Genomic DNA, 57,439 nt, shown 5'->3' with positions numbered 1-57,439 from the left:
AAGCGCGCGCGTTCGGCCTCATCCTGTGCCTGGCGGATCTCGGTGGCGCCGGCGCGCTCCAGCACCTCACGGACTCGCGCGCAGTCATCGATGACATCGGCCTCGGCGCCGTCCAGCTCGCAGAGCAGAATGGCGGCGGCATCGACCGGATAGCCCGCGTGGATGAAGTCCTCGGCGGCGCGGATCGCCAGGTTGTCCATCATCTCGAGCCCGCCGGGGATGATGCCGCAGGCGATGATGTCGCCCACCGCGCGGCCGGCCTTGTCGATATCGGCGAAGCTCGCCATCAGCACCTTGGCGGTCTCGGGCCTGGGCAGCAGGCGCACCGTGACTTCCGTGACCACCCCCAGCATGCCTTCGGAGCCGGTCATCAGCGCCAGCATATCCAGCCCGGGCGAGTCGAGGCTATCGGCGCCGATCGTCATCGCCTCGCCTTCGATGGTCAGCATCTCGAGCTTGAGCAGGTTGTGCACGGTGAGGCCGTACTTGAGGCAGTGCACGCCACCGGCATTCTCGGCCACGTTGCCGCCGATGGAGCAGGCGATCTGCGAGGAGGGGTCCGGCGCGTAGTAGAGCCCGAAGGGCGCGGCGGCCTCGGAAATGGCGAGATTGCGCACCCCGGGCTGCAGGCGCGCGGTGCGGGCGTCAGGGTCGATCTCGAGAATCCGTGCCATGCGCGACATCACCAGCAGCACGCCTTGCGCCAGCGGCAAGGCACCGCCGGATAGCCCGGTGCCGGCGCCACGTGTCACCACCGGCACGCCCAGCGCATGACATTCACGCAGCAGGGCGGCGACCTGCTCGACCCGCTCCGGCAGGGCGACCAGCATCGGCATGACACGATAGGCGGACAGGCCATCACATTCGAAGGGGTGCAGATCCTCCTCGCGGTGCAGCAGCGTCAGGTCCGGCAGCAGGGTGGTGAGATGTGCCAGCACCTGGCCCTTGTCGTGCTGGGCCAGCGGCCCATCCAGCGTCGGGTCATAGAGGATATTCATGCACTGCCTCCCGGGAGGTTGGGGTCTGCGCGGCTGCTGTCTGTCGTTTCTGTCTGCTGGCGCTGTCTGTCGTTACTGTCGGCTGGTGCGGGGTTCGAACGAGTCGCCTGTCGATTCCGCCGCACCTGATCTGCACACAATCTGGCCTGCCTCCCCGGCCTTGTCCATGCCTCACATCAGTGGTCTGACCAGACATTCGTCTAGTGTTTGCGCAAGGAAAACCACGCTTTACTGGCCTCACGTCTGCTGCCATCAGGTGGCTTTGCGCCCGATGATCGACAGGTCTGACCAGTCGGAAATCGCCAGGCGCCGGCAATGAGTCAATGACGCGCCGCCGGCGGGTTGATCAAGGCGGCACACAAAGGTCGAGCAAAAGGGGAGGGGCAGGATGCTGCGAACCATCGCCGAGTCAGGCGCGGACCCGCGCGCTGCGGATCAGGCAGCGGCGCGTCTGGAGCAATTGATTCTGGACGGCGTGCTCAAGCCCGGGCAGATGATTCCCTCGGAGCGCCGGCTATGTGAACGACTGGGCATCTCGCGGGCCTCGCTGCGCGAAGGTCTCAGGCTGTTGCGTGGCAAGGGCATCATCGAGACGCGCCACGGCAAGGGATCGAGCGTCGCGGCGCTGTTGCCGAGCGGCGATATCAGCCCGCTGATGCACCTGTTTCGGGATCAGCCGCGCACCCTGTATGACCTGCTGGAAGTGCGGGCTTTGCTGGAAGGGCAGTCGGCGCGACTGGCCGCCCAGCGTGGCACGCCGGCGGATAGAGTACTGATCCGGCGTCATTACGAGGCAATGGCGGCCTGCGTGCGCGAGTATCCGCCGGACTTTCCGTCCTCAGCGCAGGGCGATGAGGCGCTGCCGGATGCCCAGCAGCTGGCGCGTCACGACCACGCCTTTCACCACGCCATCTGTGAGGCATCCCACAATCCGGTGCTGGTGCATACGCTCAAGGGCATCAATGACCTGCTGCTCAGCTCGGTGTTCGCCTCGCTGCGCAATCTCTACCATCGGCCGATTCCCCGCGGCCAGATCAATGCTCAGCACACGGCCATCTATCGTGCGGTGATGGACCAGCAGCCGGACGCTGCCGAAAGAGCGGCGCTGGACCACCTGCACGGCATTCGCGACAGTCTGCGTGAGCTGGAAGCGGAAGATGAGCGGCTCATCCGCTCTGCCATGCGTCTGGAAGGCTTCGAGTAGCGCGCAGGGTTTGAGAGCTGGCCTTGAGAACAGGCTTCGAGGTCAGGCGTGTGGCCAGGCTGGCAAGCGGGGCGGACTCAAGGCAAAGTGGTCAGCTCATCATCCAGGACAACGTGCTGCCTTCATGTGGAAACTCTCTTCCGCGAGTGATTGGCTCGACCGCCTCAATCAATCCCGCCACGCCATGCTGTGGCTGTTCATCGCCTCGATGCTGGAAACCCTTTTGATCCCGATTCCCATCGAGGTCATCCTGATCCCGTGGATGCTGCGCCATCCCGAGCGCCGCTGGCGAGTGGCCGCGGTGGCATTGGCCGGCAACCTCACCGCGGCGCTGCTGGGGTTCTATCTCGGGGCCTATGCACTGGCGGCGTGGGGCGATGGGTTGATCAGCTTCTTCGGCGGTCAGCAGGCCTTCGAAGCCTTCCAGCAGCGCTTCAGCGAGCAGGGCTTCCTCGCCATCATGCTGATCGGCATCGTGCCGATTCCCTTTCAGAGCGCCATGCTGGTCGCCGGTGCCAGCGGGTATCCGGTCGGGCTGTTCCTGCTGGCGGCACTGGTCGGGCGCGGAGTGCGCTATTTCGGACTGGCGGCCCTGGTGGCACTGGTCGAGGATCAGGCGATGGCCCTCTGGCAACGCTATTCACGCCCACTGGGCGTGATCGGGCTGACCCTGACGAGCGTGTGGTTATGGCAGGCGTTCATCGCTTGATCTGCCGGCAGTCGCCAGCAACGCCTTGCCACGCTGATAGTCGGCCTGCCAGATCTCATCGGGCACCATGCTGCCGCCGGTGGCCCATATGACATGGGTGGTGTTGGCCTGTACTTCGCCGTCATCCAGCCCGACAGCCGCTCGCCAGGCGTGCCACTCGGGAGCGTCATTGCGCAGCACGTGGTGGATGCCGGGCACCCCGGCCAGCGCCGATGGCTCAAGCTTGAGCCCTTCGCTGTCATGCGCCAGCGCCAGCCATTCGAGCATGCTGTCATCCGACAGGGTGTAGATGCCACTGAGCAGCGGTGCCATCACCTGCCCGACGAAGGCCGAGGCGCGCCCCACCGCCAGGCCATCGGCACAGGTGCGATTGTCCAGTCCGATATCCTCCACCGCGATGCCGTCATGCTTCCCGGTCAACATGCCCAGCAGCATGCAGGGGGAATTGACCGGCTCGGCGAAGAAGCAGTGCACGGCGTCACCGAAGACCTGCTTGAGGCCGTAGGCCACGCCGCCCGGGCCGCCGCCGACGCCACAGGGCAGGTAGACGCACAGCGGATGGCGGGCATCCACGGCAATCCCCTGATCCTCGAGCTGCCGCGCGAGGCGGCTGGCTGCCGTGGCGTAGCCCATGAACAGATCCCGCGAGCTTTCATCATCGATGAAGTGGGCGTCTGGCTGCTGCGCCTCCCGGCGTCCAGCCTCGACCGCCTTGCTGTAATCGCCGCTGTGCTCCACGACCTCTGCGCCACGCGAGCGCAGTAGATCCTTCTTCCACTGCTTGGCATCCGCCGACATGTGGACGGTGACGCGAAAGCCGAGTCGGGCACTCATGATCCCGATGCTGAGTCCCAGGTTGCCGGTGGAGCCCACCAGTATCCGCTGGTTGGCCAGCAGTGCCTGAATCGCGGGGTGTTCGAAGGCGCGATAGTCGTCATCAAGACGCACAAGCCCTGCGTCAACGGCGAGACGCTCGGCATGCTTGAGCACCTCGTGGATGCCACCACGTGCCTTGATCGAACCCGAGATGGGCAGGGCGTTGTCGCACTTGATCATCAGGCGGCCGGGCAGCGGGGATTCGGCTGCGCTGAGGGGAGATGCGGTCGAGGCTATGCCGCTCAGCGCCTGCTGCAAGCCGGGCGCTGCCACCAGCGGCGATTCGATGCGCCCTGACGCGGCGGCGGTCTCGGGGAAGGCTTCGGCAATCCAGGGAGCGAAACGCATTAGGCGTGCGTCGGCATCCTCGATGTCCTGGGTCCCCACGCCACTTGCCTGCAGCGTCGGTGAGGCGAGCGCCTTGGCGGTCGCGACGCGTTCAGGGTTGAGCCAGCCGATTTCGCGGCCGGCCATCAGGCTGGCGATTTCCGGGTGACGCAGCGTCAGGGCGTGGAGGTCATGGGGCGTGGCAGACATGCGGTGTCCTTGTGGGGGCTCGATCCAGCGATCAGGTCAGATCACAGGTTAGCGCGTCTTCCACTGGCAACGCACGTAGCCCAGCTTTCACATTCCGTAAAGGTCAGTGACAAAAAAGGCCGAATTTTTTGGCGACCGTCGGGATAGAAATGCAAAAGGTGCAGTCATAGTAAGCAAGGACATGATGTTATCGCGATGTTATGTCTGGCTTTAACTGTTCTTTGGTCCGCCACGGTTTTCCTGGCGGATTTTTTTATGCCTGAAATACGCGGGCTTTGGCAGGTTTTCGCCTGGGGACGTTCGAATTTCCCCAAGCTTTCAGCGACTTTCATTGTGACCATAGGTCTTGGTGGCAGGGGCGCGGTACAGCGCTTTCCAGCGACTGTCACCGCCTCGGGTTGCGGCGCGTAAATTGTTGGATGTCAGGCTGGCGGCAGAGATTGATTAGCCATTGGGTAATCTTTGAGACATTGGCCTGCTGGTGCAAGCATGCTGAAGGCGCTCTCGATGCACTCGGTTTTCTCAGTCCTAACGTACAGAGCCCCCAGCGGTGATGACCGCTGGGGGCTCTGTACGTTAGGACTGGCTTCTAAGCAGTTTCTTGATGGATGAACTGTCTCAACAGCCGTTCTGCATCACCAGCAGCGCACTCAGGACATCGCGGCGGGTGACCATGCCGATCAGGCGGCCCTGCTCGACCACCGGATAGACCTTGGGACGTTGGCCATTCATGTGCTGCGCCAGGTCCGTGATGCTGTCATTCGGGCCGACGCTGAGGACTTCGTGACGCATCAGGTCGCCGACCTGGGCATGCTGGCCGCAGTGATAGGCGCTGTCGAGCAGCTTGCCGAGGATGTCCTGTTCGGAGATGAAGCCGATCAGGCGGTCCAGGTCATCCACGACCGGCACGCCGGGCAGACGGTGGTGGGTCAGGCCCTGGGCGAGTTCGAGAATGCTGGTGCGTGCCTTCACGCGATAACAGTCGCGGGACATGATGTCGCGAAGGGTCGAGGGCACCTTGAGCTGGGTGGCTTTCATGGGCAGATCTCCTGCGTCACTGCTCTTCGACTCTCCGGTGAGGGAGCCGTGCGATGAATGCCGGCAGCCAATTTCGTGACTGCCGGCGACATTCAACATCTATTCAGAGCATAGGGCATCACTGCGTGAGCTGCGCGTCCCGTTGCCTTGAGGGGGTATCAGTCACCCGGACCGCATTCCATGCAGCGCTCGACGATGGCCGGTCCCAGCTGCAGGTTGGCGTTGAGGTCACGCAGCGCGGTGCGCAGGCCTTCCTCGATCACCGGGTGATAGAAGGGCATTTCCAGCATCTGCTCGATGGTCATGCGTTGCTGATGGGACCAGGCCAGCAGGTGGGCGAGGTGCTCGGCACGCGGACCGAAGATCTCGGCGCCCAGCAGCAGGCCGGTGCCTTGCTCGCCATAGACGCGCAGCATGCCCTTGTTCATGCGCATCACGCGGGAGCGACCCTGGCCGGTGAAGTCGACTTCGCCCACCGCGTAGCAGTCGCAGGCACCGTAGCGCTGTTCGATCTCGGCGGTCGAGAGGCCGATGGTGGCCATCTGCGGATCACTGAACACGACGGCGATGGTGCTCTTGCGCTGACCGGCACGCACGTCGGGGAAGCGACCGGCGTTGTCACCGGCGATACGGCCCTCATCGGAGGCTTCGTGCAGCAGCGGCAGGTCGTTGTTGGCGTCGCCGGCAATGAAGACATGGCTCGGCGTGTCGTCGCTCAGACGAGTCTGCAGGGTGTGACGATTGAAGATCGGCACGCCGCGCTCATCAAGCTTCAGGCCCAGCGCCTCGATATTGAGGCGATCGACGTTCGGGCGACGGCCGGTGGCCGCGAGCAGGTAGTCGAAACGCTCGGTGAGACGCGCTTCGCTGCCACGCTCGATGAAGGTGATCTCGACACCGGCACCGTTCTCGTCCTCGACGCGTTCGATCTTCTCGACCTTGGCGTCCGGGTCGAGATAGAACTCCTCGTTGAAGACGCGATCGGCAGTGGCACGCAGCTTCTCGTCACGCAGCGGGCCGATGGCACCGCCGACACCGAACATGCGGATGCGCACGCCGAGACGCGTGAGCGCCTGGCCCAGCTCCAGCCCGATGACGCCCGGGCCGAAGACGGCGACGGATTCCGGCAGGTCGTCCCAGTCGAAGACGCTGTCGTTGATGATCAGGCGGTCACCGGCATTCTCGAAGAAGCCCGGGTAGCTGGGGCGTGAGCCGGTGGCGATCACGACACGCTCGAAGGTGACGCGGGTCTCGTTGTCGCCGATGATCAGGCTGTTGGCGGTCTCGAAACGCGCATTGCCGCGCAGCTTGTCGTGGGAGGGGATGCCTTCCACGGACTCGACCACGAAGCCGACGAAGCGGTCGCGCTCTCGCTTGACGCGGTCCATCACGGCGCGGCCATCCACCTTGACCTCGCCTTCGACATTGATGCCGAACGGTGTGGTGTCACGGGCGTGATGCGCGGCTTCGGCCGCACTGATCAGCAGCTTGGACGGCATGCAGCCGACACGGGCACAGGTGGTGCCGTAGGGGCCACCTTCGATCATGACCACGGAATCGGTGTGTGCCTTGGCGGCGCGATAGGCGCCCAGACCGGCACTGCCTGCACCGATGATGGCGACTTCAACCTGGCGTTCGTTCACGTCGTACTCCTCAAGGCGCGCCAGCGGCGCACCTGACAATGGGGTCTCAGGCGCGAGCGTGGCCCGCGCGTGATGAAAAGAGAAAGTTATCGGGGCCTGTCAGCGTGATGCGTTCAAGCGCTGGTCAGGCTGCCGAAGTAGCGGGCGACTTCATCGCTGCCGCCGACATGCTCGCCGTCGATCCAGACCTGCGGCACGGTGGCCTGGCCGGTCATGGCGCGCAGGGTGCGTGAGGTCACGCCGCGGGTGCCGACTTCGATGACTTCGTAGCTGATGCGCGCTTCGTCGAGCATCTGCTTCGCACGTGCGCAGTACGGGCAGCCCGGCTTGCTGAACAGGGTAGCGAAGCTGGGACGGCCGGCGTCCGGGTCCAGATAGTCGAGCATGGTATCGGCGTCGGAGACTTCAAAGGGGTCGCCCGGCTTCTGCGGCTCGATGAACTGCTTCTCGACCACGCCGTTGCGTACCAGCATGGAATAGCGCCAGCTGCGCTTGCCGAAACCGATGTCGCTCTTGTCGACCAGCATGCCCATGCCGGCGGCGAAGTCACCGTTGCCGTCGGCGATCAGGCTCAGGTTCTCGGCTTCCTGATGCTCGCCCCAGGATTGCATGACGAAGGCGTCATTGACGGACAGGCAGACGATCTCGTCGACGCCGACAGCATAGAAGCGATCGGCCAGCTCGTTGTAGCGCGGCAGGTGAGTAGAAGAACAGGTCGGGGTGAAAGCGCCCGGTAGGGCGAAGACCACCACGTTGCGGCCCGAGAAGATCTCCTCGCTGGTGCGCTCGACCAGACGGCCGTCGCGACGGATCTTGAAGCTGACGTTCGGGACCTGCTGGCCTTCGTGTGATTCGAGTTGCATGAAATTGGCTCCGGTCTCGATGAGACGTATCTAAAGGGGATGGCAGGCGACTGAGGCTCGATGACGCTGTCGAGTGCATGAGAAATCAGTGCCTTGCGAAACTGGAGCCAGTCTAGGGGCAAGCCTCTTTCGGGTGAATTTGATTGCATCAAGCGAGGCGATAGCTTTTCTTGATGATGATGCTGACAGTCAGGCGTGGGTTGGCTCATGGCCTTGTTCTCGGCAGGAACGTGCTGGCCGGCAAGCGGCTTTTTTGCCGGAAATAGTTATACAGACTTGATATTTGCCCATGTTAGCCATAGGTAGTGGGTACGTCACAGCATCGTCAGGCGTCGAGTCTGGCAAGCGAGGCAATAGATGAACGCACGAGAGTACATGGCGAAGCACGGCCTGGACGGCGACAAGGACAAGGACAAGGAGGAGGACAAGCCTCAGAGTCTGGAAGAACATGCCTGGGCACGTGCACGTGAGTCCGGCAGCCATCGGCCCCGCACCGGGACGCCGCATGACTGGGAAGACTGGGAGCGCTACCACGAGCAGCTGGCCGCGGACTCCGAGAAGCTGTCCCAGAAGATCGATCGTCAGGCCCGCGCCGGCGGATCCGCCCCTGCGCACGACGATGACGTCGACAAGGCCGACGCTGATCGAGAAGGACTGTGATCAAGAAGGACAGTGATCAAGAAGGACACTGATCAACACGAGTACCGAACATTCATGACCTCCGTGGAGTCACGGTTGTCACAATCGCAAGGAGCAACTCATGGATATCATTCGCATCATTCTGGCCATCATCCTGCCGCCGCTGGGCGTTCTCATGCAGGTGGGTGTCGCCAACAAGCATTTCTGGATCAACATCATCCTGACCTGCTTCGGTTTCCTGCCGGGGATCATCCACGCGGTGTGGGTCATTACCAAGTTCTGACCGCCGCTGAGCCCCAGAGGCTCTGATATGGCTGCCCACCGCGGGCAACCCAGAGTTGAAAGACCCAAAGCCCCCGCTGCCTTGTGTGCAGCGGGGGCTTTTCAGTGGGCGCTCACCGGGGAAGCGCCATGTGGCGTCGGTGATTCAGCGGCGATGCTTGCCGAGGCCCCTCGGCGAATGGCAGGCGACGGTAGTTCAACATGTAGACTTTCGCATAGCCTGATTTCAACGCTTTTCAGCGAGCGCGGCGCTTGTCGCCTCTCGCTTGCCCCCGTAGGGTCAAATGGGACTGAGGGCAGCGATCAGGGCCGGTTAAGCCTGTTCGATCACATGCTCCACGATAACAACAACACGTATGGATACCACGCATGGTCACGACTGCTGAGCCCGACGCGCCGCAGGAGACCAGCTCCTGCTTCGCGATCTTCAATGATGTGCAAAAGAGCTATGACGGCGAAACGCTGGTGGTCAAGGGCTTCAATCTTGAAGTCCAGCGCGGCGAGTTCGTCACCCTGCTGGGGCCGTCCGGTTCCGGCAAGACCACCTGCCTGATGATGATGGCAGGCTTCGAAACGCCGACCCACGGCGACATCCTCCTCGACGGTACCCCCATCAACGACTTGCCACCGCACAAGCGCGGTATCGGCATGGTCTTCCAGAACTATGCGCTGTTTCCGCACATGAGCGTGGCCGAGAACCTGGCCTTCCCGCTGGAAGTGCGCGGCATGAGCAAGGAGGAAATCTCGACCAAGGTGGCCAACGCGCTGGACATGGTGCGACTCGGCGAATTCGGCGATCGCCGCCCGGGGCAGCTCTCCGGCGGGCAGCAACAGCGGGTCGCCCTGGCACGTGCGCTGGTCTTCGAGCCGGAGCTGGTGCTGATGGATGAGCCGCTGGGGGCGCTGGACAAGAACCTGCGCGAAGAGATGCAGTTCGAGATCAAGCGCATCCACCAGCGCCTCGGCGTCACCATGCTCTACGTGACCCACGATCAGACGGAAGCGCTGACCATGTCGGACCGCATCGCGGTCTTCAATGACGGCATCGTCCAGCAGCTGGCGACCCCCGAGGCGCTGTATGAAGCGCCGGAGAATGCCTTCGTCGCCTATTTCATCGGCGAGAACAATCGCCTCAACGGCCAGGTATCGCAGCTCGACGCTCAGGGCGAGCATTGCACGGTGACCCTCGACAGTGGCGAGCAGGTACGGGCACTCAAGGTGGCCGTCAATGAGGTCGGCGAGCGCACCCAGCTGTCACTGCGCCCGGAGCGGGTGCGCCTGCTGTCGGCGGAGGAGCCAGGCGCCGCGGGCACGCAAAGCCCTCCCGACAATGTCTTCTCCGCCGAGGTGCTCGAGGTGATCTATCTTGGAGATCATCTGCGCACGCGCGTGGCGGTGTGTGGCAGTGACGAATTCATCATCAAGACACCCAACGCCGAGGGCTATCCGCCCTTGCGGCCCGGGCAGACCTTGCAGGTGGGATGGGACGCCTGCGATTGCCGGGCGCTGGATGCCTGAGGCCAGCAAAGGTCAGAACAGGCCAGTTAAGGACAGACTAGAAAAGGACAGGCGAGGAAGGCCAGGCGAGTAAAGACAAGGCAGTACGGGAGGTGAAGCACGCTTCCTCAGCAGAGCAAGAGCAGATTTCGCGACAAGAGTGCAGCACAACAACAAGAAATCAGGGAGATTCATCCATGTCAGTCATCAATCAGTTCACCGCGTCATTCACTACCTCGCGCCCGGGCATGCCGCTGCGCAGTCTGCTGGCGGTTGCCGTGGCAGCGGCCGGCATGAGCGCCGGTGCGGCCCAGGCCGAGACGCTCAATATCGTCTCGTGGGGCGGCGCCTATACCGACAGCCAGAACAAGGCTTATCACGAGCCCTGGGAAGAGAAGAGCGGCGACACCGTCGTCAATATCGACAAGTCATCCAATGCGCTTTCCGGTCTGCGCGCACAGGTCCAGGCCGGCAACGTCACCTGGGACCTGGTCGACATGCTGCCCAGTGATGCCTTGATCGCCTGTTCGGAAGGCCTGATCGAGCCGCTGGACCCGGACACCCTGTTCGCGGCAGCGCCGGATGGCACGCCGGCCAGCGAGGACTTCATCGAGAATTCGCTCAGCGAGTGCTTCGTGCCGCAGATCGTCTACTCCAACATCGTGGCCTTCAATACCGAGATGTTCCCCGAGGACAAGCAGCCGGATTCCATCGATGACGTCTTCAATCTCGAGGAATTCCCCGGCAAGCGTGCGCTGCAGAAGAAGCCGATCAACAACATGGAGTGGGCGCTGGTAGCCGATGGCGTGGCCCCGGAAGATGTCTACGAGATGCTGGATTCCGAGGAAGGCATCGAACGTGCCTTCGCCAAGCTCGATACCATCAAGGACAGCGTGATCTGGTGGGAAGAGGGCGCACAGCCACCGCAGCTGCTGGCGGACAAGGAAGTGGCCTTCGCCTCGGCCTACAACGGACGCATCTTCGATGCCGAGGTCAACGAGAAGCAGCCATTCTCCATCGTCTGGGATGCCCAGGTCTTCGAGCTGGATGGCTGGGTGGTGCCGACCGGCAAGCTCGACAAGGTCAAGGATTACCTGATGTTCGCCACCGATACCCAGCGTCTGGCGGATCAGGCCAAGTACATCTCCTACGGGCCGGCGCGTACCTCCTCCGCGGCACTGGTCTCGACCCATGCGGACACCGGCATCGACATGAAGCCGCACATGCCCACCTATGGCCCCAACTTCGAGACCGCCATCCCCAAGGATGACGAATTCTGGGCCGACAACCTCGATGAGCTGAGCCAGCGCTTCAACGCCTGGCTGGCACGCTGACCCCTGCACTGACCCGCTGGCCCCGGTGGCGCACACCCGCGCGCCGGGGCCTTTTTGATCATGCCTGATGGCCCGTCGGCCATGCTCGATTCCGCCAGGTTGGCTTCCGTCACTGTCACGCGGAAGCCGGCTGGCGACTCAGGCATCCTCGGATAGCCGATCAAGGAGTGCAGGATGAGCGATTCCTCCGCCCCGGCCACGTCCGGAAGCGCAGCACATGACCCCAATGGTGCCCCCGGCGCGGCGCTGACCACCGCCGATGGCGTACCGCTGAAACAGAGCCTCAATCGCGCCATCCGTCGCAGCCGCATCAAGGCGTTGCTGCTGGTGGCGCCATTGCTGGTCTTCATCGGGCTGGCATTCGTCATGCCCATCTTCGACATGCTGTCACGCAGTGTCGACAACCCGGAAGTCTCCACCTATCTGCCACGCACCAGCGAGGTGCTGGTCGACTGGGACGGCGAAGGGTTGCCGGAAGAGGCCGCCTACGCCGCCCTGGCGCAGGACCTGGCCGCGGGACTCAAGGCGCGCAATCTCGGGCGCGTCGCCTCGCGTCTCAACTACGAAAAGTCCGGCATGCGGTCGCTGTTCATGAAGAGCGCCCGCCGTGCCGGTCGCATGGAGGCCCCTTACAAGGCCGCGCTGATCAAGGCCGATGAGGATTGGGAGGACCCGGATATCTGGCGTCTGATCAAACGCGAATCATCGCCTCTCACCGCTTCCTACTATCTGGCGGCGGTGGATCGCCAGTTCTCACCGACAGGCGAGATCGTCGAGAAACCGGAGTATCTGCAGATCCACGTCTCGCTGTTCATTCGCACCTTCTGGATGAGCGCGGCGATCACCGGGCTGTGTCTGTTGCTGGCCTATCCGGTGGCCTGGCTGCTGGCGACCCTGCCGGCCAGTCGCGGCAATCTGCTGATGATTCTGGTGCTGCTGCCGTTCTGGACCTCGCTGCTGGTGCGAACTACCACATGGATCGCGATCCTGCAGCAGCAGGGGGTGCTCAATGACATGCTGGTGGGCGTCGGGATACTCGCCGAGGAGGCGCGTATCCAGATGATCTACAACAAGACCGGCACCATCATCGCGATGACCCACATCCTGCTGCCGTTCATGATCCTGCCGCTGTACTCGGTGATGAAGACCATCCCGCCCAGCTACATGCACGCAGCGCGCTCGCTGGGCGCCGGGCCGATCACCGCCTTCCGGCGCGTCTACTTCCCGCAGACCCTGCCGGGCATCGGGGCGGGCTCGATTCTGGTCTTCATCCTCTCCATCGGCTACTACATCACGCCGGCACTGGTGGGCGGGCAGTCGGGCCGCTTCATCACCAACTTCATCGCCTATCACATGCAGACCTCGCTCAACTGGGGGCTGGCAGCGGCCATTGGCTCGATACTGCTGGTCGTGGTGATCCTCTTCTATCTCGTCTACAACCGTCTGATCGGTGTGGACAAGGTCAAACTGGGGTGACAGATGGCCATACCTTCCTATGCAACTCGTGGTGAGCGGATCTGGCATTGGATGTTCTGCGTGCTCTGCGCGCTGATCTTCCTGTTCCTGATCGGGCCGATCCTGGTGATCATTCCGCTCTCGTTCAATGCCGAACCCTACTTCACCTTCTCGGAGAAGATGCTGTCGCTGGACCCGGAGGGCTACTCGCTGCGCTGGTATCAGGAGTTCTTCACCTCGGATGAGTGGATGCGCTCGATCAAGAACAGCATCATCGTGGCGGTGTGCGCGACGGTGCTGGCCACGGTACTGGGCACGCTTGCCGCACTGGGGCTTTCCAGCCGCTTCATGCCGTTTCGCAATACCATCATGGCGATCCTGATCTCGCCGATGATCGTGCCACTGATCATCAGCGCCGCGGCGATGTTCTTCTTCTTCTCGAAACTGGGGCTGACCCAGACCTATCTGGGCGTGATTCTGGCGCACACGGCGCTGGGCATTCCCTTCGTGGTGATCACGGTGACGGCGACGCTGTCCGGCTTCGATCACTCGCTGACACGTGCGGCACACTCGCTGGGGGCCAGTCCGAGCCGCACCTTCTTCCGCATCATCCTGCCGCTGGTGACGCCGGGAGTGGTGTCCGGTGCGCTGTTCGCCTTCATCACCTCGTTTGATGAGGTGGTGGTGGTGCTGTTCATCGCCGGGCCGGCGCAGACCACCATCCCGATCCAGATGTGGTCCGGTATCCGCGAGGAGATCAGCCCGACGATTCTGGCGGTGGCCACGCTGCTGGTTCTGGTCTCGATCCTGCTGCTGACGACACTGGAGCTGATTCGCCGCCGCAATGAACGTCTGCGCGGCCTGACGCCGAGCTGAGCACTGTCCTCGACCCTCAGCCCTCTGCTCTTGAGCGCTGAGCGCTTGATGGCTGTGAGAAACAGGAGTCGCAAGAAACGCCCGCGCCCCCGCAGACAGACTCTGCGGGGGCGCGGGCGTTTCAGGGCCAGGGCTTGGAGACAGGGCTTGAGGAAAAGCCTGCTGCGTCAGGCCGCGCCGAGTCGCTTGTAGAGCGTGGTGCGACTGATGCCCAGCTCCCGCGCGAGACGCGAGACGTTGCCGCCCAGCGAGTCCAGCGCACTCTGCAGCTCCTCGGCGCTGGAGAGATCATGCAGCGAGGGCTGGCCGCTGGTTTGCGAGGGCTGGCGGGCGATCTGGCCCTCTGATGCGGGACAGTCGCCCTGTGAGGCGAGACAGTCGCCCGCCAGCATCACATGGCACGGCTCCAGGGTCGGCCCATCGCACAGTGCCAGCGCCAGGCGCAGCACGTTGTCCAGCTCACGCACGTTGCCGGGCCAGTCATGCTGGGTGAGGCGATCGAGGAAGGCGGGCGTGATGCGCGGCAGCTCACGTTGCTGCTCCCGGCACAGCCGTGTCAGCAGGGCACGACTCAGGCCGGCGATGTCGTGACGCTCCCTCAGCGGCGGCAGAGCGATGGTGGCGCCACACAGGCGATAGTAGAGATCTGCCCGGAAGCGTCCGGCCTTGACCAGCTCGCTGAGGGGCTGATGGGTGGCGGCGACCAGTTCGAAATCGACTCGCTGCGGCTTGCCGCCGCCCAGCGGGGTGACTTCACGCTCCTGCAGCACGCGCAGCAGACGCGCCTGCACATGCAGTGGCATGTCGCCGATCTCATCCAGAAACAGGCGCCCGCCATTGGCCTCGAGCAGGCGGCCTTCGCGTCCGGCGGGGTCGGCACCGGTAAAGGCGCCGCGCCGATAGCCGAACAGCTCGGCCTCGACCAGCTCATCAGGCAAGGCGGCGCAGTTGATGGCGACCAGCGGCTGATGGGCGCGATGACTGGCCTGATGCAGCGCCTTGACCATTTCCTCCTTGCCGACGCCGGTCTCGCCCTGCAGCAGCAGTGGCAGGCGGGCGTTCACCAGTCGCGTCAGCAGTTCGCAGACCCTGGCCCAGCCGGCATCGCCATGATGCAGGCGCGCAAGACTCGGGTGGCACGCAGTCTCTCGAGCGGCGGTTTCGGCCGGTGGCTGGCTTTCTGGGTGCTTGGCTGGCGCGCGGGGCACGACCCGTGGCCTGGGCGGGGCTGCACACAGGGTGTAGCCCGTGAAGCGCGGGTGCTGTGTGAGCGTCACACACTGCGCCTCGGCGAGCTGGGCCAGCGGCGCCCAGTCCAGCTGCCAGCGTGCCAGCGGCTGGCCCAGCAGCAGGTGGATGTCATCGCGGGTGGCGCAGCTGTCGCTGTCCGCTGCATGGGCTGTGCTGTTCGATGCATTGGCTGCGTTTTCGGAAGCGGGCGTGAGTTCAAGGTGAGCCGCCAGCAGCTGCAGTCCCCGGCGACTGGCAGCCGCGACCTGACCTTGCGGCGTGATGGCCAGCAGGGCCGCGCTGGGCGAGTCCAGCTGCGAGCGGTTGAGATGCAGGCGCAACAGGTGATGGTCGTGCCCATGCGCCTCGCCCAGACGGCGTTGCTCGATATCATCCGCCAGTACCCCGAGCATGCCGAGGCTGTACTGGCGCACACGGTAGGGATCGCAGATCAGTCCCAGGCACCCCTCGCAGGCGCCGGGCGTCAGGCCGCGACTGGCACTCCAGCTGGCGGGGGCCAGCAGTGCGGCACTGGCGCTGGCCAGCCCCTTGAGGCATTCGGCGTCATGCGCCTCGAGGGCGATGCGTGCCAGGCGATTGGCGCGCGGCGCATTCAGGGTCTCGGCGATGGCGTTGTGACCCAGCGACTCCTCACGCCAGCGCGCGCCAGGGTGCAACAGGGCGGCGTCATTGCCCAGCAGCTGTTGATGGCCGTAGCTTGCCAGCACCACGCCGTCGCGGTCGGTCAGTACCAGACACGCCTGCCAGTGATCGAGCAGGTTGAGGGTATGGCCGGCCACCGCTGACGCCACCGTCGCCATCAGGCTGGCGGCCTGACGCTGACGCCAGACGAGCTCCTCCGGCGGACTCCTGAGGGTTGAGGGTGGCAGCGCCGAGGGGAAAGAAGAGGGAAGAGCCGCCGCAGACGTTGCGCAGGCGGAATCTCGATCGAGCGCCTGATCCTCTGCATGGCGGGCTGGATGCTTGGCCGAATGATGAGCAGCGTGGCGCGCTGAGTGCTTGGCGGCGTGGGGTAGTGGCATGCGACGTCCCTTGTGCGGCGGGCCTTTCAGGCCTCTGTTGTTATGGGTGCTGTTATCGATGCTGTTTTCGGTCTGGGGGAGTGTTCACGGCAATGTTCACTTGTGCGTGGTGAGTGTTCAGTTCCGAGGACTCCAGTGTTCAGACACTGTTCATCAGAGTAGCGGCAGACGCGGCGGATGACGGGCTAGACCATGGTCTGCCCCTGCCTTGGTCGCATCCGGCAAGTAACTGAATGATCGACAGAAGAGCGGAATCCGGCGCCCTCCGAGGGCTGAAGGAGGGTGTCTGTGGGCAGGGGGTTGCGCGCGGCTGGCACAGGGTTCGCTTGAGGATAGTCACCAGGTGGGTGTGAACACTCGGCAGTGGTTGGCCGTGTCCTTGCCCCGATGACTTTCACCAGACGAGACAGCGCCATGTCCTTGAGCCTTGAGGCGGTCACCCGCCGGGTTGGCCGCGAGACCCATATCGACAGGGTGGACCTGACCTTCGAGCCCGGCTCCTTCAATGTGCTGCTGGGACGCACCCTGTCCGGCAAGACGTCGCTGATGCGCCTGATGGCGGGTCTCGATGTGCCCAGTGACGGGCGCATCGTGATGAACGGCGAGGACGTGACCGGTCGTCCGGTGCGCGAGCGCAACATCTCGATGGTCTATCAGCAGTTCATCAACTACCCGAGCCTGAGCGTCTACGACAACATCGCCTCGCCTTTGAAGCTGGCGCGCATGGCGCCCGAGGAAATCCGCCGCCGCGTGCACGAGATCGCCGAGATGCTGCATATCGAGCAGTTCCTTGCGCGTCAGCCGGCGGAGCTGTCCGGTGGCCAGCAGCAGCGCACGGCCATGGCGCGGGCGCTGGTCAAGGACGCCGACCTGGTGCTGTTCGATGAGCCGCTGGTCAATCTCGACTACAAGCTGCGCGAAGAACTGCGCCACGAGATGCGCAGCCTGTTCGCGACCCGCAACACCATTGCCGTCTACGCCACTACCGAGCCCGGCGAGGCGCTGGCACTCGGCGGCACCACAACGCTGATGCATGAAGGGCGGGTGCTGCAGTCCGGGCCTACCGAGGCCGTCTACCATCATCCGCTGAGTGTCGAGGCGGCGAAGCTCTATTCCGAGCCGCAGATCAATCTGTTCGAGGCCGAGGTGCGCGGACGTGAGCTGGCGTTCTCCGGCGCGGCCAGTGCCGGCGAGCAGGGCAGTCGTTTCGTGCTGCCCACGCCACTGGCGGGGATCGAGAGCGGGGCCTACCGCTTCGGTATCCGCCCCAGCCATCTGGGGCTGGCACCGCTGGCCGATGATGATCTGGAGTTCGCCGTCACGGTGGATATCGCCGAGATCTCCGGCTCCGAGACCTTCCTGCATGTCAGCAATGCCGATCACTCGCTGGTCCTGCATCTGGCCGGCATCCACGACTTCGCCGTGGATGATGCCATCCGCGTCTATGCCCCCGCCCACAAGCTGTTCGTCTATGCCGCCGATGGCGGTGGCGGGGCGGAACAGCATGGCGATGGGGCACTGATCCGCTCGCCCGAGCGACCCACCACGACTGGCGGAGGGCTGGCCTGATGGCGGAAATACACCTCAATGATCTGGCGCACAGCTACCTGGCGGCGCCCACCGCGGACAGTGATTACGCCATCCGGCGCATGAATCATGTCTGGCAGCAGGGCGGCGCCTATGCACTGCTCGGCCCGTCGGGGTGTGGCAAGAGCACGCTGCTCAACATCATCTCCGGGCTGCTGGCTCCCTCCGAGGGCGAGGTGCGCTTCGATGATCGCGTGGTCAATCGGCTGCCGCCGGAAGAGCGCAACATCGCCCAGGTGTTCCAGTTCCCGGTGGTCTACGACACCATGACGGTCTTCGACAATCTGGCCTTCCCGCTGCGCAATCAGCGCCAGCCGGAGCACAAGGTGCAGTCCCGGGTGCGTGAGATCGCCCAGGTGCTGGAGCTGGAAGACCTGCTGACGCGGCGTGCCAGCAACCTGACGGCTGACGAGAAGCAGAAGGTCTCGATGGGCCGTGGCCTGGTGCGCGATGACGTGGCCGCCATCCTGTTCGATGAACCACTGACGGTCATCGACCCCCACCTCAAGTGGAAGCTGCGCCGCAAGCTCAAGCAGATCCATGAGCAGTTCAACATCACCATGGTCTACGTCACCCATGATCAGCTGGAGGCCTCGACCTTCGCCGACAAGATCGCGGTGATGTACGAGGGCCGCATCGTGCAGTTCGGCACCCCGCGCGAGCTGTTCGAGGACCCCGCTCACACCTTCGTGGGCTACTTCATCGGCTCGCCGGGCATGAACCTGGCCAGCATCACGCTGGAATCGCAGGGCGTGCGGCTCGGCACAGGGGAGGGAGCGCCCTTGCTGCATCTTCCACGGGCGCTGCTGGCGACACTGGCGGAGCGCAAGGGCGAGTTGAAGCTGGGCATTCGCCCCGAATTCGTCGAGCTCGAGGCCAGCGACAGTTCACCAGCGGCGGCGGTTCCCGACACCCGCGAGCATTGGCTGAGTGGTCAGGTCACGCTGGTGCAGGACCTGGGGACCTACAAGGTGGTGGATCTCGACATCGGCGGCGGCTGCCTGTTCAAGGCGCGCATTGAGGAAGATGCGCCGCTGCCGACAGGCCGCGTGCGTCTGCGCCTGCCGGCCCGCTGGCAGCGCTTCTATCTCGATGAGCACCTGCTGGACTTGTCACAAGCCGGCGCACACGACAGCGGCGAGGCGGACAGCTTTACCAGAGGGGAGAGTGGCGGCCCTGTCAGAGGGGAAGATGACCAGCGGCCGGGAGGAAACGCCTGATGCAACGCACACACAACAATCGCGCCTGGTGGCTGGTGCTGCCGGTGGTCATCGTGGTGGCGTTCTCGGCCATCATCCCGATGATGACGGTGGTCAACTACTCGGTGCAGGACATCTTCGATCCCTCCACGCGCTTCTTCGTCGGCACCGAGTGGTATCGCGAGATCCTGCGTGACGAGCGCCTGCACGACTCGCTGATCCGCCAGTTCGTCTATTCCTTCGCGGTGCTGGCCATCGAGATTCCGCTGGGGATCGCCGTGGCGCTCTCGATGCCGCGCAAGGGCTTCATGGTCTCGCTGTGCATGATTCTGCTGGCCTTGCCGCTGCTGATTCCCTGGAACGTGGTCGGCACCATCTGGCAGATCATCGGTCGTGAGGACATCGGACTCTACGGCTGGGCACTGGGCCAGCTGGGCATCGACTACAACTACGCCTCCAATCCGGCAGACGCCTGGGTGACGGTGCTGGTGATGGATGTCTGGCACTGGACGTCGCTGGTGGCGCTGCTGTGCTATTCGGGGCTGCGTGCCATACCCGATGTCTATTACCAGGCCGCGCGTATCGACCGTGCCTCGCCCTGGGCCGTGTTCCGCTACATCCAGCTGCCCAAGCTCAAGAGCGTGCTGTTGATCGGCATCATGCTGCGCTTCATGGACAGCTTCATGATCTACACCGAGCCCTTCGTGCTCACCGGTGGCGGGCCGGGTACCACCACCACCTTCCTGTCCCAGACCTTGACCCAGATGGCGATCGGCCAGTTCGATCTCGGACGTGCCGCTGCCTTCTCGCTGATCTACTTCCTCATCATCCTGCTGGTCTCGTGGCTGTTCTATACCGCCATGACCCATCAGGACAGTGACGACGCCTGAGGAGACGAGTGATGACCACACGCAAGCGTCTGGTAATGACGATCTATCTGCTGTTCCTGCTGGTGCCGATCTACTGGCTGCTGATCATGTCCTTCAAGTCGAATCAGGAGATTCTCGGCGGCCTGACCCTGTGGCCCGAGAACTTCACCTTCGACAACTATCGGGTGATCTTCACCGACCCCAGCTGGTACATGGGCTACCTCAACTCGATGAGCTACGTGGTGCTCAACATGCTCATCTCGCTGGCGGTGGCGCTGCCGGCGGCCTATGCCTTCTCGCGCTATCGCTTCCTGGGCGACAAGCATCTGTTCTTCTGGCTGCTGACCAATCGCATGGCGCCGCCGGCGGTCTTCCTGCTGCCGTTCTTCCAGCTCTATTCCTCGGTGGGGCTGTTTGATACTCCGCTGGCGGTGGCACTCGCGCACTGTCTGTTCAACGTGCCGCTGGCGGTCTGGATTCTGGAAGGCTTCATGTCCGGCGTGCCCAAGGAGATCGATGAGACGGCCTATATCGACGGCTACAGCTTCCCGCGCTTCTTCCTGACGCTGTTCATTCCGATGATTCGCCCGGGCATCGGGGTGACCGCCTTCTTCTGCTTCATGTTCTCGTGGGTGGAGCTGCTGCTGGCGCGAACCCTGACCTCGACGGAGGCGAAACCGATAGCGGCGGTGATGACGCGAACGGTCTCGGCCTCGGGCATCGACTGGGGCGTGCTGGCTGCCGCCGGTGCCCTGACGCTGATTCCCGGCATTCTGGTGATCTACTTCGTGCGCAACCATGTCGCCAAGGGCTTCGCCCTGGGCCGGGTGTGATCGTCACCAGGCCGAGCGCCGCTGTCATTGCCGTCAGCAAGTCCCTGCTGGCGGCCCACAAGAGGACATGATGATGGAATGGATGGCCTGGACACTGCCCACGTCACTCTTCTTTGCCGGTATCGGCACCCTGCTGCTGGGCATGACCGCCTGGCAGTTCGTGACCCCGACGCTGAGTCGTCAGGGATTTCTGCCCATCGCGACCACGCGGGGCGACAGACTGTTCATCGGGCTGCTCTCCAGCGGCTGGCTGCATCTGCTGTGGTTGGGCTTTACCGATCAGGTGCTGTGGATGATCAGCATCGTGTGTGTCGTCTGGATGCTGGTGTTGATGAAGTGGGGATGAAGTGGGGATGAAGTGGGGATGACATGCGGGGAGATGTGAAGAGGAGAGAGCGCTGACGACAGGCAGCGTCGCCCGGTGGCAACACGGAACCGGACAGCCTGAGGGGAGTCCCAAGCGGTTCTGACTGGCATCCGCCAGTGACATTCGCCGCTCTGGAATCTCGTTGCATGTCGTCATCTCGCTCACCGCATCGCTCGTCTACTGATAGTGCTTCAAAGGGTGCTTTACATGGCGCTTCACATGGCGACTCTCCCTCGCCGAGCAAGAACCGCCGTCGTCTCTGGGCGGGCGTGACAGGGCTGAGCATTGCCTGCGTTGTCGCCCTCGGTTGGTGGGCTGGTACACCGCTCGACAATCCGGGCACCGCGACGCCTGATCAGCAGGTCGGGGATGGCGAGGCGGAAGATGCAGGGCAATCAACATTGTGGCAGCAGTATCAGCGCGTGTGGCAGGCCAATCAGACCCGCCCACCCGAGGCGCGCAAGCCACTGCCACTGCCTGACGTTTCCCGCGCCGGCTACCACCAGGGCGAAGCACTTCCGGCGCTTGAGCTCGAGCCGCGTGATGCTGGTGAAGCGTCAGATAAGGGCTCGGCAGCAAAGGGCACGGCAGGTGAGAGCGAAAAGGGCGCGCTGCGCCGGTTCGATGTCACGGCCTACGGCGCGGATGGCAGTGACACCCTGAGTGATCGCCGCGCGATCCTCAAGGCGCATGCCGCCATGCGTGACTGGCAACGTCAGGGCAGTGATGACGCTGACCGCCCGGCGCGCCGCGGCGTGCTGTATTTCCCGGCGGGGGATTACGTGGTGTATGGGGCAGCCGAGCGCGACTGGTTTTACTCCCGCCTGGTGGCACTGAAAGCCGCGGTGGCGGATGCAGAACGCCAGCAGGCGCTGCGCGAGGCATTGCTCAAGATGCAGGGTTTGAGTCTGGCAGGCAGTCATTGGACCTTGATGGGCGCGGGCAGTGATGTCACGCACCTCAAGCAGACCCGGCCGATGCTGCCGTTGCACGCCAGCTGGTACTGGAGCACTCCCTGGCTGCTGCATCTGGGCAATCTGGCCGAGGGTGGCAAGCAGGAAGAATGGCAAGCCGTCACGCCGACGAGCCACCGGCAGCCGGCGGATACGCAGGACGCGATCACGCTGGCGGATGAGGCGGATGAGGCGGATGAGACAGATGGCGCAGCGCTCGCGCCAGGCGATGAGGTGCTGCTGGAGAGCATCGACAAGCGGCCTGAGGCAGTGGCCCGTGCCCTGGCGCCCTATCAGATGGAAAAGGACGCCAGCACCGGCGAGTCACGCTGGTTGATCGAGCGTGACGGAGTGATCAAGCGGGCGCGCTATCGCGTGGTGGCACGTGACGGCAAGCGTCTCACGCTCTCGTTGCCGGTGGTGCATGAACGCTTTCCCGGTGAGCAGTGGCGCATCGCACGCCTGCACCCGGCGCGGGAAGTCGGGGTGCAGGGCATCACGCTCAATGGCAACTGGCGGGGGCACTTCAAGCATCACCGCAGTGCCGAGGATGACAGCGGCTTCGGCCTTCTGGACCTGGATGGCATCACGGATGGCTGGGTACGTGACGTACGGCTCGACAGTTTCAATCAGGGGGTGAAGGTGCGCCACAGCTCACAGCTGACACTCGAAGACGTGACGATGACCGGCAAGCCCGGGCATATCGCGATGACGATCAGTGACAGCAATCAGGTACTGGCCCGCCAGGTAGTCGACCAAAGTCATGCCTGGCATGCGCCCGGGGTGGCCCGCTACGCGACCCATAACGTCTACCTTGAACTGGAGCACGCCGGTGACAGTGGTATCGAGCTGCATGGTCAGCAATCGCGCGACAACGTGTTCGATCGCAAGCGTGGCGGTCATGTGCGCGACCGCTGGGGCGCCAGTGTCGGCCATCAGCCCAATCATCTGCGCGGGCTGGTGCTGTGGAATCCGGTCAATACCGGCAAGCCACATGCTGCCTGGCACTTCATGCGCGCCGATTCTCACTTCGGCAAGGTGATCATGCCGACAGTCGTCGGGGCGACCGGGCATGCGTTGGGCATCGCCAATCGCCATGACTATGTCCGGGTGATGAATGCCAAGGGCGTGACCGAGTATGACCCCTTGCCGCCGATGGATGCCTTGCAGGCACGCGTCGAGTCGCCGGGCGAGGCCGTGAAGCCCGCCTCGCTCTACCGCGCCCAGCGCGAGCTGCTGCAGGAGACGCGAGAGTGACAGCAAGCCGCTGAGTATCAGTGCATCAGGGCATCAGCGCAGCAGAGCAATCAGGTCAGCAAGGACAACAGAGCAGCAAGAACAACAGAGCAGCAGCCAACGACAGCCGATCGCAGCGGCAGGAGGACGAGCAGCACCGAGAGCAAGCAAGGCGGCGAATGACGCCGCGCGACACGTGATTGACGGAAGTGGTTGTTGGAAGACGCGACACAACAATAACGCCAATGAAGGGACATCCCATGAGTCAGCACATCATTCGACCCGCACGCCTGCGTTACGCCATCGCCTTCGCCACGGCGGCGGGGCTCGCCGGCCTTTCCAGTCAGGCCATGGCCGATCAGTATCAGGATGCGGCAAGGAAATGGATCGATCAGGAGTTCTCACCCTCCACGCTGAGCAAGGACGAGCAGATGTCCGAGCTCGAATGGTTCATCAAGGCCGCTGAACCGCTTCGCGGCATGGAAATCAAGGTGGCCTCGGAAACCCTGACCACCCATGAATACGAGTCCAAGGTGCTGGCCAAGGCCTTCAGCGAGATCACCGGCATCAAGCTGACCCACGACTTGATCCAGGAAGGCGACGTCATCGAGAAACTGCAGACCCAGATGCAGTCCGGGCGCAATATCTACGATGGCTACGTCAACGACTCCGACCTGATCGGCACGCATTTCCGCTATGGGAAGGTCGTGCCGATCAGCGACATGATGGAAGGCGATGGCAAGGCCTTCACCTCGCCGACGCTGGACCTGGATGACTTCATCGGGCTGGATTTCACCACCGGCCCGGATGACAAGCTCTATCAGCTGCCGGACCAGCAGTTCGCCAACCTCTACTGGTTCCGTGCCGACTGGTTCGAACGCGAAGATTTGAAGAAGCAGTTCAAGGACAAGTACGGCTACGAGCTGGGGGTGCCGGTCAACTGGTCGGCCTATGAGGACATCGCCGACTTCTTCACCAATGACGTCAAGGAAATCGACGGTGAGCGGGTCTATGGCCACATGGATTACGGCAAGAAGGACCCGTCACTCGGCTGGCGCTTCACCGATGCCTGGTTCTCCATGGCGGGTGCCGGCGACAAGGGCCTGCCCAATGGCCTGCCGGTGGATGAGTGGGGCATTCGTGTCGAGGAATGTCAGCCGGTGGGCTCCTCGGTGACACGTGGCGGCGCGGCCAACGGCCCGGCGGCCGTCTATGCCACCACCAAGTATGTCGACTGGCTGGGCAAGTACGCACCGCCGGAAGCCCAGGGCATGACCTTCTCCGAGTCCGGTCCGGTGCCGTCCCAGGGCAACATCGCCCAGCAGATCTTCTGGTACACCGCCTTCACCGCCGACATGACGCGGGATGGCCTGCCGGTGGTCAACGACGATGGCACCCCGAAGTGGCGCATGGCGCCGTCGCCGCATGGCCCGTACTGGGAAGAGGGCATGAAGCTTGGCTATCAGGACGTGGGCGCCTGGACCTTCTTCGATTCCACCCCGGAGAAGAATCGTCACGCGGCCTGGCTGTACGCGCAATTCGTCACCGCCAAGACCGTCTCGCTCAAGAAGACCCTGGAAGGGCTGACGCCGATCCGCGAGTCGGATATCCAGTCTCAGGCGATGACCGATGCCGCGCCGAAGCTGGGCGGTCTGGTCGAGTTCTATCGCAGCCCGGCGCGGGTGCAGTGGTCGCCGACCGGCACCAACGTGCCGGATTATCCCAAGCTTGCCCAGCTGTGGTGGCAGTACATCTCCCAGGCCGCCAGTGGCGAAGCCACGCCGCAGGAAGCCCTCGATGGCCTGGCCAAGGCGCAGGACCGCATTCTCGAGCGTCTCGAGCGCGCCAAGGTGATGGACAACTGTGGGCCGAAGCTCAACGAGGAGCGTGATGCGGAGTACTGGTTCGCCCAGCCGGGTGCGCCGAAGGCCAAGCTGGACAACGAGAAGCCCAAGGGCGAGACCATCGCCTACGACGAGCTGCTCAAGAGCTGGAAGGAGTAATCGCGACTGGCGCGACAGTGCGCCATCGAACAGCCTGCTGAAAGGCTGCAGCAACGACAACGCCCCTGCCGGTTTCCCGGCAGGGGCGTTTTTGTGCCAGAGCGATCAGCGACAGTGTTTCATCACCGCCTCATTGCTGGCTCTCAATCGCGGCTTTCAATCACGGCTCTCAATCACGGTAGAGATCGATGCTCGGGCACGAGCAGATCAACTGACGATCGCCGTGCACGTTGTCGACCCGGTTGACCGCCGGCCATTGCTTGGCGGCCTTGACGTGCTCGCTGGGGAAGGCACCGATCTCGCGGGAGTAGCTGCGCGTCCACTCGGCGTCCATCAGGTCGGCCTGGGTATGCGGCGCGTGCACCAGCGGGTTGTCTTCCAGTGTCCACTCGCCTTGCTCGACACGGGTGATCTCGGCGCGAATCGCGATCATCGCCTCACAGAAACGGTCGATCTCGTAGAGCGACTCGGACTCGGTGGGCTCGACCATCAGAGTGCCCGCCACCGGGAACGACATGGTCGGCGCGTGGAAGCCGTAGTCGATCAGGCGCTTGGCGATGTCTTCCTCGCTGATGCCGGAAGCGGCCTTCAGCGGGCGGATATCGATGATGCACTCATGTGCCACGGTGCCGTTCTTGCCGCGATAGAGCACCGGATAGTGCCCATCGAGACGCGTGGCGATGTAGTTGGCGTTGAGGATCGCAAGCTCGGTGGCTTCACGCAGCCCCTGCGCGCCCATCATCTTGATGTAGGCCCAGGAGATCGGCAGGATCGCCGCGGAACCGAAGGCGGCGGCCGAGACGGCGGTGCATTCCGGCTTCACGCCTTCCAGCGGGGTGACCACATGGTTGGAGACGAACGGCGCCAGGTGGGCCTTGATGCCGATCGGGCCCATGCCCGGGCCGCCGCCGCCGTGGGGAATGCAGAAGGTCTTGTGCAGGTTGAGGTGCGAGACATCGCCGCCGAAGTCACCCGGGCGGCAGATGCCGACCTGGGCGTTCATGTTGGCGCCGTCGATGTAGACCTGGCCGCCGTGATCGTGAACGACCTGACAGGCCTCGCGCACGGTTTCCTCGAACACGCCGTGGGTGGACGGGTAGGTGATCATGATCGCGGACAGCTTATCGCTGTGCTGCTCGGCCTTGGCGCGCAGGTCGGCGATGTCGATGTTGCCGTTGGCGTCACACTCGACCACCACCACCTTCATGGCGGCCATCGCGGCCGAGGCCGGGTTGGTGCCGTGGGCGGAGCTGGGGATCAGGCAGATGTCGCGTTCGCCTTCGCCGATGGAGGCCTGGTAGCGACGGATCGCGACCAGCCCTGCGTATTCCCCCTGCGCGCCGGAGTTCGGCTGCATGGAGATGGCGTCGTAGCCGGTGATCTCGACCAGGAAGGCCGACAGCTCATCGATCATCTGCTTGTAGCCGACCACCTGATCCGACGGTGCGAAGGGGTGGACGTTGGCGAATTCGGGCCAGGTCACCGGGATCATCTCGGTGGTGGCGTTCAGCTTCATAGTGCAGCTGCCCAGCGGAATCATCGCGTGGGTCAGCGACAGGTCCTTGTTCTCCAGGCGCTTCAGGTAGCGCAGCATCTCGGTTTCCGAGTGGTAGCGGCTGAAGGTCGGGTGGGTCAGGAAGTCGCTGTCACGCTGGCAGGCCGCCGGAATCGCGCTTGCGCCCTTGGCCAGCAGGTCCTGATCCAGCGCGGCGACGGACAGGCCGTGCTCCTCGCCGAGCAGCACGTCGAACAGCACGCCGACATCAGCGGCGGTGGTGGTCTCGTCGAGGTTGATGGTGATGCGGCCGTCGCCGTGGTGGCGCAGGTTGATCTCATGGGTCAGCTCGCGACCGTGGATCTTGCCCTCATCCACGCCGGTCACGGTGATGGCATCGAACCAGCTGTCGTGGGCCAGTGCCATGCCGCAGCGGCTGACGCCCTCGGCGAGAATGCTGGTCAGGCGATGCACGCGGGTGGCGATGCGCTTGAGGCCCTCGGCACCGTGATAGACAGCGTAGAAGCCGGCGATGTTGGCCAGCAGCGCCTGGGCGGTACAGATGTTGGAGGTCGCCTTCTCGCGGCGGATGTGCTGCTCGCGGGTCTGCATCGCCATGCGCAGTGCCGGGTTGCCGCGCGAGTCCTTGGAGACGCCGATGATGCGGCCCGGGATGGAGCGCTTGAGCTTGTCGGTGGTGGCGAAGAAGGCCGCGTGCGGGCCGCCGAAGCCCATCGGCACGCCGAAGCGCTGGGAGGTACCGACGACGATGTCGGCGCCGAGGCTGCCCGGCGACTTGAGCAGCACCAGGCTCAGCAGGTCGGCGGCTACCACGCTCATCGCGCCATTGGCGCGCGCGGCGTCCAGCAGCGGCGCGAGGTCGCGCACCTGACCGGTGTTGCCCGGATACTGGAAGAGGGCGCCGAAGATGTCGTGCTCGCCGACGTTCTCGGCGGCATCGATGATCAGCTCGAAGCCGAAGTAGTCGGCGCGGGTGCGCATGACGTCCAGGGTCTGCGGCAGCACGTCATCGGCGATGAAGAAGCGCTTGCTCTTGCTCTTCTTGTTGCCGCGCTGACACAGCGCCATGGCCTCGGCAGCGGCGGTGGCTTCGTCCAGCAGGCTGGCGTTGGCCAGCTCCATGCCGGTCAGGTCCATTACCGCCTGCTGGAAGTTGAGCAGCCCTTCGAGACGACCCTGGGCGATTTCCGGCTGATACGGCGTATAGGCGGTGTACCAGCCCGGATTTTCCAGTACGTTGCGCTGGATGACCGCCGGCAGGTGGGTGTTGTGGTAACCCTGGCCGATATAGGTCTTGAACACCTTGTTCTGACGCGCGAGGCGCTTCAGGTAGTCCAGTGCTTCGGATTCCGTGCGTGGCCCTTCGAGATCCAGCTCACGGCCCAGACGAATGGCGGTGGGCACCGTGCGGTCGATGAGCGTGGCGATGCTCTCTTCGCCCAGCGTCGCCAACATGCGCGTCACATTGGCATCGGTCGGCCCATTGTGGCGGGAGATGAAATCGTCGTGTCCGGCCAGCTGGGCCAGGGTAAGCGTCTCGTGAGCCATGCAAGAAATCCTGTGCTGCAACGGGGACTGCAGAGGGCAGTCCGCGGGAGGAACATCACCGTGCCAGCGAGGAAGCTGCGGGCAGGGCGTCGGGAATCATGGGGGCATCGACATCACTGCCGAGCATGCTGCAGTTGCTTCACTCCCCGCGCGACCTGCAAGGGCAGTCGCGTCAGGGGTGTCGTGCCATCGAAACGGGGTGGCGCAGTCACGAGGGTGGCTGTGCGCGAGTGCGATTTTATGCGAGCGCGGAAAGGCGCTGAAACCTCCTGCCCTGAGCGTCTGCGGCATGGACAGGAGGTTGACGGCGATCAGGCTTCGCTTTCGACCAGCTGAGAATAGGCATCAGCGTCGAGCAGCTTGTCGAGTTCGGCGCTGTCAGCGACCTTCATCTTCAGAATCCAGGCATCGTCATAGGGGCTTTCGTTGACGGATTCCGGCGCGTCTTCGAGGCTCTCGTTGACGGCGATGACTTCACCGGCCAGCGGCGCGTACAGATCAGAGGCCGCCTTGACGGACTCGATGACCCCGAACTCTTCTTCCAGCGCCAGCTCACGGCCGACTTCCGGCAGTTCGACGAAGACGACATCGCCCAGCGCTTCTTGGGCGTGGTCGGTGATCCCGATGGTCACGGTGCCATCACCGTTGTCCTGAACCCACTCGTGACTCTCGGTGTACTTCAGCGTGGCGGGAATATTGCTCATGAGTGTTTTCCTATGTGAAAAGATTTTCTGATTCAGGGAATCGGTACGTCATTATGCCCCAAGGTCCCGGCGTGTGGCAGTGGCAGACTGCCGCGTGATGCTACGACTTTGGGCGTGTATTGCTGACGGCCGTACCTCTATCGTGGTCTGTCACTCTTCGGGCGTCCAGTGTCTTGCGTGGTTCACTCATGAAGCCCGCCATCACGGGCCTGCCTAGCCCATGGCGGTGCATCGCTGGCCAGGCCGCCCAGCGCCTTTCCAGCGCGCCGTGACACCTCGTGAGAGGTTGAGTGCATTGCAGCAGCGCGGGAGACCGGTCGCGCCAGTGGGCGAGGATGTCCGGGTCACTGTTGCGAGGCGCTCAAACTCGCGTTATGGTGCCGACAGTTTCTTATCGGAAACTTGTTTCCATGTTGTGTCGTGAAGACCCGGCTGTCAATGCCTGATGCGTTCAAGCAGAGCGAACTTTATGAGAGCGCTGGTGGCGCTGAGAGAGTCTTTACCTGAGGGTTACCGCGCCGGGCATACGGCTCGGCTTTTGGTTCGACATTCGGCTCGGTTTGTTGTGAGACTTTTTTCGCCAGTCTCGAGATCACCCGGCGCAGGATCTGCTGCCAGAAGACACGATGAGGCGATGAAACATGCGAGTTGGCGCAGTCTCATCGTACTTTTTACGCAATGATTGCCTCACCTGCCAGCGTAAAGCCCTGTTGGGCTAGTGAAGTGAGATAGCTTCCGCTAATGTGAGCTGTCCCAACGGTGAAAATGCCGTGGGAGGCTCGTCGCGGGTCGATCACCCGCCTGGGGATGGCACCGCCACGAGTCACTGCGCATCGTGTGATAACAACAATTCAGCGGAGGAAATCTGCGTGGAAATGATCAGTTCCGTCTTTAGTGCCATTAATGGCGTCGTCTGGGGCCCATTGATGCTGATCCTGCTGCTCGGGGTCGGCTTCTATCTTCAGGCAGGCCTCAAGGGCATGCCGCTTCGCAAGTTGGGTACCGGCTTCAAGCTGTTGTGGAATGGTCGTGCGCCGGGCAAGGATGGCGACGGCGAGATTTCTCCTTTCAATGCCCTGATGACATCGCTGTCCGCGACCATCGGTACCGGCAACATCGCGGGCGTGGCAACCGCCATCGCGCTGGGTGGCCCGGGGGCGATCTTCTGGATGTGGATCACCGCGCTGGTCGGCATGGCGACCAAGTACGCCGAGGCCGTGTGTGCCGTGCGTTATCGTGAAGTCGATGACACCGGCAACCATGTCGGCGGCCCGATGTACTACATCCGCAACGGTCTGGGCGCCAAGTGGGGCTGGCTGGGCGGTGCCTTCGCCTTCTTCGGTTGCTTCGCGGCCTTCGGTATCGGCAACACCGTGCAGTCCAACTCGGTCGCGGATGCGCTGGAAACGTCCTTCGCCATCCCGCACTGGGTCTCCGGTGTGGTGATGATGGTGCTGGCCGGCGCCGTGATTCTCGGTGGCATCAAGCGTATCTCCAGCGTGGCGGGCAAGCTGGTGCCGTTCATGGCGATTGCCTACTTCCTGGCCGGCATCATCATCCTGGTGATCAACGCCGACCAGATCGGCCATGCCTTCGGCCTCATCTTCACTTATGCCTTCAATCCGGTCGCGGCTACCGGCGGCTTTGCCGGGGCAGCGGTGATGGCCGCCATCCGCTTCGGTGTGGCGCGCGGTATCTTCTCCAATGAAGCGGGCCTGGGCAGTGCGCCCATCGCCCACGCGGCGGCGCAGACCAAGAACCCGGTCCGTCAGGGTCTGGTCGCGATGCTGGGGACCTTCATCGACACCATCATCATCTGCACCATCACGGCGCTGGCGATCATCACTTCCGGCCTGTGGTCTTCCGGGGAAACCGGCGCGGCCCTGACCTCGATGTCCTTCGATCAGGCGCTGCCGGGGGTGGGCAACCACCTGGTGGCCATCGCGCTGGCGGTCTTCGCCTTCACCACCATCCTTGGCTGGTCCTTCTATGGTGAGAAGTGCTTCCAGTACCTGTTCGGCACGCGTGCCATCATGCTGTATCGCATCGTGTTCGTGATCGCGATTCCGCTGGGCGCGATGGCCAAGCTCGACCTGATCTGGCTGATGGCGGACACCTTCAATGCGCTGATGGCGATCCCGAACCTGATCGGTCTGGCGCTGCTGTCGCCAGTGGTCTTCAAGCTGACGCGTGATTATTTTGATGGCAAGGAAGTGCTGGCTGGCGAAGATCGCTGAACGACCTGATGACTCGCCTGGCCCTACCGTGCCACTGACTGCCTTCTGCATCGCCCGGGTCACCTGACCTGGGCGGTGCAGGCGCAGGGCGCCCTGTTCAAGTCGGCAGGGCTCCTGAAAGCAGTGCCCATGACAACAAGCCTCCAGAGAGCGTGTGCCGTTCGGGCGCCATCTCTGAGAGTCATCGCAAGCCAACCTGGAGAATGACGATGTCCGATTCCGCCGCAGTGACGGGTCTCAAGCAGACCGCCCTTCATGACCTGCATGTCGAGCAGGGGGCCAGGATGGTCGAGTTCGCCGGCTATTCCATGCCCGTGCAGTACCCGCTTGGCGTCAAGAAGGAGCATGAACACACTCGCGCCAAGGCAGGGCTGTTCGATGTCTCGCACATGGGGCAGTTGATCCTGCGGGGCGAGAATGTGCAGGCGGCGCTGGAGGCCCTGGTGCCGACGGATATCATCGACCTGCCGGTGGGCATGCAGCGCTATGGCCTGCTGACCTCCGACACTGGCGGTATCCTGGATGACCTGATGATCGTCAATGGCGGTGATCACCTCTACGTGGTGGTGAACGCTGCCTGTAAGGATCAGGACATCGCGCATCTGCGGGTCGGCCTGCCGATGGATATCGAGCTTGAGGTGCTGGATGATCGGGCGCTGCTCGCACTGCAGGGGCCGATGGCTCACGCGGTGATGCAGCGTCTGTCGCCCGAGGCCTGCGAGCTGACCTTCATGCATCATGCCCACGTCACCATCGAGGGCATCGAGTGTTGGGTCAGCCGCAGTGGCTATACCGGCGAGGATGGCTTCGAGATCTCCGTGCCCGATGCCGACGCAGAGCGCTTCGCGCGCCTGTTGCTGGCGATGGAAGAGGTAGAGTTCATCGGTCTTGGCGCGCGGGATTCACTGCGTCTCGAGGCGGGGCTGTGCCTGTACGGTCACGATCTCGATACCACCACCTCACCGGTGGAAGGCAGCCTGATCTGGGCGTTGGGCAAGGTGCGTCGTCAGGGCGGTGAGCGTGAAGGCGGCTTCCCGGGGGCCGATGTCATCCTGACCCAGATCGCCAACAAGGATCACACCCGCAAGCGGGTGGGACTGGTCGCCCAGGGGCGTGCGCCTATCCGCGAAGGGGCTGAGCTCTATGATGCCCAGGACAACCGTATCGGTGTGGTGACCTCCGGCAGCTTCGGGCCGACCTATGGCAAGCCGGTGGCGATGGGCTATGTGAGCATCGCTCACAGCGCACTCGAGACCGAAGTGTTTGCCGATGTGCGTGGCAAGCGTCTGCCGATGACGGTGACGAAGATGCCGTTCGTCGAGCAGCGCTACTATCGGGGGTAAGCGCACCGTGGCCAGGTGAGCCACAGTCAGCGCTCGCTGCGAGGCGTGACGACCCGTCGCGGGTAGCAGCGCCTTGAAGAGATGCGAAAAGGAAGAGAAACGAAAAAGGGACTGCCCAGGCAGTCCCTTTTTTCATGTCTGGCACTCGGGCATGCGGAGGGATGCGATACCCTGCGGCGTGCGCGAACGCCAGACGCAGAAAAGCCCGCCGAAGCGGGCTTTTCTGTCGGAGGAGGGGTTAGCCTCTTCCAGCTAAAATCAAAGCTTAGTCGATCAGCTTGATGTTAGCGGCCTGGAGGCCTTTCTTGCCCTGGGTGACGTCGAAGGAGACCTTCTGACCGTCTTGCAGAGACTTGAAGCCTTCAGCCTGGATTTCGGAGAAGTGTGCGAACAGGTCGTCACCGTTGTCGTCCGGAGAAATGAAGCCGAAACCTTTGGTGTCGTTGAACCACTTGACTGTGCCAGTTGCCATGATCGTAATTCCTTACTGATGATATTGCCGGGAGTTACCCGATAAACGTGGGTAAAACAAGGAGGATATACACCAGGTACCGAAGTGCTTCGATCACGACTGACGATATTCGACTTGCTAACCAACGAGAGCAATACTGCGCTGCTCGGGCGTCAAGGTCAAATGAAATATCAAAAACTTATCCTTTTGCCTAATAATCGTGCGCAGAATTCGCCCGCAAAGCCGTGCCAATAGTGCTGAGAATTTCGCCACACCGAGGGCAGGGAGTCCGCTTTTTTTTATCCCGTTATCTTGATGTGAGCGATGACGCCTGTAGGAAAAAGACCATAGTGCGGCTTTGCTTGTATAGGGGTTTGAATGGCGCAAAGCCCCGTATGGCGGGCGATGGACACAAAAAAGCCGGCAGCGATGGCAGCGCTGCCGGCGGATGGCGTCGAAACCATCAAGGCTCTCGGAGAGAGGATGTGATGCGCCCACCACATCATGAGAGATTTTCCTCAAAAGAGTCGGCAAAAATCCGTGGGATGTTGGGGCCGTGTTTGCCACCCTCGAGCGCAATTGTTTCGTGAGTCAAAAGTGGCTCGATGGTCAAAAGCGGCGCGAGGGTGGCCAGTGCCCGGGGGCAGAAGGTGCCTCAGGCGTCCAGCTGCATTTCCGGCACGTGCTCCGGGACGACCAGCTTGCCTGCGGTCAGGCGCTCGATTTCCTCGACGCTCACGCCTGGCGCGCGCTCCAGCAGGTGGAAGGCGCCATCCTTGATCTCGAGAAAGGCGAGGTCCGTCAGCACGCGACGGATGCAGCCGGCACCGGTCAGCGGCAGTTCGCACTGGCTGAGCAGCTTGGATTCGCCGTGCTTGGAGGCGTGGGTCATGGTGCAGATGATGTTCTCGGCACCGGCGACCAGGTCCATGGCGCCGCCCATGCCCTTGACCAGCTTGTTGGGGATCATCCAGCTGGCGATGTTGCCGTTCACATCCACCTCGAAGGCACCGAGCACCGTGAGATCGACGTGGCCGCCACGGATCATGGCGAAGGATTCGGCCGAATCGAAGATGGCGGCGCCATCGATGGCGGTCACGGTTTCCTTGCCCGCATTGATCATGTCGGCGTCGACTTCGTCTTCATAGGGGTAGCGGCCCATGCCGAGCAGGCCATTTTCGGACTGCAGCATCACCTCGATACCGTCGGGGATATAGTTGGCCACCAGTGTCGGGATGCCGATCCCCAGATTGACGTAGGAGCCGTCCTGGATTTCCTGAGCCACTCGCTGGGCCATCTGTTCGCGTGTCAAAGCCATGATTGTTTCCTTGTCTTGAGTGCCATCAAGCATGAGGCACTGTGCCGTGTCGTGAAGGCGGTCGAGAAAGTTCGCCGTGGGGCCTGTCGCCCTGATGGCGGCGATTCATGCCGGCGGAGCCCTGGGCTCAACGCGAGCGGACGGTGCGTTTCTCGATGCGCTTCTCGAAGTTGCCCTTGATCACGCGATCCACATAGATGCCGGGCGTGTGGATGTCGGCGGGGTCCAGTTCCCCCGGCTCGACCAGCTCTTCGACTTCGACCACGGTGATCTTGCCGGCAGTGGCGGCCAGCGGATTGAAGTTGCGCGCGGTATGGCGGTAGACGACGTTGCCGTAGCGGTCCGCCTTCCAGGCCTTGACGATGGCGAAGTCGCCCTTGATGGACTCTTCCAGAATGTAGGGGCGGCCATCGAACTCGCGCACTTCCTTGCCTTCGCCGATCGGTGTGCCGTAACCGGTGGCGGTGAAGAAGGCGGGGATACCGGCGCCGGCAGCACGCATCTTCTCGGCCAGCGTGCCCTGGGGAGTGAGGATCACTTCTAGATCGCCGTCGAGCAGCTGCTTCTCGAACAGCGCATTCTCGCCGACGTAGGAGGCGATCATGGTCTTGATCTGACGGTCTTCCAGCAGGATGCCGAGCCCGAAGCCATCGACGCCGCAGTTGTTGGATACCACGGTGAGGTCCTTGGCGCCCAGGCGCTTGATCTCTGCAATCAGGTTCTCCGGGATACCACACAGGCCGAAGCCACCGGCGATTACCGTCATGCCATCTTCGAGGCCTGCCATGGCCTCCGCGTAGCTGGTCACCACCTTGTTGAATCCTGCCATGCGAATCTCCTTGAGTATCCAAGCTGTTGTTGTCGGGATGTCTTCATCATTGCCGACAATCCTGAGTCTGTATATATTTAATAAGTTTGTTTTTTCTATCCATTGATCAGTTTTTGATAATAATTGGTCTGCTGTTTATCGAACCTGCTCGCGAGGAAAAAGCCCGCCAAACCCCCATGCTGGCGGGGCTGACGCGGTAGCGGGGCGGAATGGTCTGAGCTGAGCGGTCAGTCATGTGAGAGCTTCGTGGCTGTCATCTATGACCAATGGCCTAGATGCCCTGCGAGCGCCTGCCCTGCGAGCGACAGACGACGAACTGCGCCACATCACCTCTAGTGACATCTCTTGAAACAACCCCGGGACAGGACACGACATGACTCTGAAACAGCTGAAGGCCTTCGTGGCCGTGGCGCGCACGTTGTCCTTCGCCGAGGCGGGCACGCTGGTACATCTCTCGCAGCCGGCCCTGTCGTTGGCGGTCAAGAATCTGGAGGAGTCGCTGGGCGGGCGCCTGTTTCAGCGCTCGACCCGACAGGTCAGCCTGACGCCGGAGGGGCGCGCCTTCTTTCCGCTGGCCAGGCGTCTGCTGTCAGACTGGGAGCATGCCGAGGATGAGATGCGCCAGCGCTTCAGTCTCGGGCGCGGCCGCGTGGCACTGGCCGCGATGCCGACCTTCGCCGGCAATCTGCTACCCCGGGTACTGGCCGATTTTCGCCGCCAATATCCGGAGATCACCATCGAAGTGAACGACGTCATCGCCGAAGAGGTGGTCGAGCGGGTCACCGATGGCCGCGTCGAGCTGGGGATCTGCTTTGACCCCGGCGTGCGTCAGGACCTGGTGTTCGAGCTGCTGTTCGTGGACCGCTATGTGGCGATCATTCCCCCCGGCCATGCCTTGCTGGCAGAGGCGCCGACCTCCATCGCGTGGTCACGGCTGCTCAAGGAAGACTTCATCACGCTGCAGCGGCCCTCGGGGGTGCGTCGCATGCTCGAGAAACGCCTCGAGGATGCGGGCATGGCGCTGCATGTCGCCTTCGAGACCCACCAGCTGGTCACCTGCGGGCGCATGGTGGCGGAAGGCCTGGGCGTCAGCGCGGTGCCGGCGATGAGCGCGGCGCAGATGAGTGCGCTGGGCTGTCAGTGCCTGCCGCTGACAGGCCCCGAGATTCAGCAGCGGGTCGGGGTGATCCGTCGCGGCCGCCATGAGCTGTCGGTGGCGGTACAGGCGATGCTGGAGACCCTGCGTGCGCGTTATCCGTCGGCGGAATGAATGTGGGGCGGCAAAGTGAAGCAGGGAGAAGAAACAAGAGAGAGGGCGTTAGAGCAGGAAGTGAGCAGGAAGAAGGCTAGAGGAAAGCGAGAAGAGAGAAAGCAGAGAGAGCAGAGAGCAACAAGAAAGATGACCTCAGCGCGAGGGCGTCAGCAACTGGCGATAGGTCAGGCTGATGCGCAGTCCCTCCAGCTTGCGCGGCGGCAGCGCATGATGGAGGCGGTCCTGACAGCCACGCCCCATCACCAGCAGCGAGCCGTGCGGCAGCCACAGATTGAACGCCGGCGTGTCGGCATAGGGGCTGCGCGGATGGCCCTTGAAGCGCAGGGGGCGCTCTCGTCCCAGCGAGATGGCGAGCACGATCGGGCGAGTGCCCAGTTCCGGCTCGTTGTCGCTGTGCCAGCCCATGCGGTCGGCGCCATCGGCGTAGCGATTGGCCAGCAGGCTGTTGAAGTGCTCCGGGATCACGGGCTCGTTGCGTCCCAGGTCATCGCGTTGCGGGCTCAGCTCGTGATTGATGGCATGACGCGACAGCTCGCCCAGCTGCCAGGCGGTCATGTGCCAGGGGTTGGGTTCGAACAGGCTGCCGGAGTAGCGATAGCGGGCGCCGACATCGCCCATCCACACCTGACGGCGTGGGATCGGGTGCGTCTTGCCATGCACGCTCAGGCTGGGGCGCTGCCAGTCGAGATCGCCCTCCAGCGTGACGAGGGCCTGATCGGCCTGCAGCGGCGTCAGGGCGCGCGGCTTGAGATACAGCGGATGCAGCGGGTGGCGGTACCAGCCGTGCGTGAGGGTGAGCCAGTCATCGGGCAGCTCGCGCGGGCGAGCTGCCAGGACCGAGCCATCCGCCGCCGTCTGGCGCGCAGCTCCATCAGCCGCGGACGTCGAATCAGAGGTCGTGAGGGCAGCGAAGAGATCATCGCCAGCAGAAGGAGTCGTCATGCGGCGAGAGTGCCAGAGCCGCGTCATGTTGGGCAAGTGGCTCTCGATTCGCGCCGACCCCGGGCTGACGCATGCCTCGCGAGTGTCAGGTCGTCAGCAGCGCCTCGAAGGTCAGGATGGCCACTTCGGCAAGGCCCAGCCCCAGCAGCGCGCCGGCCAGCACATCACTGACGTAATGCAGGCCGAGGATCACCCGGGAAAGCGCTATCAGCAGCGCCAGCGGCGTGACGAGGATGGCAAGCTCCGGCAGCTGCTGAGCGGTCAGGCTGGCGAAGAGGGCGGCATGCAGGGTGTGACCGCTGGGAAAGCTGTAGCGGTCCAGCGGCGGCATGGTGCAGTTGATGGTGTTGAAGGTGATGAACGGGCGCTCCCGACATAGCCGCGTCTTGAGCGCGCGGTAGAGCAGCGCCCCGGCGCCGGCCGCCAAACCGAATTCCAGAAATAGCCAGCCGCCCATGGCATGGTGCAGCGGCAGGCTCAGCGTCAGCAGCGCCCATACCGGCCAGTCGCCCAGGCGCGAGACGATACGAAACAGGGTGAGTATCGGCCGGAACAGCGCCAGGCGCGCGACCTGGCGGCACAGGCGCCACTCCAGAAGGTCCAGTCGCTCAAAGACGGGAAGGCTGCGATCGTGCATCGGGCTTCTCCTCGGCGTGACGCAGGCAGGTCAGAAAGCCCTCGGCGATGCGGCTCCAGTCCAATGGTTCGACGCGCACGCGGGCGGCACGTCCCAGTCTGGCGATGCGGGCCGGCCGCTGGCAGGCCTCCACCGCCTGTTCGATGAAGCGTTCCGGCTGGCTGCAGGGCGCCAGCAGGCCCTGGTGATCGTCGCGGATCACCTCGGCGGCCGCCGCGTAATCGAAGGCGATCACGGCCAGTCCGCTGGCCATGGCTTCCAGTACCACATTGCCGAAGGTCTCCGACAGTGACGGGAAGACGAACAGGTCGGCACTGGCGTAATGGGCGGCCAGCGCCTCACCGGTCTGGAAGCCGGCGAAGATCGCCTCGGGCAGGCGCTGTTCCAGGCGCTCGCGCAGCGGGCCGTCTCCCACCAGCACCAGGGCGAGGTCCGGTTGCACGGCCAGCATGGCCTCATAGGTGCGGATCAGCAGCTCGATGTTCTTCTCGGCGGCCAGGCGCCCGACGTGCAGCGCGACGGGTTGCTGTGAGCTGACGCCCCATGACTTGCGCAATGCTTCGCTGCGATGACTGGGCGAGAAGTGCTCGCAATCCAGGCCGCGTCCCACCACCTGCACATGCTCGAAACCTTGCTGCATCAGGCTGTCTGCCTGGGTGCGGGTCGGTACCAGCGTCATGTTGGCGGCGTTGTGGAAGCGACGCAGGCCGCGCCGCACCAGCGGGCGTAGCGCCTTGAGCCGGTAGTGGGTGCTGTATTGATCGAAATTGGTATGAAAGCCCGCGACCACCGGCAGGCCCAGACGGCGGGCGACCATCAGTGCGCTGATGCCCAGCGGGCCTTCGGTGGCGATATAGACGACGGAGGGGCGATGCTCGCGCCACATGCGCATCAGGCGCTGCGGCGCCGGCACGCCGACCTGTACGGTGTCATATCCGGGCAGGCGGAAGCCGCGTACCTGAAGCTCCTGCTGGACACGCGGCTCCAGGCTGCCATCTCGGGTGGCGGGACGAATGAGTTGGAGCTCACAGCCGCGTGCGATGAGTTGATCGCACAGATGACTCAAGGTATGAGCCACGCCATTGATCTCCGGATGCCAGGTTTCACTGACGAAGGCAATGCGCTCCATGACGTCTCCCTAGATGACTATTGTGGTCATTATCGAGAGAGGGAGTGACGGCGGCATAACAAGCAGGTGACGAAGCGATGACACACCCTCAACCCCTCACAGCTCAAAGGTATGAGGGTTGTCTCATGAATCGTCAAGCAAGGACGACAGTCACCGGCGTGGCACCGGCGCTGTCGTCATCTGGCGGGGATTGGAGGTGGTGCCATGTCGGCTGGTGCCGTGAAGCAACGCTGGTTCAGCGCTTCTCGAGAATCTCGCGCGGGTCGATCGGCTTACCGCCGTGGCGCACGTCGAACAGCAATTCATGCTGACCGTTGTTGCCGCGTGCGACGCGACAAAGCGGCGTGCCCGGAGTGACCTGCTGACCCACCTTGACCAGAATCTCGCCGCACTGGGCCAGCACGCTCTGCAGGTTGCCGGAGTGATGCAGGATGACCACGTTGCCCAGTTGGCGCATGGAGTCGGCGAAGCGCACTTCGCCCCGCGCCGGTGCACTGGCGATGCCGCTGGCGGCGGTACGAATCTGCATGGGCGCCAGCTGGCCATTGCCGTTGGTGCCGAATTCACGCGTCACGCTGCCGGCGGCAGGCCAGCGCCATGACTGGCCCGGCTTCTGCAACGGGCCGGGGTCCGGGCGGGCGACCAGGCTGCCACCGCTGGCGCGCGCGGCCGGGGCGCTGCGGCTCGGGCCACCGTTGAGCGGCACCGAGATCAGCATGCCGACATCGAGATCATTGGGGTCCTTGCCGGGGTTGGCGGCCTGAATGCGCTGCGGGCTGGCACCGAAATAGCGCCCGACCTTGGAGTAGGTGTCGCCGGGGCGCAGCTGATAGCGATACGGGCCGCCGGAGGGCGCTCGCTCACGCGCCGTGGGCACCAGGATGCGCTGACCGACCTTGAGGTCACGAATCTTGACGCCCGGATTGAAGCGCGTGAGGCGCAGCAGGGGAATGTCGGCATCGCGCGCGATCTGCCCCAGGGTATCGCCCTTCTGGATGGTGACCCACTGGCCGGCCGGCGAGCCGGAATAGCTGCCGGTCGCGCAGCCGCTCAGCCACAGGCCGAGACAGATCAGCGCCAGCCAGCGCAGCGCGAGGCCGGCACGCTGCATAAGTGGACGGTTCACGTCAGGTCCGGCCTGCGCTCGTGCCGTGAAGCCCGCGGCATTCAGGCCGTATTCAGTGTTCATCAATGTCATTCCCTGCACGTGACAGTCGGGCATCCTTGTCCTTCCAGACCTGATTGAGCCATTGCTGGAAGCGCTCGCGATAGGCGGCGTCCGCATGATAGTTGCCGTCCAGCATCCAGGGCTCCAACGGCCGCTGAGTGATGACGAGCGTGATGTCGCCCCCGTGACCGCACAGGAACTGCCAGAAACTGGCATCGGCATGCCGGTAATCGAGGGTGGCATCCAGAATACCGGAAAGTCGATCGCCAAGCGTGCTGATCACCTGGGCACTGCCGCCGGCACGCGGCTTGAGCAGATGCTGGAAAGGGCTTTGCTGCTGGTTGTGCTTGGCGGGCGTGAAGCGAGTGCCTTCCACGAAGTTGAAGATCGCCATCGGCGCCTGACGCGAGCGCTCGCACATGCGTCGCGTCGCTTCGCGATCACGCTCGGCGAGCCGCGGATTGCTGGCCAGTTTCTGCTGGCTGTAACGGCGCATGAACGGGAACTCCAGTGCCCACCAGGCAAGGCCGATCACCGGTACCCAGATGAGCTCCTGCTTGAGGAAGAACTTGGGCATCGGCGTGCGACGATGCAGGGCGTACTGGAGAACGAAGATGTCAGTCCAGCTGCGGTGATTGGCGATCACCAGCCACCAGCGACGTCGGGCAGACCCATCACGCAGCGACTGCGGTACGTGGATGTCCCAGCGCGGGCGCAGCACATGGCGAATCCACAGGTTGTTGGTGCCGATCCAGCCCATGGCGAGGCGGTTGAGCCCCTCCAGCATGTGCAACTGCAGGCGACGCGATGGCGTGATCAGCTTGAGTGCGGCCAGCAGGTAAAGCGGCAGCGCCCAGCACAGGGTATTGATGATCAGAAAGACAAGGCTGATGACACCTCTGATACTCGACATGCATGACTCCTTCATCAGGTGGCGCCATCGTAATTCACCCAAGAGTGGATGCCCACCCCGCTTGCGTGGGGGATGGCAACCCTGCGTTGCACGAAGCGAACGCCCCTCAGGTCGAATGGCGGGGCGCACGCAGCTGTGATGAGATGCATCGCCGGTCGTGTGACGGGTCGGTGCAAGGGAAAGGTCGTGGCAGGGTTCACGTTGAAGTCACGCCGGGCACCGTCAATCATCGCCGCCGCTGCGCGGCGATATCTCAGGGAGTGAGAGTGGCATGTGGTTGCAGGGACTGTTGATCGGGCTGGCGCTGGCCGCCTTCGTGTTGATTGCCATCGAGGATGTGATCCATCTCAACAAGGCCAAGACGACCTTGTTGCTGGGCACCTTCAGCTGGTTGCTGCTGTTCATCTTCGGCCCCGCCGCCCTGGCGGTGGATGATGTCCCCGAGGCCTTGAACGAGAACCTGCTCGAGATCGCCACCTTGTGGCTGTTTCTGATGGCGGCGATGACCTTCGTGGCCTTTCTCAATGCCAAGGGGCTGATCGCCAATCTGATCTACCGTCTGCTGCCGATGCGCATCGGGGAGCGCGGCCTGCTGTATCTGACGGGACTCTTTGCCTTCGCCTTTTCATCGCTGGCCGACAACATCACCGCGACGCTGGTATCGCTGACCCTGGTGCTGTCGCTGGGCCTGGCGCCGAAGAAGACGCTGCGCTTTGCGGTGCTGGCGGTATTCGCCGTCAACTCCGGCGGGGTGGCGCTGATCACCGGGGATGTGACCACGCTGATGATCTTCCTGGCGGGCAAGGTGCGCATCAGCGAGCTGATGCTGCTGGCGCTGCCGTCCTTCCTCAGCGTGATGCTGCTGGCGACGCTACTGCTGCCCGGGCTGGGAGGCGAGGTGAACCTCGTGCGCGAGCCGCGCGAGACCCGGCGTCTTGATCGTCTGGTCGCCTGGCTGTTTCTGGCCACCATCCTGTCGACCCTCGGGCTCAACGTGCTGTTTGGCGTGCCGCCGCTGCTGACCTTCCTGTTCGGGATGTCGTTGATGTTCCTGCTCGGGCATGTCGCCGAACGACGCAGCGACAGCGAAGAGCGCCGCATACTTGATTACATTCGTATTATCGAATTCGATACATTGCTATTCTTCCTCGGCATCCTGCTGATGGTCGGGGCGCTCAAGGAAGCCCGTCTGCTGGAAGGCCTGGCACAGCTCTATGCCCTGATGCCGGCGATGCAGGCCAATTATCTGGTCGGGCTGCTCTCGGCGTTGGTGGACAACGTGCCGCTGACCGCTGCAGTACTCAAGGCGGATGTCAGCATGAACGATGCCGAGTGGCTGGCGCTGACCTATGCCGCAGGTGTGGGTGGCTCGCTGCTGGTGATTGGCTCCGCCGCCGGGGTGATCGCGCTTTCCAAGGTGCGCGAGGTGAGCTTCATGAGTTATCTGCGCTTCTTCCCGGCGTTGTTGCTGGCCTACAGCGTGGGCTATCTGGGGGCATATTGGCTGGGCGGGCAGATCACGAACACGCCAGTGACATTGGCGCTGTCGTCTCTGAGCTGATGTGGGTGGTTGCTGGGGGTGTTCACTACGGCCACAGCCGTTGCCACAGCCGTTGCCACAGTGGCCACCTGACCCACTGCCAGATGCGTGGTCGGAAGGGAATTGGCGCTGTTTGCGGCCGGCTGATCATTTTTTGATCAATCTGTCTGCGCTCGCCTGATCTCGATGGCGATACCTAGATGTACAGAGATTCTTCACAGCTTTTTCCACAGCTTCTGTTGATAACCTGTCTGCGACGTTAGGTTTAGAGGCTCAGACACAAGGCGCAGGCATGGCGGGGGAAAGCGGCGGGGGAAGCGGCGAGTCGTGCAGTGATGGCACCATAGGGTGATGCCATGAAGGGTGATGGCAAGAGAGGGTGTGAAGGGTATGGCATGACAGGGCATGTCTCCCTCTGAACACAAGAGCCCCCTACGCATGCGCAGGGGGTTGAATGCGACTCATCTCATTGCGCAGTGCTGCCAAGAAGCCGTTACGCGCTGAGCTGGCACAGCGTATGTTCCGGCAGCAGTTGTTCTGCGGGACGCTGTTTTCCTTCTTGCTGAGTCGTCACCGGTGCCGTCGCCAGCAGGGCGATGCCGCCCAGCACCACCATATGCTCGTCACCATCCGCGAACACCATGCGCTGGGCGTGGGCCGGGTAGTAGTGATACTGCAGCTTGGGATTGATGGGCAGTACCGCATGATGGCGCCCGGTCTGCGGAGCCATGCCGTAGGCCAGCATGCCCTCGCAGACCGCTTCCAGCGTTTCGCCAAGCTCTTCGGCATTGAAGCCGACATGGTGCAGGCGCGGCCCCATCACGGAGAGCCAGGCAGCCAGCGGGTTGGCCTCGAGCAGGCGCTCGAAGGTCGGCCAGTCCGGCATGTCCCACGGACGGCAGGGCGCGAGCAGGTTCTGTCCCTTGCAGTCATCACGATGACTCTGACTGATCAGGCGCTTGAGCAGGTCGCGGTGCATCGGCGGCAGGCTGTTGGCCTGCAGTTCCGCCAGCATGACGGCAGCGCCACCATCCGGGGGAAGCAGCAGATCGACCAGCAGGCCGCGGTCGGCCATGGCGTACTGTTTCACGCGGCGATAGCCCTGGTGATACAGGCTGGGTAACAGTTTCTCGCTTCTGAAAGGCCCCTGATTCAGCGTCAGGAACATCAGATATTCAGGGTTGATGCTGTCTGGCCAGATATCCAGCGCCCCGATATCGGGATGGCGATGGACGAAGTCCAGCCATAGCTGCTGTTGGAATTCCTTGCGTTGCATGATGCCTCCTTGGACGGCCCCTATGACCTCAGTGCTGGAGCGATTATAGGTAGTCGTGCAAAGGGGTATTCAACGCCATTATCCGTTTTTTCGCGTTTCTTGATCGGAGAGTAAAAATGCCAGTGCTGGTGGCGTATTGCGTGGTTCTCATGGTGTGGTCGACGACACCGCTGGCCATCTCGTGGAGCGCCTCGGGCTGGCTGCCTGCCTGGTCGGCGATGGGCAGAATGTTAATTGCCGCATGCCTCGGTTACCCATTGTTACGCATGATGGGGCTGAAAATGGATCTTTCGCGTGGGGCACTGCGCAGCTACTCGGCAGCCGCTCTGGGTATCTGGGGTGGCATGTACTTCGCCTACCTCTCTGCGGCCTGGTTACCAAGCGGTATCATGTCGTTACTGTTTGGACTGGCACCTTTGCTATCAGGGCTTTATGCACGCTGGTGGTTGAAAAGTGCTCCACTTGACAAGTTGCAGTGGATGGGGTTTGCGTTGGCATTGAGTGGACTGGCCGTCGCGGTCTCGGATTCCCTGGCGTTGCCGCCGGGCAGCTGGAAGGGGGTCCTGACCATGCTGCTGGCCGTCAATTGCTTCGCGGCCTCTGGGGTACTGGTGCAGCGCGAGCGGGCAGGGCTGCATCCGCTGGTGCAGACGGAGGGTGCGCTGCTGGTCTCTCTGCCGCTCTATCTGGTGTGTGCGCTGATCGTCGATGGCGTGCCGCCGGCCCTGCCGGAGGGGCGCCCGATGGCGGCCATCCTCTACCTTGGCATCTTCGGCTCGCTGATCGGCTACCTGTGCTACTACTTCGTGCTGTCACGCCTGTCGGCCAGTACGGTGGCGCTGGCGACCTTGATCACCCCCATCTTCGCCATGAGCCTGGGCGCGGTGCTCAATGATGAGCTGATCTCCAGCCGCGTGCTCGCCGGGGCCTTGCTGATCGTGATCGGGCTGTGCGCCTATCTGTTCGGCCCGCAGTGGCGGGCGCGCCTGACGTCCCGCCGCCTGTCGCAGGGCTGAGCAGGCCTCGGGCCGCCCGCCTTTCTCACGAGGGGGCGGGTCTGCACGCAAGGCCTTGCCGAGTGCCCCAACGACAAGGGCCGCCCCTGCCGGGGCGGCCCTTGTGTCTTTTCAGGCGCGACTGAGCGCTCTGGCGAGTGGCGCGACGTCAGTCCTGATTGTTCTGGAACAGACGCTTGAGCTCGACCATGGCGGCCTGCTCGCTGTTGACGAGCGCTTTCTGGTCGTGACGGTGCTCGTAGTTCTGCTTGAGCATGTTGTCATCCATTTCCCGGAACGCACGCGCCACTTCCGCCGCGCGAGCACTGGGGTAGCCCATCGCCACCAGCAATTCTCCGCCCATCTCCAGGCTGCTGGCATAGGTATCACGAATCACGTGCTCCACGCCCAGCTCCATCAGCTCCCAGGCGTGGTGGCGGTTGCGGGCACGCACGAACAGCTTCAGGTGCGGGAATTGATGGCGCACCATGCGCACGATGCCTGTCGAGGTCTCGGCATCATCGACGGCCACCAGCATGATCCTGGCCTGCTCGGCACCCGCCGCACGCAGCAACTCGGCGCGGCTGGCATCGGCGTAGAAGATACGCGACCCGAACTGACGCACGAACTCGACCTGGGTGATATTGGGGTCAAGCGCGGTGAAGTTGATGCCCTGGCTCTTGAGCATGCGCGCGCTGATCTGGCCGAAGCGGCCGAAGCCGGCGATCACCACCTGCGGCGTCTCCTCACCGAAGTCCTCATCATAGGGACGCTTGGCTTCGCTGGTGGCACCGAGGTGGCGGGCATAGCGATAGAGGAAGGGCGTGGCAGCCATCGACAGGGTCACCGCACTGATCACCAGGCTGGTCAGGGTCTGATCGAAGATGCCGGCAGCCATGCCGGCGGTCAGCAGTACGAAGTCGAACTCACCACCCTGTGACAGGACCGCGGCCAGCGGCAGGGCCTCGGCCATCTTGAGGCGTGCGACGCGTCCGACCAGCGTGATGACGATGACCTTGCCGAACATCAGTGCCAGCGTCAGCGCCAGCACGGTCAGCGGACGCTCCATCACCAGCGACACGTCGACCGACATGCCCACGGCCATGAAGAACAGCCCCAGCAGCAGCCCCTTGAAGGGCTCGATGTTGGCTTCCAGCTCATGGCGGTAGACGGTGTCGGCCAGCAGCACCCCGGCCAGGAAGGCGCCCAGGGCCATGGACAGGCCCACCCATTCCATCAGCAGCGCCGTGCTGATCACCACGAACAAGGCCGCGGCGGTGAAGATCTCGTGGATCTCGCTGCGCGCGACCATCTTGAGCAGGCGCGGCACGACAAAGCGGCCGACGATGATGACCGCCGCGATCATGCCGATGCCCTTGGCGATGCCGATCCAGTTGGTGCCGGTGGAGGCATCGAAGTTGTCAGCGAACAGCGGCATCAGGGCCAGCAGCGGGATCACCGCCAGGTCCTGGAACAGCAGGATGGCGAAGGTCGACTGGCCGTGCGGCGTCGCCAGCTGCTGATTCTCGCTCAATACCTGCAGCGCGAAGGCGGTCGAGGACAGCGCCAGAATCAGGCCCAGCAACACGGCGGCGGGCAATTCCAGCCCCAGCCACAGGCCGACAGGAGTGAGCAGGGCGCCGCACAGCAGCATCTGGGCGCTGCCCAGGCCCGCAAGCTTGAGGCGCATGTCCCACAGGCGCTTGGGCTCCAGTTCCAGTCCGATCATGAACAGCAGCATGACGACCCCGAATTCGGCGAAGTGCAGTACTTCGCCAGGCTCCGAGATGAAGCCGATCAACGACGGGCCCAGCAGTACCCCGATGGCCAGATAGCCCAGGATGGAGCCGAGGCCCAGGCGTTGGAAAAGTGGCACGGCAACCACCGCGCACCCCAGCAGCACGGCGCCTTCCATCAACATGTTCATGTGCGTGTCCTTGTGCATACACCGGCGGAGAAGGCAGCGATTGTCGCTGCCCCCTCCTTTTGTCGCAAGCGGCAAGGTACGCAAGACGCGACCTTGTGTGCAGCGCGGTGGTGCGAGTGAGTGTCGTGACCAGGAGCGGGAGGCGGTGATGCAGGCACAAAAAAGCCCCCGCCAATGGCGGGGGCTTCAGCAGTGAAGCAGCTGATGGCGGCGATCAGGCCTGCGGCATCAGAGCTTCGTCCTGCACGTACTGGTTGAACTCGGTGAAGCCACCGATGTGGGTCTGATCGACGAAGATCTGCGGCACGGTCTCGACCGGCTTGCCGATGGTCTTTTCCATGTCGGCCTTGCTGATGCCTTCGGCATGGATGTCGATGTAGCGGAAGTCGAAATCATCGCGCTTGGCGGTGAGCTCTTCCGCGAGGTCCTTGGCGCGGACACAGAAAGGGCAACCCGGACGACCGAAAATGACTGCAAGCATGAGACTCTCCTAAGGTTCGTGACTCTCGTTCAGCCCGTACTGGGTGGGCCGAGAAAATGGCGCCGGCACTGCCGGTGAGTAATCGATGACCGCCATTGTGCTTGAGCCTGCCCGGGTTTGCCAATTGAGCCGTACTACCAAAGTCATTGGGGCAATCAATCGCTGCCGTGCTGAGGATTAGCCCATCAGCAGCAGATTGGCGCCAAAGCCACCGACGATCAACAGCGTGAACAGGATCAGCGCGAGCAGGAAAGGCTTCATGCCCAGTGAGCGCAGACGATCGATGCGAGTCTCGACGCCCAGGCCCGCCATGGCCATGGTCAGTGCCACGCTGCCGAGAGTAGAGAGGCTTGAGTGCACTGCCGCCGGGATCTCGCCGGTGCTGTTGATGCCGGCCATGGCGATGAAGCCCAGTGCGAACCACGGAATCGTCATGCTGCCGCCGGTTTCGCGGTCATCGCCCTCGGTGCGGGCACGCATGGCCCACAGCTTCGGCAACAGCAGCAGGAAGGGTACCAGCATCATCACGCGCATCAACTTGACGATCAGCGCATTGGCCAGGGCGTCCGGGCCGACCGCTTCCCCGGCGGCCACGACCTGAGCGACCTCGTGGATGGTGGAACCGATATAGATGCCGAACAGGCCTTCATGCATGCCGCTCAGCGGGTAGAGCAGCGGGTAGACCAGCATCGCCAGCGAGCCGAACAGCACCACCGTGGCAACGGCCATGGCGGTGGCCGCCGGGCGTGCCTTGATCATCGATTCGGTCGCCAGCACCGCCGCGGCGCCACAGATGGCGGAACCGGCACTGGTCAGCAATGCGGTGTCGCGGTCCAGCCCCAGCCAGCGCGTGCCGATGAAGTAGCCGCTGCTCAGCACCGCGGTGATCACCAGCACATCGAGGAAGACGACGCTCCAGCCCAGGCCGAGAATCTGCTGCAGGGTGATGGAGAGGCCGAACAGGATGATGCCGAGACGCAGCAGCTTCTTGGTCGCGATATGCAGCCCCGGGGAGAGCGCCGCGGCGTGACGGCTGGTGATCGGCAGGTTGCCGACCACGATACCGCACAGCAGGGCGAAGACCAGCGGGCTGATGCCGGTGGAGGCCAGCGCCGGAATGGAATGCAGTGCCAGTCCGACAAGGGTCAGGCCGCCACACAGGGCAAGGCCCGGCAACATGCGGCGCAAGCGCTCGGCAGTGGCGGGGGGAGTCAGGGTCTGTGCGTCCATGAGCATTCTCCTTGAGGAAAGTGGCCTATCCCGTGCGGAACATGGCCTGTCTTGTTATGGGTCGTGCGCTGGCGTGGGGTGCACGGCTGTCATCGGCAAGGGCGCTTGAGTCTGCGTCGCTTGCTTAGTGCCTATGGTTTGATGATTAGTCTATTCGGGAATATTATTCGGCAGTTAGTCGATTATTCTTTTATTACATACCGGAAAAACCGATATGCAGATCCACATCACGCTGCGCCAGTTGCAAGTGTTCGTGGCGGTGACCCGCCACGGCTCCGTCAGCGCCGCGGCGCGCGAGATCGGCCTGTCGCAATCGGCGGCGAGTCAGGGGCTATCCGAGCTTGAGCGTCATCTCGAGGTGCAGCTGTTCGAGCGTCTCGGCCGTCGCCTGGCCCTGAACGCCAATGGTCGCCGCCTGTTGGCGCGCGCCGAGCAATTGCTGGAGCAGACCCACGCGCTGGAGCTGGAGGCGCGTGAGCCCGGCGTGGTGGATGGCAACCTGCGTGGCGAGCTGGAAATCGCCGCCAGCGCCACCATCGGCACCTGGTTGCTGCCGGGGCTGGCGGGGGCCTTCATGCGCGAACATCCGGGCACCGAGCTCAACCTGCGTCTGCGCAATACCCATCAGGTGGTGGAGGCGGTGCTCAACTATGACGCCGAGCTCGGCCTGATCGAGGGTGACTGCCATGCGCCGCGCCTGATGAGCCAGACCTGGCGCGAGGATGAGCTGGTGGTGGTGGCGCCGCCGAGCCATCCGCTGGCCGTGCGTGGCGTGGCGCTCAGCGACGAGGACCTCGCCACGGCCGACTGGATTCTGCGCGAGGGGGGCTCGGGCACGCGGGCGGTCTTCGAGCGTGCACTGCACGGGCGGATCGAGCGCCTCAAGGTGCGCATGGAGCTGGGCCAGCACGAGGCCATCAAGCAGGCCGTATTCGCCGGGCTGGGGCTGGGGTGTCTGTCGCGGCTGTCGGTAGCCGCCGAGATCGCGCGTGGCGAGCTGGTGGTGCTGGCCACGCCCCAGCTCAACCTGAAGCGGCGCTTCTCGATGCTGTGGCACCCGGAGCGTTACCGCAGCCCGCTTTGGCAGGCGGTCAAGGTCTATCTGGAAGCCAGCCCGCGCTGAGCCGTCGAGGACGGAGCCGCCGCGCGCTTGATAGTTTGCTAACATAGGCGCTCCCCGCGAGCCGGCTGCCGCCGAGCCACGCCATTGAGCTACGCCACTGAGCCACGCCGCTGAGCCTGAGCTACTGCGCCTGAGCCACGGGGAGCGTAACGGTCTGTCTAGCGTCCATGGAGATGATGATGAGCACAACGGTCGAGCTTTATTACCACGAGAGCGATGCTCGTGATGGCGCCGAGGAACAGACAACGAGCCAGCAGGACGCGACGCCGCTGGTCATTCTTCACGGCCTGTTCGGCAGTGCCGACAACTGGCGTTCGCATATCAAGTCGTGGTCGCGGACGCGCCGCGTGATCGCGGTGGATCTGCGTAACCACGGCCGCAGCCCGCACGTGGCCGGCATGAGCTACCCCGAGCAGGCCGCGGATGTCATCGCGCTGCTCGACCGCCTCGCCATCGAGCGCTGTGACCTGCTGGGCCACTCGATGGGCGGCAAGGTCGCCATGCAGGTCGCGCTCGAAGCGCCCGAGCGTCTGCGCAGCCTGCTGGTCGCTGATATCGCGCCGGTCGCCTATGGCCACGGGCATGACGATATCTTTGCCGCCTTCGAGGCGGTACGTGACGCGCGCCCGGCCTCACGCAAGGAGGCCGACACGGTGATGGCGCAGCATGTCGATACCCCGGCCATTCGCCAGTTCCTCGCCACCAATCTGGTGCGTCTCGACGATGGCGCCATGGGCTGGCGCGTCGGGCTGGACCATATCGCGGCGGGCTACCCGCAGATCGTCGAGGCGCCGCACGGCCAGGGGCCGGTCGAGCTGCCGGCGCTGCTGTTGTGGGGCTCGCGCTCCAACTATGTGCAGTCCGAGGGCCTGGCGACGATGCGCGAGCACTTCCCTGCGCTGGAAGATGACTCGCTGGAGGCCGGCCATTGGCTGCACGCCGAGCGTGCCAGCGAGTTCCAGCAGGCGGTGGTGGCGTTCCTTGATCGCGTCGCACGCGCTTGAGTACTCCGAGCAGTCACTCCGAAAATCGTCAGCCGGCCACGAGCGAGCGGGTCATCCCGCCGGTGACCACCCACGAGCGCCTGGTGGTGGCGCTGGTCACCCTGCTGCAGTTCGCCGTCATCATGGGCTTCACCATGGTGATGGCGCTGGGCCCCGACTTTGCCACCTCGCTGGGCATTCCGCTGGATCACCTCGGCTATATCGTCGGCAGTTATCCGCTGGCCGCCGCGGTGGGCACTCTGCTGTGGACGCGGCATGCCGATCGCTTCGATCGCCGCTGGGCGGTGCTGGGCTTCCTGTTCGGCGCGGCGCTCTGTCACCTGATCGCCAGCTTCGCCACTGACTTCGAGACCCTGCTGGCGGCGCGCATGCTGGGCGGACTGTTCGGCGGGCCGGCGGCGGCGACGGCGCTGGCCATCGTGATCGACGTGGTGCCGGGAGTACGTCGGGGGCGTGCCATGGGCCTGGTGATGGGTGCCTTCTCGGTGGCCTCGGTGCTGGGGCTGCCGTTTGCGCTGTGGCTGTCGCAGGGCTTCGGCTGGCAGGCGCCATTTCGCGCCGTGGCGCTGTTGGCGCTGCTGGTGTGCGGGCTGCTGGCCTGGATACTGCCGCCGATCCGCGGCCATCTCGACAATCCCGAGACGCGTCAGCGCAGCCGCAAGGGCACCACGATCCTGGACATCCTGGCCCAGCCCGACCATCGCCTGGGACTGGCGCTGATCGCCACGGCGATGTTCAGCAACTTCCTGGTGATTCCCAACCTGGCAAGCTATCTGCTGTTCAATCTGGGCCTGCCGCGTGAGGATCTCGGCGGGCTCTACATGATCGGTGGCGGGCTGTCGCTGGTCGGCATGCAGCTGACGGGGCGGCTGTGTGATCGCTATGGCTGTGTCTGGCCGGGTACCATCACCTGCCTGATGACGGCGCTGGTCGGCTGGGCCTTCCTGTTGCATTCGCCGGGGCCGTCGCTGATCTGGATCGGCTTCGGCGCCTACATGCTGTTCTCGTCGGCGCGGCGTGTGACCCAGAATACGCTCAACAGCTTCATTCCCGCCGACCACGAGCGGGCAGCCTTCACCAGCACCCAGAGTGCCGTGCAGCATCTCAGCTCCGCCGCCGGCAGCTATGTAGGCGCCGGACTGCTGGTCAGCACCCCGAGCGGCGCGCTGGAAGGCATGCCGTTGCTGGTCGCGGTGCTGATGGTCGCGCTGGTGATCCAGCCGCTGCAGATCCTGTGGCTGTCGCGTCGCCTGGCACGCCGCTAGCGCTTGTCAAATAGGCACAAGACGGCGAGAGCGAGCCGGCCCTGAACCCAAAACGCCCTGTCGGAATCTCCGACAGGGCGTTTTGCATGGGGCGCGCAAGCGCTCAGCGTTTCAAGAGCTCTGGGCGCTCAACGCCTCAGGGCGCGTTGACGTCGACGGCCAGGTGGCTCAGCGACTGGCGCTTCTTGATCATGCCGCGCTCGAACAGGAAGTCCTCGAAGTCACGATAGCGGCCGGCATCCAGCGCGGCAGGACGCAGCGCGAAGCGCGGCAGGGTGGCGTACCAGGCTTCCTTGTTGAGCTCGGTATCCAGTGCCGGGTCGGAGTCGCGGAACATCTCCCAGCCCTGGTCCGGATGGTTGATGATCCAGGCAGTGGCTTCGCCGACGGCGGCGAGGAAGCCGGCGTACTGGGCCTGCTTGCGCTCGTAGCTGTCGCTGTTGGCGACGAAGATCAGCTCGTCATAGGTCGGCACACCTTCTTCCTCGATGTAGAAGGCGCGGCCCTTGACGCCTTCCTGGGCCATCTGGGCCAGCTCGAAGTTGCGGAAGGCGCCGGTGACGGCATCGACCTTGCGCGTCAGCAGGGAAGGCGTCAGCGAGAAGTTGACGTTGGTCAGCGTGATGTCATCCAGCGTCAGGCCGCTGTGCTGCAGCATGGTGGAGAGCAGCACTTCCTCGACACCGCCCACCGAGTAGCCGACCCGCTTGCCCTTGAGGTCGGCGATCGACTGGATGTCGCTGTCGGCGCGCACTACCACCACATTCAGCGGCGTGGCGACCAGGGTGCCGATACGCACCAGCGGCAGGCCCTGATCGATCTGCAGGTGCAGCTGCGGCTGATAGCTGATGGCGATGTCGACGCGCTCGGCGGCGGCCAGCTTGGGCGGCACGCTCGGGTCGGCGGGGGCGATCAGCTCGACATCAAGGCCGTGCTTCTTGAACAGGCCCAGCTCCTGCGCCAGCACCAGCGGGGCGTGGCCGGGGTTGGTGTACCAGTCGAGCATGACCTTGAACTGCGTCAATGGCTTCTCGGCGGTGGCAGCGTCCTTGGCAGCGTCATTGGCGGCGCCCTTCGAGTCAGCATCAGCGCTCTGTTCGTCGCTGGCGGCTGGCGGGGCATCCGCAGTCGGTTCAGCACCGTTCTTGGCCTGTTCGGCGGCGCCGGCGGTCGCTTCCACGGCTTCCTGGCTTGCCACCGGCGCGGAGGCGGCCGAGTCGCCGTTCACCCCGACTTCGGCCTGCTGAGCGACGATTTCCGGCGCTGACTGGGTGCTGGTGGCGGGTTCTGCCTCGGCGGCGTGGGCCGACATGGCGGTGGCTGGCAGGCTGCTCAGGCACAGCGTGGTCAGCAGGGTGGCGAAGGCGGTGGACAGCAGCGAGGCACGTGGTGAACGTGTCAGCTGCGCTTTGCGCCGTGGCGCCGATGACGAAAGAGACATGGCGGAGTTCCTTGTGATCACAGGGTAGTGGTGCTGCCGTTCGTGGGCGGCAGTCGTCAGGCTCATGCAATTTGTGTCGAGCGTCGTTGCGTCTTTCGGTTACGCGATCTTGCGGTCTTGCGGTATTTGTCCGAAGCCCCGGCGTGTCAGCTCAGGCGTGTCAGCCGGTCGCGGTGCCAGGGCATCAGGGCGCGCAGCAGCGCATCCAGCGAGAAATAGAGCAGCAGGGAGAAGGCGACCAGCACCAGCAGGGCGGCGAACATCAGGTCGATTTCCATGCGCGCGTTGGCGTTGAGCATCAGATAGCCCAGCCCCTGACTGGCTCCGGCCCATTCCCCGATGACGGCGCCGATGGGGGCGGCGGTCGCGGCCATGCGTATGCCGGAGGCCAGTGCCGGCAGCGCGGCGGGCAGCTGGATATGGATCAGTCGGCGCCATGGACTGGCGCCCAGGGTATGGGCAAGATCCAGCCAGCCCTGTCGGGTCTGGCGCAGGCCGTCGTAGCCGGTGGAGGCGACCGGGAAATAGATGATCAGCGTCGCCATCACCACCTTGGACAGCATGTCATAGCCGAGCCACAGCACCAGCAGCGGCGCGATCGCGAACAGCGGTATCACCTGGCTGATCAGCAGCATCGGCAGCAGCGTGCGGCGCAGGCGGGGAATGAAGGCCAGCGCCAGGGCGGTGGCAAGGCCGAGCAGAATGCCCAGCACCAGCCCGGCCAGTATCTCGCTGATGGTGACGCCAGCGTGATGGGCCAGCAGCGGCGCCTTCTGGATCAGCACCTCGAGCACGGCCTGCGGCGTGGGCAGAATGTAGGGCGGTACGGCGGTAACGGCAATGATCAGCTGCCAAAGCCCCAGCAGGAGCAGCGCGCTGATGACGAGGTGACGCATGGCGTGCAGACGTTTCATGCGGCCTCCTCGCTATCACGCAGGCGGGCGATCAGTTGCGCCTGCGCCGGTGGCAGGGCTGGGTCATCCAGCGGCACCGGGCGTGCGGCGCCAAGCCCCGGCAGGCGTTCCAGCTCGGCGCCGTGACCCGGGAGGCTCGACGGGCGCAGCACCAGCAGCTGATCGGCGAGGCGCAATGCCTCCAGCGGGTCATGGGTCACCATCAGGACGGTGCGGCCCTTGAGCAGGCGGCTGGCCAGATCATGCAGCTCCAGACGGGTGATGGCATCCACCGCCGAGAACGGCTCGTCCATCATCACGACCGGCGCCTGCTGGTAGAGTGTGCGGGCGAGGGCGACGCGCTGGCGCTGACCGCCGGAGAGGGCGTCCGGCCAGGCCTGCTCACGGCCCTCAAGCCCGACCGCGGCCAGCAGCTCATGGGCAAGCTTGCGATTGCGCGGCCGCCGGCGCAGGTCATCGCCCAGCCACAGGTTGTCGATGACGCGCCGCCACGGCAGCAGCAGGTCCTGCTGCGCCATCCAGGCCACGCGGTCGGTCAGCGGCTGACCGTCATCGGTGGCGAGGTCGAGCTGGTGGAGGTCTGACATCTCCAGACCGGCCAGCAGGCGCAGCAGCGAACTCTTGCCGCAGCCGGAGCGCCCCAGCAGTGCCGTCCAGCTACCGGCTTCCAGACGCGCGGAAATATCGCGGAACAGCGTGTGGCCGGCGTAATCGATTCGTGCGTTGTTGAGGGTGAGTCCCAGCGACACAGGCAATTCCGTGGTCAGGCGGCGTGCCGGCAGGAGGAAGCAGGTGACGCGCCGTGCAGGGCACGCGTCGGGGATTCCCTCCGCCGGTATCAACCGGATCAGGTTCCAGGGGTTGTCGCGCGACGTATCGCTGCGGCTCTCAGCCCATCCTCGGGCACCCCCATCCAGGCCGACAGTGTAACGTCACTGTCTTGCCGGTGTCTTGTCCGACGCGGGTCAGGGGGCGGGTCAGGTGGGCAGGGCAGAGATGGCGTGCGAAACGGACTATGCCGATGTGCCACGCCTTGGGTATGCTGAGCTTTACTGTAACAAGACGTGTAGCCCAAGGAGATCATCATGCCCGACACACCGGATCTCTCGACCTGTTCCAGTTATCCCGTTCCCCCACGGCGGCCGAGCACGGCTGAGGCCGTGGGCGAGCCGCGTCCCGTGCCCAGGGGCTGGCCCGAGGAGTCACTGACCCGACGGCTCTCGACCTATCTGGGTCAACCGCTCGAGCCGCTGGCACTCGCCTGGCCGGATAGCGCCAACTGGCTATGGCGCCAGCGTGGCGGCACGCCCGGCCTCATCAAGCTGGCGCGCACCGGCCCAGACCATGACCCCTTCTGGCGCGCCATGCGCGGGGTCTTCGGCGCAGATCGCTGGGCGACGCCGGAGGGCCTGACGCGCCTGGCGGGCGCCTTGCCCGCGCGTCTGCCGATTCCGCCACTGCCCCTGACCTTTCTGGGGCGTCTCGATGGCGCGCCCATCTGGCACCTGCCGTGGTCCAGCGGGCAGCCGAGCGATCTCAGCATCACCTTCTGTGAGCTGCTGGGCGACCAGCTTGGTCGCCTGCATCAGGATACGGTGTCGGGCTTCGGTCAGCCGCTGGCGCAGCCGATGCCGCTATTGCACTGGAATACCCGCGTCACGCGCTTTCTCGCCCATCACCCGCGTCGCGCGGAGCTTGGCACGTTGCTCAAGCGCACCTTCCCGGCGCCGACTCGCGCGGTGTGGTGTCTGCCGGACATGCGCGCCGATCAATATCTATGCGCCGCCACCGGCTGGGTATGGAGCGATTGGGAGGCGCTGGTGTGGGCGCCGATCGAGTTCGACTGGGCGCTGGTGGAGTTGCTGCTGGAAACGCCGGAGCAGCGTCAGGCCTTCATGAAGGGCTATTCGCGCCATGGGCGCATGATCGATCTCGATGGCCAGCGTGAGCTGTGTCGTGCGCTGTTGTGGGCGATGGAGGCCTTCGGTCCGCGGTCCTATGCTGAGCTTGCGGCAGCCCCTGCCTGGGTCTCGCCGCGCAGCCTGGCGTGAAATCCGCGTGCTGCACGCTGCAAGTACATGAAAGGTGTGAAATTTCTCTGCAGCCCCATCGCTGACATGGAATACTGTGGGTGAGTCGTCGTGGACGTCACTCGAGATCTGATGTAGGGCTTGGCGGGGGAGCACTCGTGGTAGAGAACCTGAATTATTATTTCTTGCTGGCAGGCACGCTGATCGCCTTGAGCGTGTTGGCCAGCCGCGTCTCGGCGCGTCTTGGCATGCCGCTGCTACTGCTGTTCCTCGGCCTTGGCATGCTGGCGGGTGAAGATGGCGTGCTGGGCATCCAGTTCGATGACGCCTCATCCGCTTACATGATCGGCAACCTGGCGCTGGCGCTCATCCTGCTCGATGGCGGCCTGCGCACGCGGCTGTCCACGTTTCGTGCCGGCCTGAAACCGGCGCTGGTGCTGGCCACCGTCGGGGTCTTCATGACCAGCGGCCTGGTGGGCCTTCTGGCCATGTGGCTGTTTGATCTCACCCTGATCGAAGGCCTGCTGGTCGGGGCCATCGTCGGCTCCACCGATGCCGCGGCGGTCTTCTCGCTGCTGGGCGGCCAGGGCGTTCACCTCAATGAGCGTGTCGGTGCGACGCTGGAAATCGAGTCCGGCACCAACGACCCGATGGCGATCTTCCTGACCATCACGCTGGCCGAGATCCTGACCGGCCAGCTCTCCGGTGTCGCGTCGGGCATCATGAGCTTCCTGCTGCAGTTCGGTGTCGGCGCCGCCATGGGGATCGCCGGCGGCTGGCCTGCTGCGCGCCAAGTTTGCCGAACGCGAGCTGGAAACCTCCAGCCTGCAGATCATCGAGGTGGATGAAGGTTTTGAATCCGGCCCCTTCGCGCTGCGATTGTTGCCACTGACCCACTCCATTCCGGAAAGCTGCTCGTTGCTGATCGTCACGC

Annotated in this window: 47 protein-coding genes, 1 pseudogene and 1 riboswitch (1 of these 49 cut by a window edge); of the genes and pseudogenes, 25 read left to right on the top strand and 23 right to left on the bottom strand. The window is 63.9% G+C overall.

Annotated elements, in window-relative coordinates:
• Positions 1-998, bottom strand: the 5' portion of a protein-coding gene (glcD, locus tag AOG28_RS13365; protein WP_054556767.1) for a glycolate oxidase subunit GlcD. The gene continues 502 nt to the left of window position 1, outside the view; only the first 998 of its 1,500 coding nucleotides appear in the window; its start codon is at positions 996-998; the stop codon falls past the left edge of the window.
• Between the two features lie 388 nt (positions 999-1,386).
• On the opposite strand from glcD, the gene glcC reads away from it, so the two are divergent.
• Both glcC and AOG28_RS13355 read left to right on the top strand, forming a co-directional pair.
• Positions 1,387-2,202, top strand: coding sequence for a transcriptional regulator GlcC (glcC, locus tag AOG28_RS13360; RefSeq protein ID WP_054556766.1), 816 nt, complete (start codon positions 1,387-1,389; stop codon positions 2,200-2,202).
• 124 nt (positions 2,203-2,326) lie between these two features.
• A complete protein-coding gene (locus AOG28_RS13355; RefSeq protein ID WP_054556765.1) occupies positions 2,327-2,911 on the top strand; it encodes a YqaA family protein in 585 nt (194 codons plus the stop codon).
• On the opposite strand, the gene AOG28_RS13350 is transcribed toward AOG28_RS13355, so the two are convergent.
• The 4 genes from AOG28_RS13350 to AOG28_RS13335 all read right to left on the bottom strand — a co-directional run bounded on the left by AOG28_RS13350 (position 2,888) and on the right by AOG28_RS13335 (position 7,868).
• On the bottom strand, positions 2,888-4,324 hold the full coding sequence (locus AOG28_RS13350; protein ID WP_054556764.1) for a D-serine ammonia-lyase: 1,437 nt from the start codon (positions 4,322-4,324) through the stop codon (positions 2,888-2,890). The two genes, AOG28_RS13355 and AOG28_RS13350, sit on opposite strands and share 24 nt — an antisense overlap.
• Before the next feature lie 618 nt (positions 4,325-4,942).
• Positions 4,943-5,362 (bottom strand): CBS domain-containing protein, encoded by a 420-nt coding sequence (locus tag AOG28_RS13345; RefSeq protein ID WP_043334523.1) that lies wholly within the window; start codon positions 5,360-5,362, stop codon positions 4,943-4,945.
• A 158-nt stretch (positions 5,363-5,520) separates the two neighbouring features.
• Complete coding sequence (locus tag AOG28_RS13340) at positions 5,521-7,005, bottom strand: dihydrolipoyl dehydrogenase (RefSeq protein ID WP_054556820.1); 1,485 nt, start codon at positions 7,003-7,005, stop codon at positions 5,521-5,523.
• Positions 7,006-7,118: 113 nt separating this feature from the next.
• Positions 7,119-7,868 (bottom strand): glutathione peroxidase, encoded by a 750-nt coding sequence (locus AOG28_RS13335; protein ID WP_054556763.1) that lies wholly within the window; start codon positions 7,866-7,868, stop codon positions 7,119-7,121.
• 375 nt (positions 7,869-8,243) lie between these two features.
• Here AOG28_RS13335 and AOG28_RS13330 point away from each other — a divergent pair, with 375 nt between their 5' ends.
• The 6 genes from AOG28_RS13330 to AOG28_RS13310 all read left to right on the top strand — a co-directional run bounded on the left by AOG28_RS13330 (position 8,244) and on the right by AOG28_RS13310 (position 13,951).
• Positions 8,244-8,528: a hypothetical protein gene (locus AOG28_RS13330; RefSeq protein ID WP_200906789.1), complete on the top strand. Its 285-nt coding sequence runs from the start codon at positions 8,244-8,246 to the stop codon at positions 8,526-8,528.
• A 100-nt stretch (positions 8,529-8,628) separates the two neighbouring features.
• Complete coding sequence (locus tag AOG28_RS17840; protein ID WP_043334518.1) at positions 8,629-8,790, top strand: YqaE/Pmp3 family membrane protein; 162 nt, start codon at positions 8,629-8,631, stop codon at positions 8,788-8,790.
• Between the two features lie 368 nt (positions 8,791-9,158).
• Entirely contained in the window at positions 9,159-10,307 is a 1,149-nt protein-coding gene (locus tag AOG28_RS13325; RefSeq protein ID WP_082388792.1) for an ABC transporter ATP-binding protein, read from the top strand.
• A 176-nt stretch (positions 10,308-10,483) separates the two neighbouring features.
• On the top strand, positions 10,484-11,620 hold the full coding sequence (locus tag AOG28_RS13320) for an extracellular solute-binding protein (protein ID WP_225347830.1): 1,137 nt from the start codon (positions 10,484-10,486) through the stop codon (positions 11,618-11,620).
• A 174-nt stretch (positions 11,621-11,794) separates the two neighbouring features.
• On the top strand, positions 11,795-13,096 hold the full coding sequence (locus AOG28_RS13315) for an ABC transporter permease (protein WP_054556762.1): 1,302 nt from the start codon (positions 11,795-11,797) through the stop codon (positions 13,094-13,096).
• Between the two features lie 3 nt (positions 13,097-13,099).
• The gene (locus AOG28_RS13310; RefSeq protein ID WP_054556761.1) at positions 13,100-13,951 is read left to right on the top strand and encodes an ABC transporter permease; all 852 of its coding nucleotides are present in this window, start codon (positions 13,100-13,102) and stop codon (positions 13,949-13,951) included.
• A 167-nt stretch (positions 13,952-14,118) separates the two neighbouring features.
• Here AOG28_RS13310 and AOG28_RS13305 read toward each other — a convergent pair whose 3' ends face one another.
• Entirely contained in the window at positions 14,119-16,224 is a 2,106-nt protein-coding gene (locus tag AOG28_RS13305; RefSeq protein ID WP_082388791.1) for a sigma-54-dependent Fis family transcriptional regulator, read from the bottom strand.
• 414 nt (positions 16,225-16,638) lie between these two features.
• Between AOG28_RS13305 and AOG28_RS13300 the strand changes: the two genes are divergently transcribed.
• The 7 genes from AOG28_RS13300 (at position 16,639) to AOG28_RS13270 (ending at position 25,271) form a co-directional block, all read left to right on the top strand.
• Positions 16,639-17,793: an ABC transporter ATP-binding protein gene (locus AOG28_RS13300; protein WP_054556759.1), complete on the top strand. Its 1,155-nt coding sequence runs from the start codon at positions 16,639-16,641 to the stop codon at positions 17,791-17,793.
• Positions 17,793-19,031: an ABC transporter ATP-binding protein gene (locus tag AOG28_RS13295; protein WP_082388790.1), complete on the top strand. Its 1,239-nt coding sequence runs from the start codon at positions 17,793-17,795 to the stop codon at positions 19,029-19,031. Before AOG28_RS13300 ends, AOG28_RS13295 begins: the two co-directional genes overlap by 1 nt.
• Positions 19,031-19,900, top strand: coding sequence for a carbohydrate ABC transporter permease (locus tag AOG28_RS13290; protein ID WP_043334509.1), 870 nt, complete (start codon positions 19,031-19,033; stop codon positions 19,898-19,900). Before AOG28_RS13295 ends, AOG28_RS13290 begins: the two co-directional genes overlap by 1 nt.
• An 11-nt stretch (positions 19,901-19,911) precedes the next feature.
• Entirely contained in the window at positions 19,912-20,712 is an 801-nt protein-coding gene (locus tag AOG28_RS13285; RefSeq protein WP_043334505.1) for a carbohydrate ABC transporter permease, read from the top strand.
• 73 nt (positions 20,713-20,785) lie between these two features.
• Positions 20,786-21,058, top strand: a complete 273-nt coding sequence (locus AOG28_RS13280) for a DUF2160 domain-containing protein (protein WP_043334560.1) — start codon at positions 20,786-20,788, stop codon at positions 21,056-21,058.
• 167 nt (positions 21,059-21,225) lie between these two features.
• Entirely contained in the window at positions 21,226-23,289 is a 2,064-nt protein-coding gene (locus AOG28_RS13275) for a DUF4955 domain-containing protein (protein WP_152965423.1), read from the top strand.
• Between the two features lie 329 nt (positions 23,290-23,618).
• A complete protein-coding gene (locus tag AOG28_RS13270; RefSeq protein WP_225348116.1) occupies positions 23,619-25,271 on the top strand; it encodes an ABC transporter substrate-binding protein in 1,653 nt (550 codons plus the stop codon).
• A gap of 169 nt (positions 25,272-25,440) precedes the next feature.
• Here the strand turns inward: AOG28_RS13270 and gcvP are convergent, their stop codons facing one another.
• Together gcvP and gcvH are read right to left on the bottom strand one after the other, a co-directional pair.
• Positions 25,441-28,335, bottom strand: a complete 2,895-nt coding sequence (gcvP, locus tag AOG28_RS13265) for an aminomethyl-transferring glycine dehydrogenase (RefSeq protein ID WP_054556756.1) — start codon at positions 28,333-28,335, stop codon at positions 25,441-25,443.
• A 311-nt stretch (positions 28,336-28,646) separates the two neighbouring features.
• Positions 28,647-29,039 (bottom strand): glycine cleavage system protein GcvH, encoded by a 393-nt coding sequence (gcvH, locus tag AOG28_RS13260; protein WP_043334495.1) that lies wholly within the window; start codon positions 29,037-29,039, stop codon positions 28,647-28,649.
• A gap of 875 nt (positions 29,040-29,914) precedes the next feature.
• Here gcvH and AOG28_RS13255 point away from each other — a divergent pair.
• Complete coding sequence (locus AOG28_RS13255; RefSeq protein WP_225996440.1) at positions 29,915-31,276, top strand: alanine/glycine:cation symporter family protein; 1,362 nt, start codon at positions 29,915-29,917, stop codon at positions 31,274-31,276.
• Between the two features lie 209 nt (positions 31,277-31,485).
• Positions 31,486-32,619, top strand: a complete 1,134-nt coding sequence (gcvT, locus tag AOG28_RS13250) for a glycine cleavage system aminomethyltransferase GcvT (protein WP_054556755.1) — start codon at positions 31,486-31,488, stop codon at positions 32,617-32,619.
• A 265-nt stretch (positions 32,620-32,884) separates the two neighbouring features.
• Here the strand turns inward: gcvT and AOG28_RS13245 are convergent, their stop codons facing one another.
• The 3 genes from AOG28_RS13245 to AOG28_RS13230 form a co-directional block, all read right to left on the bottom strand.
• Positions 32,885-33,091 carry a cold-shock protein gene (locus tag AOG28_RS13245; protein ID WP_043334489.1) on the bottom strand — a complete coding sequence of 69 codons (207 nt, stop codon included), beginning with the start codon at positions 33,089-33,091 and terminating at the stop codon, positions 32,885-32,887.
• 634 nt (positions 33,092-33,725) lie between these two features.
• A complete protein-coding gene (locus AOG28_RS13235; RefSeq protein WP_043334487.1) occupies positions 33,726-34,388 on the bottom strand; it encodes a 3-oxoacid CoA-transferase subunit B in 663 nt (220 codons plus the stop codon).
• 127 nt (positions 34,389-34,515) lie between these two features.
• Positions 34,516-35,217: a CoA transferase subunit A gene (locus AOG28_RS13230; RefSeq protein ID WP_043334485.1), complete on the bottom strand. Its 702-nt coding sequence runs from the start codon at positions 35,215-35,217 to the stop codon at positions 34,516-34,518.
• Positions 35,218-35,590: 373 nt separating this feature from the next.
• Here AOG28_RS13230 and AOG28_RS13225 point away from each other — a divergent pair, with 373 nt between their 5' ends.
• Positions 35,591-36,487 (top strand): LysR family transcriptional regulator, encoded by an 897-nt coding sequence (locus AOG28_RS13225; RefSeq protein WP_054556753.1) that lies wholly within the window; start codon positions 35,591-35,593, stop codon positions 36,485-36,487.
• A 135-nt stretch (positions 36,488-36,622) separates the two neighbouring features.
• Here the strand turns inward: AOG28_RS13225 and AOG28_RS13220 are convergent, their stop codons facing one another.
• From AOG28_RS13220 to AOG28_RS13200, 5 genes are all read right to left on the bottom strand, one after another.
• A complete protein-coding gene (locus AOG28_RS13220) occupies positions 36,623-37,432 on the bottom strand; it encodes an alpha-ketoglutarate-dependent dioxygenase AlkB family protein (protein WP_054556752.1) in 810 nt (269 codons plus the stop codon).
• Positions 37,433-37,517: 85 nt separating this feature from the next.
• Positions 37,518-38,069, bottom strand: coding sequence for a phosphatase PAP2 family protein (locus tag AOG28_RS13215; protein ID WP_043335024.1), 552 nt, complete (start codon positions 38,067-38,069; stop codon positions 37,518-37,520).
• Complete coding sequence (locus AOG28_RS13210) at positions 38,041-39,198, bottom strand: glycosyltransferase family 4 protein (RefSeq protein WP_054556751.1); 1,158 nt, start codon at positions 39,196-39,198, stop codon at positions 38,041-38,043. Before AOG28_RS13210 ends, AOG28_RS13215 begins: the two co-directional genes overlap by 29 nt.
• A gap of 235 nt (positions 39,199-39,433) precedes the next feature.
• Positions 39,434-40,387 carry a LysM peptidoglycan-binding domain-containing protein gene (locus AOG28_RS13205; protein WP_235507035.1) on the bottom strand — a complete coding sequence of 318 codons (954 nt, stop codon included), beginning with the start codon at positions 40,385-40,387 and terminating at the stop codon, positions 39,434-39,436.
• On the bottom strand, positions 40,377-41,279 hold the full coding sequence (locus tag AOG28_RS13200; RefSeq protein ID WP_054556750.1) for an acyltransferase: 903 nt from the start codon (positions 41,277-41,279) through the stop codon (positions 40,377-40,379). Before AOG28_RS13200 ends, AOG28_RS13205 begins: the two co-directional genes overlap by 11 nt.
• 271 nt (positions 41,280-41,550) lie before the next feature.
• Here AOG28_RS13200 and nhaD point away from each other — a divergent pair, with 271 nt between their 5' ends.
• Entirely contained in the window at positions 41,551-42,840 is a 1,290-nt protein-coding gene (gene nhaD, locus AOG28_RS13195; RefSeq protein ID WP_054556749.1) for a sodium:proton antiporter NhaD, read from the top strand.
• Between the two features lie 472 nt (positions 42,841-43,312).
• On the opposite strand, the gene AOG28_RS13190 is transcribed toward nhaD, so the two are convergent.
• Positions 43,313-44,095 (bottom strand): DUF1338 family protein, encoded by a 783-nt coding sequence (locus AOG28_RS13190; protein ID WP_043335032.1) that lies wholly within the window; start codon positions 44,093-44,095, stop codon positions 43,313-43,315.
• A gap of 116 nt (positions 44,096-44,211) precedes the next feature.
• On the opposite strand from AOG28_RS13190, the gene AOG28_RS17835 reads away from it, so the two are divergent.
• The gene (locus tag AOG28_RS17835) at positions 44,212-45,111 is read left to right on the top strand and encodes a DMT family transporter (protein ID WP_082388789.1); all 900 of its coding nucleotides are present in this window, start codon (positions 44,212-44,214) and stop codon (positions 45,109-45,111) included.
• A 148-nt stretch (positions 45,112-45,259) separates the two neighbouring features.
• On the opposite strand, the gene AOG28_RS13180 is transcribed toward AOG28_RS17835, so the two are convergent.
• From AOG28_RS13180 to AOG28_RS13170, 3 genes are all read right to left on the bottom strand, one after another.
• Positions 45,260-47,017, bottom strand: a complete 1,758-nt coding sequence (locus AOG28_RS13180) for a monovalent cation:proton antiporter-2 (CPA2) family protein (protein ID WP_043335036.1) — start codon at positions 47,015-47,017, stop codon at positions 45,260-45,262.
• Positions 47,018-47,231: 214 nt separating this feature from the next.
• A complete protein-coding gene (locus tag AOG28_RS13175; protein WP_043335038.1) occupies positions 47,232-47,498 on the bottom strand; it encodes a GrxA family glutaredoxin in 267 nt (88 codons plus the stop codon).
• 177 nt (positions 47,499-47,675) lie between these two features.
• The gene (locus AOG28_RS13170) at positions 47,676-48,728 is read right to left on the bottom strand and encodes a YeiH family protein (protein ID WP_225996387.1); all 1,053 of its coding nucleotides are present in this window, start codon (positions 48,726-48,728) and stop codon (positions 47,676-47,678) included.
• A gap of 214 nt (positions 48,729-48,942) precedes the next feature.
• Here AOG28_RS13170 and AOG28_RS13165 point away from each other — a divergent pair, with 214 nt between their 5' ends.
• The 3 genes from AOG28_RS13165 (at position 48,943) to AOG28_RS13155 (ending at position 52,120) form a co-directional block, all read left to right on the top strand.
• The gene (locus tag AOG28_RS13165; RefSeq protein ID WP_043335040.1) at positions 48,943-49,851 is read left to right on the top strand and encodes a LysR substrate-binding domain-containing protein; all 909 of its coding nucleotides are present in this window, start codon (positions 48,943-48,945) and stop codon (positions 49,849-49,851) included.
• A gap of 179 nt (positions 49,852-50,030) precedes the next feature.
• Positions 50,031-50,855 (top strand): alpha/beta fold hydrolase, encoded by an 825-nt coding sequence (locus tag AOG28_RS13160; protein WP_326998972.1) that lies wholly within the window; start codon positions 50,031-50,033, stop codon positions 50,853-50,855.
• On the top strand, positions 50,852-52,120 hold the full coding sequence (locus AOG28_RS13155; protein WP_063124273.1) for an MFS transporter: 1,269 nt from the start codon (positions 50,852-50,854) through the stop codon (positions 52,118-52,120). Before AOG28_RS13160 ends, AOG28_RS13155 begins: the two co-directional genes overlap by 4 nt.
• A gap of 136 nt (positions 52,121-52,256) precedes the next feature.
• Here AOG28_RS13155 and AOG28_RS13150 read toward each other — a convergent pair whose 3' ends face one another.
• The 3 genes from AOG28_RS13150 to AOG28_RS13140 all read right to left on the bottom strand — a co-directional run bounded on the left by AOG28_RS13150 (position 52,257) and on the right by AOG28_RS13140 (position 55,224).
• Positions 52,257-53,561, bottom strand: a complete 1,305-nt coding sequence (locus tag AOG28_RS13150; RefSeq protein ID WP_235507034.1) for an ABC transporter substrate-binding protein — start codon at positions 53,559-53,561, stop codon at positions 52,257-52,259.
• Between the two features lie 146 nt (positions 53,562-53,707).
• Positions 53,708-54,475, bottom strand: a complete 768-nt coding sequence (locus AOG28_RS13145; protein WP_054556747.1) for an ABC transporter permease — start codon at positions 54,473-54,475, stop codon at positions 53,708-53,710.
• Positions 54,472-55,224, bottom strand: a complete 753-nt coding sequence (locus AOG28_RS13140) for an ABC transporter ATP-binding protein (protein ID WP_200906787.1) — start codon at positions 55,222-55,224, stop codon at positions 54,472-54,474. Before AOG28_RS13140 ends, AOG28_RS13145 begins: the two co-directional genes overlap by 4 nt.
• Before the next feature lie 58 nt (positions 55,225-55,282).
• A riboswitch (TPP riboswitch) is annotated at positions 55,283-55,396 on the bottom strand.
• A gap of 164 nt (positions 55,397-55,560) precedes the next feature.
• Between AOG28_RS13140 and AOG28_RS13135 the strand changes: the two genes are divergently transcribed.
• Positions 55,561-56,526, top strand: a complete 966-nt coding sequence (locus AOG28_RS13135) for a hypothetical protein (RefSeq protein ID WP_054556746.1) — start codon at positions 55,561-55,563, stop codon at positions 56,524-56,526.
• Between the two features lie 137 nt (positions 56,527-56,663).
• A pseudogene (locus tag AOG28_RS13130) lies at positions 56,664-57,296 on the top strand (cation:proton antiporter domain-containing protein); the annotation flags it as partial.
• Positions 57,297-57,439: the final 143 nt, after the last annotated feature.

Source organism: Cobetia sp. UCD-24C, from assembly GCF_001306765.1.
GTDB classification, from domain to species: Bacteria; Pseudomonadota; Gammaproteobacteria; order Pseudomonadales; family Halomonadaceae; genus Cobetia; species Cobetia amphilecti.
This window is presented reverse-complemented; position numbering and strand designations above follow the sequence as displayed.

Coding starts and splice junctions, on each gene's coding strand:
- glcC (WP_054556766.1), top strand. CDS start 1,387: ATGCTGCGAACCATCGCCGAGTCAGGCGCGGACCCGCGCGCTGCGGAT.
- AOG28_RS13355 (WP_054556765.1), top strand. CDS start 2,327: ATGTGGAAACTCTCTTCCGCGAGTGATTGGCTCGACCGCCTCAATCAA.
- AOG28_RS13350 (WP_054556764.1), bottom strand. CDS start 4,324: ATGTCTGCCACGCCCCATGACCTCCACGCCCTGACGCTGCGTCACCCG.
- AOG28_RS13345 (WP_043334523.1), bottom strand. CDS start 5,362: ATGAAAGCCACCCAGCTCAAGGTGCCCTCGACCCTTCGCGACATCATG.
- AOG28_RS13335 (WP_054556763.1), bottom strand. CDS start 7,868: ATGCAACTCGAATCACACGAAGGCCAGCAGGTCCCGAACGTCAGCTTC.
- AOG28_RS13330 (WP_200906789.1), top strand. CDS start 8,244: ATGGCGAAGCACGGCCTGGACGGCGACAAGGACAAGGACAAGGAGGAG.
- AOG28_RS17840 (WP_043334518.1), top strand. CDS start 8,629: ATGGATATCATTCGCATCATTCTGGCCATCATCCTGCCGCCGCTGGGC.
- AOG28_RS13325 (WP_082388792.1), top strand. CDS start 9,159: ATGGTCACGACTGCTGAGCCCGACGCGCCGCAGGAGACCAGCTCCTGC.
- AOG28_RS13320 (WP_225347830.1), top strand. CDS start 10,484: ATGTCAGTCATCAATCAGTTCACCGCGTCATTCACTACCTCGCGCCCG.
- AOG28_RS13315 (WP_054556762.1), top strand. CDS start 11,795: ATGAGCGATTCCTCCGCCCCGGCCACGTCCGGAAGCGCAGCACATGAC.
- AOG28_RS13310 (WP_054556761.1), top strand. CDS start 13,100: ATGGCCATACCTTCCTATGCAACTCGTGGTGAGCGGATCTGGCATTGG.
- AOG28_RS13305 (WP_082388791.1), bottom strand. CDS start 16,224: ATGCCACTACCCCACGCCGCCAAGCACTCAGCGCGCCACGCTGCTCAT.
- AOG28_RS13300 (WP_054556759.1), top strand. CDS start 16,639: ATGTCCTTGAGCCTTGAGGCGGTCACCCGCCGGGTTGGCCGCGAGACC.
- AOG28_RS13295 (WP_082388790.1), top strand. CDS start 17,793: ATGGCGGAAATACACCTCAATGATCTGGCGCACAGCTACCTGGCGGCG.
- AOG28_RS13290 (WP_043334509.1), top strand. CDS start 19,031: ATGCAACGCACACACAACAATCGCGCCTGGTGGCTGGTGCTGCCGGTG.
- AOG28_RS13285 (WP_043334505.1), top strand. CDS start 19,912: ATGACCACACGCAAGCGTCTGGTAATGACGATCTATCTGCTGTTCCTG.
- AOG28_RS13280 (WP_043334560.1), top strand. CDS start 20,786: ATGGAATGGATGGCCTGGACACTGCCCACGTCACTCTTCTTTGCCGGT.
- AOG28_RS13275 (WP_152965423.1), top strand. CDS start 21,226: ATGTCGTCATCTCGCTCACCGCATCGCTCGTCTACTGATAGTGCTTCA.
- AOG28_RS13270 (WP_225348116.1), top strand. CDS start 23,619: ATGGCCGATCAGTATCAGGATGCGGCAAGGAAATGGATCGATCAGGAG.
- gcvP (WP_054556756.1), bottom strand. CDS start 28,335: ATGGCTCACGAGACGCTTACCCTGGCCCAGCTGGCCGGACACGACGAT.
- gcvH (WP_043334495.1), bottom strand. CDS start 29,039: ATGAGCAATATTCCCGCCACGCTGAAGTACACCGAGAGTCACGAGTGG.
- AOG28_RS13255 (WP_225996440.1), top strand. CDS start 29,915: ATGATCAGTTCCGTCTTTAGTGCCATTAATGGCGTCGTCTGGGGCCCA.
- gcvT (WP_054556755.1), top strand. CDS start 31,486: ATGTCCGATTCCGCCGCAGTGACGGGTCTCAAGCAGACCGCCCTTCAT.
- AOG28_RS13245 (WP_043334489.1), bottom strand. CDS start 33,091: ATGGCAACTGGCACAGTCAAGTGGTTCAACGACACCAAAGGTTTCGGC.
- AOG28_RS13235 (WP_043334487.1), bottom strand. CDS start 34,388: ATGGCTTTGACACGCGAACAGATGGCCCAGCGAGTGGCTCAGGAAATC.
- AOG28_RS13230 (WP_043334485.1), bottom strand. CDS start 35,217: ATGGCAGGATTCAACAAGGTGGTGACCAGCTACGCGGAGGCCATGGCA.
- AOG28_RS13225 (WP_054556753.1), top strand. CDS start 35,591: ATGACTCTGAAACAGCTGAAGGCCTTCGTGGCCGTGGCGCGCACGTTG.
- AOG28_RS13220 (WP_054556752.1), bottom strand. CDS start 37,432: ATGACGACTCCTTCTGCTGGCGATGATCTCTTCGCTGCCCTCACGACC.
- AOG28_RS13215 (WP_043335024.1), bottom strand. CDS start 38,069: ATGCACGATCGCAGCCTTCCCGTCTTTGAGCGACTGGACCTTCTGGAG.
- AOG28_RS13210 (WP_054556751.1), bottom strand. CDS start 39,198: ATGGAGCGCATTGCCTTCGTCAGTGAAACCTGGCATCCGGAGATCAAT.
- AOG28_RS13205 (WP_235507035.1), bottom strand. CDS start 40,387: ATGAACACTGAATACGGCCTGAATGCCGCGGGCTTCACGGCACGAGCG.
- AOG28_RS13200 (WP_054556750.1), bottom strand. CDS start 41,279: ATGTCGAGTATCAGAGGTGTCATCAGCCTTGTCTTTCTGATCATCAAT.
- nhaD (WP_054556749.1), top strand. CDS start 41,551: ATGTGGTTGCAGGGACTGTTGATCGGGCTGGCGCTGGCCGCCTTCGTG.
- AOG28_RS13190 (WP_043335032.1), bottom strand. CDS start 44,095: ATGCAACGCAAGGAATTCCAACAGCAGCTATGGCTGGACTTCGTCCAT.
- AOG28_RS17835 (WP_082388789.1), top strand. CDS start 44,212: ATGCCAGTGCTGGTGGCGTATTGCGTGGTTCTCATGGTGTGGTCGACG.
- AOG28_RS13180 (WP_043335036.1), bottom strand. CDS start 47,017: ATGAACATGTTGATGGAAGGCGCCGTGCTGCTGGGGTGCGCGGTGGTT.
- AOG28_RS13175 (WP_043335038.1), bottom strand. CDS start 47,498: ATGCTTGCAGTCATTTTCGGTCGTCCGGGTTGCCCTTTCTGTGTCCGC.
- AOG28_RS13170 (WP_225996387.1), bottom strand. CDS start 48,728: ATGGACGCACAGACCCTGACTCCCCCCGCCACTGCCGAGCGCTTGCGC.
- AOG28_RS13165 (WP_043335040.1), top strand. CDS start 48,943: ATGCAGATCCACATCACGCTGCGCCAGTTGCAAGTGTTCGTGGCGGTG.
- AOG28_RS13160 (WP_326998972.1), top strand. CDS start 50,031: ATGAGCACAACGGTCGAGCTTTATTACCACGAGAGCGATGCTCGTGAT.
- AOG28_RS13150 (WP_235507034.1), bottom strand. CDS start 53,561: ATGTCTCTTTCGTCATCGGCGCCACGGCGCAAAGCGCAGCTGACACGT.
- AOG28_RS13145 (WP_054556747.1), bottom strand. CDS start 54,475: ATGAAACGTCTGCACGCCATGCGTCACCTCGTCATCAGCGCGCTGCTC.
- AOG28_RS13135 (WP_054556746.1), top strand. CDS start 55,561: ATGCCCGACACACCGGATCTCTCGACCTGTTCCAGTTATCCCGTTCCC.